The 57,671-nt window shown below is 45.8% G+C and carries 54 protein-coding genes, 1 pseudogene and 1 other annotated feature (2 of these 56 only partly in view); of the genes and pseudogenes, 7 read left to right on the forward strand and 48 right to left on the reverse strand.

Annotation, left to right across the window (positions count from 1 at the left end; all coding sequences use genetic code 11):
- On the reverse strand, positions 1-416 hold the 5' end (the start) of the coding sequence (locus tag AC3Y23_RS23850; protein ID WP_379203771.1) for an MFS transporter. It extends 763 nt beyond the left edge of the window; only the first 416 of its 1,179 coding nucleotides appear in the window; its start codon is at positions 414-416; its stop codon lies off the left edge, out of view.
- Positions 417-572: 156 nt separating this feature from the next.
- Here AC3Y23_RS23850 and AC3Y23_RS23855 point away from each other — a divergent pair, with 156 nt between their 5' ends.
- The 3 genes from AC3Y23_RS23855 (at position 573) to AC3Y23_RS23865 (ending at position 3,210) form a co-directional block, all read left to right on the forward strand.
- Positions 573-1,490 carry an ArsR/SmtB family transcription factor gene (locus tag AC3Y23_RS23855; RefSeq protein WP_379203773.1) on the forward strand — a complete coding sequence of 306 codons (918 nt, stop codon included), beginning with the start codon at positions 573-575 and terminating at the stop codon, positions 1,488-1,490.
- A gap of 59 nt (positions 1,491-1,549) precedes the next feature.
- The gene (locus tag AC3Y23_RS23860; protein WP_379203775.1) at positions 1,550-2,305 is read left to right on the forward strand and encodes an HAD family hydrolase; all 756 of its coding nucleotides are present in this window, start codon (positions 1,550-1,552) and stop codon (positions 2,303-2,305) included.
- A gap of 188 nt (positions 2,306-2,493) precedes the next feature.
- The gene (locus tag AC3Y23_RS23865; protein WP_379203777.1) at positions 2,494-3,210 is read left to right on the forward strand and encodes a DsbA family protein; all 717 of its coding nucleotides are present in this window, start codon (positions 2,494-2,496) and stop codon (positions 3,208-3,210) included.
- A 257-nt stretch (positions 3,211-3,467) separates the two neighbouring features.
- Here the strand turns inward: AC3Y23_RS23865 and AC3Y23_RS23870 are convergent, their stop codons facing one another.
- Together AC3Y23_RS23870 and AC3Y23_RS23875 are read right to left on the reverse strand one after the other, a co-directional pair.
- Positions 3,468-4,103, reverse strand: coding sequence for an RNA ligase family protein (locus AC3Y23_RS23870; RefSeq protein WP_379203779.1), 636 nt, complete (start codon positions 4,101-4,103; stop codon positions 3,468-3,470).
- Positions 4,104-4,117: 14 nt separating this feature from the next.
- On the reverse strand, positions 4,118-5,077 hold the full coding sequence (locus AC3Y23_RS23875; RefSeq protein WP_379203781.1) for an AAA family ATPase: 960 nt from the start codon (positions 5,075-5,077) through the stop codon (positions 4,118-4,120).
- A gap of 208 nt (positions 5,078-5,285) precedes the next feature.
- Here AC3Y23_RS23875 and AC3Y23_RS23880 point away from each other — a divergent pair, with 208 nt between their 5' ends.
- Positions 5,286-5,789: a DUF3231 family protein gene (locus AC3Y23_RS23880; RefSeq protein ID WP_379203783.1), complete on the forward strand. Its 504-nt coding sequence runs from the start codon at positions 5,286-5,288 to the stop codon at positions 5,787-5,789.
- A 462-nt stretch (positions 5,790-6,251) separates the two neighbouring features.
- On the opposite strand, the gene AC3Y23_RS23885 is transcribed toward AC3Y23_RS23880, so the two are convergent.
- The 28 genes and pseudogenes from AC3Y23_RS23885 to AC3Y23_RS24020 form a co-directional block, all read right to left on the reverse strand.
- Positions 6,252-7,340 carry an ankyrin repeat domain-containing protein gene (locus AC3Y23_RS23885; RefSeq protein WP_379203785.1) on the reverse strand — a complete coding sequence of 363 codons (1,089 nt, stop codon included), beginning with the start codon at positions 7,338-7,340 and terminating at the stop codon, positions 6,252-6,254.
- Positions 7,341-7,364: 24 nt separating this feature from the next.
- Positions 7,365-8,102 (reverse strand): hypothetical protein, encoded by a 738-nt coding sequence (locus tag AC3Y23_RS23890; RefSeq protein ID WP_379203787.1) that lies wholly within the window; start codon positions 8,100-8,102, stop codon positions 7,365-7,367.
- A 19-nt stretch (positions 8,103-8,121) separates the two neighbouring features.
- Positions 8,122-8,385: a hypothetical protein gene (locus AC3Y23_RS23895; protein WP_379203789.1), complete on the reverse strand. Its 264-nt coding sequence runs from the start codon at positions 8,383-8,385 to the stop codon at positions 8,122-8,124.
- Between the two features lie 300 nt (positions 8,386-8,685).
- Positions 8,686-9,894 carry a hypothetical protein gene (locus AC3Y23_RS23900; RefSeq protein ID WP_379203791.1) on the reverse strand — a complete coding sequence of 403 codons (1,209 nt, stop codon included), beginning with the start codon at positions 9,892-9,894 and terminating at the stop codon, positions 8,686-8,688.
- 16 nt (positions 9,895-9,910) lie between these two features.
- Positions 9,911-10,936, reverse strand: a complete 1,026-nt coding sequence (locus tag AC3Y23_RS23905; protein ID WP_379203793.1) for a hypothetical protein — start codon at positions 10,934-10,936, stop codon at positions 9,911-9,913.
- 38 nt (positions 10,937-10,974) lie between these two features.
- On the reverse strand, positions 10,975-11,589 hold the full coding sequence (locus tag AC3Y23_RS23910) for a hypothetical protein (RefSeq protein WP_379203795.1): 615 nt from the start codon (positions 11,587-11,589) through the stop codon (positions 10,975-10,977).
- A gap of 64 nt (positions 11,590-11,653) precedes the next feature.
- The gene (locus tag AC3Y23_RS23915; RefSeq protein WP_379203797.1) at positions 11,654-11,989 is read right to left on the reverse strand and encodes an SMI1/KNR4 family protein; all 336 of its coding nucleotides are present in this window, start codon (positions 11,987-11,989) and stop codon (positions 11,654-11,656) included.
- Between the two features lie 131 nt (positions 11,990-12,120).
- Complete coding sequence (locus AC3Y23_RS23920; RefSeq protein WP_379203800.1) at positions 12,121-12,333, reverse strand: hypothetical protein; 213 nt, start codon at positions 12,331-12,333, stop codon at positions 12,121-12,123.
- 52 nt (positions 12,334-12,385) lie between these two features.
- Positions 12,386-12,952: an Imm44 family immunity protein gene (locus AC3Y23_RS23925; RefSeq protein ID WP_379203802.1), complete on the reverse strand. Its 567-nt coding sequence runs from the start codon at positions 12,950-12,952 to the stop codon at positions 12,386-12,388.
- A gap of 81 nt (positions 12,953-13,033) precedes the next feature.
- The gene (locus tag AC3Y23_RS23930) at positions 13,034-13,600 is read right to left on the reverse strand and encodes a hypothetical protein (RefSeq protein WP_379203804.1); all 567 of its coding nucleotides are present in this window, start codon (positions 13,598-13,600) and stop codon (positions 13,034-13,036) included.
- 258 nt (positions 13,601-13,858) lie between these two features.
- Positions 13,859-14,569 (reverse strand): annotated as a pseudogene (locus tag AC3Y23_RS23935) (HAD family hydrolase); the annotation flags it as partial.
- Positions 14,570-15,181: 612 nt separating this feature from the next.
- On the reverse strand, positions 15,182-15,586 hold the full coding sequence (locus AC3Y23_RS23940) for a VOC family protein (protein WP_379203806.1): 405 nt from the start codon (positions 15,584-15,586) through the stop codon (positions 15,182-15,184).
- Positions 15,587-15,696: 110 nt separating this feature from the next.
- Positions 15,697-16,644 carry a helix-turn-helix transcriptional regulator gene (locus AC3Y23_RS23945; protein WP_379203808.1) on the reverse strand — a complete coding sequence of 316 codons (948 nt, stop codon included), beginning with the start codon at positions 16,642-16,644 and terminating at the stop codon, positions 15,697-15,699.
- Positions 16,645-16,806: 162 nt separating this feature from the next.
- Complete coding sequence (locus tag AC3Y23_RS23950) at positions 16,807-17,772, reverse strand: MBL fold metallo-hydrolase (RefSeq protein WP_379203810.1); 966 nt, start codon at positions 17,770-17,772, stop codon at positions 16,807-16,809.
- Positions 17,773-17,898: 126 nt separating this feature from the next.
- A complete protein-coding gene (locus AC3Y23_RS23955; protein ID WP_379203812.1) occupies positions 17,899-18,894 on the reverse strand; it encodes a sensor histidine kinase in 996 nt (331 codons plus the stop codon).
- Positions 18,891-19,562: a response regulator transcription factor gene (locus tag AC3Y23_RS23960; RefSeq protein WP_379203975.1), complete on the reverse strand. Its 672-nt coding sequence runs from the start codon at positions 19,560-19,562 to the stop codon at positions 18,891-18,893. The genes AC3Y23_RS23955 and AC3Y23_RS23960 overlap by 4 nt, the downstream gene beginning before the upstream one ends.
- Before the next feature lie 25 nt (positions 19,563-19,587).
- Positions 19,588-20,574 (reverse strand): alpha/beta fold hydrolase, encoded by a 987-nt coding sequence (locus AC3Y23_RS23965; RefSeq protein ID WP_379203814.1) that lies wholly within the window; start codon positions 20,572-20,574, stop codon positions 19,588-19,590.
- Positions 20,575-21,030: 456 nt separating this feature from the next.
- Positions 21,031-22,056: a polysaccharide pyruvyl transferase family protein gene (locus tag AC3Y23_RS23970; RefSeq protein ID WP_379203816.1), complete on the reverse strand. Its 1,026-nt coding sequence runs from the start codon at positions 22,054-22,056 to the stop codon at positions 21,031-21,033.
- A 383-nt stretch (positions 22,057-22,439) separates the two neighbouring features.
- Complete coding sequence (locus AC3Y23_RS23975) at positions 22,440-23,609, reverse strand: glycosyltransferase family 8 protein (RefSeq protein ID WP_379203818.1); 1,170 nt, start codon at positions 23,607-23,609, stop codon at positions 22,440-22,442.
- A 120-nt stretch (positions 23,610-23,729) separates the two neighbouring features.
- A complete protein-coding gene (locus tag AC3Y23_RS23980) occupies positions 23,730-24,767 on the reverse strand; it encodes a sugar phosphate nucleotidyltransferase (protein WP_379203820.1) in 1,038 nt (345 codons plus the stop codon).
- 368 nt (positions 24,768-25,135) lie between these two features.
- Positions 25,136-25,555 carry a hypothetical protein gene (locus AC3Y23_RS23985; protein WP_379203822.1) on the reverse strand — a complete coding sequence of 140 codons (420 nt, stop codon included), beginning with the start codon at positions 25,553-25,555 and terminating at the stop codon, positions 25,136-25,138.
- A 37-nt stretch (positions 25,556-25,592) separates the two neighbouring features.
- Positions 25,593-25,940 (reverse strand): DUF4260 domain-containing protein, encoded by a 348-nt coding sequence (locus tag AC3Y23_RS23990; protein ID WP_379203824.1) that lies wholly within the window; start codon positions 25,938-25,940, stop codon positions 25,593-25,595.
- 4 nt (positions 25,941-25,944) lie between these two features.
- A complete protein-coding gene (locus AC3Y23_RS23995; protein WP_379203826.1) occupies positions 25,945-26,565 on the reverse strand; it encodes a TetR/AcrR family transcriptional regulator in 621 nt (206 codons plus the stop codon).
- 198 nt (positions 26,566-26,763) lie between these two features.
- Entirely contained in the window at positions 26,764-29,046 is a 2,283-nt protein-coding gene (locus AC3Y23_RS24000) for a type IA DNA topoisomerase (RefSeq protein ID WP_379203828.1), read from the reverse strand.
- Positions 29,047-29,132: 86 nt separating this feature from the next.
- Positions 29,133-29,915 carry a glutamate racemase gene (gene murI, locus AC3Y23_RS24005; RefSeq protein WP_379203830.1) on the reverse strand — a complete coding sequence of 261 codons (783 nt, stop codon included), beginning with the start codon at positions 29,913-29,915 and terminating at the stop codon, positions 29,133-29,135.
- A 225-nt stretch (positions 29,916-30,140) separates the two neighbouring features.
- Positions 30,141-31,223, reverse strand: a complete 1,083-nt coding sequence (locus AC3Y23_RS24010) for a Gfo/Idh/MocA family protein (RefSeq protein WP_379203832.1) — start codon at positions 31,221-31,223, stop codon at positions 30,141-30,143.
- A gap of 2 nt (positions 31,224-31,225) precedes the next feature.
- A complete protein-coding gene (locus tag AC3Y23_RS24015) occupies positions 31,226-32,158 on the reverse strand; it encodes a helix-turn-helix domain-containing protein (protein ID WP_379203834.1) in 933 nt (310 codons plus the stop codon).
- 22 nt (positions 32,159-32,180) lie between these two features.
- Complete coding sequence (locus AC3Y23_RS24020; protein ID WP_379203837.1) at positions 32,181-33,185, reverse strand: Gfo/Idh/MocA family protein; 1,005 nt, start codon at positions 33,183-33,185, stop codon at positions 32,181-32,183.
- Between the two features lie 207 nt (positions 33,186-33,392).
- Between AC3Y23_RS24020 and AC3Y23_RS24025 the strand changes: the two genes are divergently transcribed.
- Complete coding sequence (locus AC3Y23_RS24025) at positions 33,393-35,111, forward strand: alpha-keto acid decarboxylase family protein (RefSeq protein WP_379203839.1); 1,719 nt, start codon at positions 33,393-33,395, stop codon at positions 35,109-35,111.
- A 149-nt stretch (positions 35,112-35,260) separates the two neighbouring features.
- Here AC3Y23_RS24025 and AC3Y23_RS24030 read toward each other — a convergent pair whose 3' ends face one another.
- The 9 genes from AC3Y23_RS24030 to AC3Y23_RS24070 form a co-directional block, all read right to left on the reverse strand.
- Entirely contained in the window at positions 35,261-35,848 is a 588-nt protein-coding gene (locus AC3Y23_RS24030) for a GNAT family N-acetyltransferase (RefSeq protein ID WP_379203841.1), read from the reverse strand.
- A gap of 162 nt (positions 35,849-36,010) precedes the next feature.
- Positions 36,011-38,188, reverse strand: a complete 2,178-nt coding sequence (locus AC3Y23_RS24035; RefSeq protein WP_379203844.1) for a serine hydrolase domain-containing protein — start codon at positions 38,186-38,188, stop codon at positions 36,011-36,013.
- A gap of 21 nt (positions 38,189-38,209) precedes the next feature.
- Positions 38,210-39,286 (reverse strand): DUF5808 domain-containing protein, encoded by a 1,077-nt coding sequence (locus AC3Y23_RS24040; protein WP_379203846.1) that lies wholly within the window; start codon positions 39,284-39,286, stop codon positions 38,210-38,212.
- Entirely contained in the window at positions 39,283-39,684 is a 402-nt protein-coding gene (locus AC3Y23_RS24045) for a GntR family transcriptional regulator (protein WP_379203848.1), read from the reverse strand. Before AC3Y23_RS24045 ends, AC3Y23_RS24040 begins: the two co-directional genes overlap by 4 nt.
- Positions 39,685-40,246: 562 nt before the next feature.
- Positions 40,247-40,768, reverse strand: coding sequence for a hypothetical protein (locus tag AC3Y23_RS24050; RefSeq protein ID WP_379203850.1), 522 nt, complete (start codon positions 40,766-40,768; stop codon positions 40,247-40,249).
- Positions 40,769-40,847: 79 nt separating this feature from the next.
- On the reverse strand, positions 40,848-41,399 hold the full coding sequence (locus AC3Y23_RS24055) for a hypothetical protein (RefSeq protein ID WP_379203852.1): 552 nt from the start codon (positions 41,397-41,399) through the stop codon (positions 40,848-40,850).
- Between the two features lie 131 nt (positions 41,400-41,530).
- Positions 41,531-43,708, reverse strand: coding sequence for a serine hydrolase domain-containing protein (locus AC3Y23_RS24060; protein ID WP_379203854.1), 2,178 nt, complete (start codon positions 43,706-43,708; stop codon positions 41,531-41,533).
- Between the two features lie 512 nt (positions 43,709-44,220).
- Positions 44,221-44,745: a hypothetical protein gene (locus AC3Y23_RS24065; protein ID WP_379203856.1), complete on the reverse strand. Its 525-nt coding sequence runs from the start codon at positions 44,743-44,745 to the stop codon at positions 44,221-44,223.
- 82 nt (positions 44,746-44,827) lie between these two features.
- On the reverse strand, positions 44,828-45,310 hold the full coding sequence (locus AC3Y23_RS24070) for a DUF5412 family protein (protein WP_379203858.1): 483 nt from the start codon (positions 45,308-45,310) through the stop codon (positions 44,828-44,830).
- A 92-nt stretch (positions 45,311-45,402) separates the two neighbouring features.
- On the opposite strand from AC3Y23_RS24070, the gene AC3Y23_RS24075 reads away from it, so the two are divergent.
- Positions 45,403-46,461, forward strand: coding sequence for a hypothetical protein (locus AC3Y23_RS24075; protein ID WP_379203860.1), 1,059 nt, complete (start codon positions 45,403-45,405; stop codon positions 46,459-46,461).
- 414 nt (positions 46,462-46,875) lie between these two features.
- On the opposite strand, the gene AC3Y23_RS24080 is transcribed toward AC3Y23_RS24075, so the two are convergent.
- The 6 genes from AC3Y23_RS24080 to AC3Y23_RS24105 all read right to left on the reverse strand — a co-directional run bounded on the left by AC3Y23_RS24080 (position 46,876) and on the right by AC3Y23_RS24105 (position 54,808).
- On the reverse strand, positions 46,876-47,682 hold the full coding sequence (locus AC3Y23_RS24080) for a class I SAM-dependent methyltransferase (protein WP_379203862.1): 807 nt from the start codon (positions 47,680-47,682) through the stop codon (positions 46,876-46,878).
- Between the two features lie 57 nt (positions 47,683-47,739).
- Positions 47,740-47,966, reverse strand: a binding site (T-box leader).
- 96 nt (positions 47,967-48,062) lie between these two features.
- Positions 48,063-49,778, reverse strand: a complete 1,716-nt coding sequence (locus tag AC3Y23_RS24085; protein WP_379203864.1) for a proline--tRNA ligase — start codon at positions 49,776-49,778, stop codon at positions 48,063-48,065.
- A 531-nt stretch (positions 49,779-50,309) separates the two neighbouring features.
- Complete coding sequence (locus AC3Y23_RS24090) at positions 50,310-51,797, reverse strand: glutamate synthase subunit beta (RefSeq protein ID WP_379203866.1); 1,488 nt, start codon at positions 51,795-51,797, stop codon at positions 50,310-50,312.
- 223 nt (positions 51,798-52,020) lie between these two features.
- Entirely contained in the window at positions 52,021-52,518 is a 498-nt protein-coding gene (locus AC3Y23_RS24095; protein ID WP_379203868.1) for a dihydrofolate reductase, read from the reverse strand.
- Between the two features lie 24 nt (positions 52,519-52,542).
- Entirely contained in the window at positions 52,543-53,337 is a 795-nt protein-coding gene (thyA, locus tag AC3Y23_RS24100; protein ID WP_379203870.1) for a thymidylate synthase, read from the reverse strand.
- A gap of 496 nt (positions 53,338-53,833) precedes the next feature.
- Positions 53,834-54,808, reverse strand: a complete 975-nt coding sequence (locus AC3Y23_RS24105; RefSeq protein ID WP_379203873.1) for a S66 family peptidase — start codon at positions 54,806-54,808, stop codon at positions 53,834-53,836.
- Between the two features lie 221 nt (positions 54,809-55,029).
- On the opposite strand from AC3Y23_RS24105, the gene AC3Y23_RS24110 reads away from it, so the two are divergent.
- Positions 55,030-55,329, forward strand: coding sequence for a pentapeptide repeat-containing protein (locus AC3Y23_RS24110; RefSeq protein ID WP_379203875.1), 300 nt, complete (start codon positions 55,030-55,032; stop codon positions 55,327-55,329).
- Positions 55,330-55,404: 75 nt separating this feature from the next.
- Here the strand turns inward: AC3Y23_RS24110 and lpdA are convergent, their stop codons facing one another.
- Together lpdA and AC3Y23_RS24120 are read right to left on the reverse strand one after the other, a co-directional pair.
- The gene (gene lpdA, locus AC3Y23_RS24115) at positions 55,405-56,817 is read right to left on the reverse strand and encodes a dihydrolipoyl dehydrogenase (RefSeq protein WP_379203877.1); all 1,413 of its coding nucleotides are present in this window, start codon (positions 56,815-56,817) and stop codon (positions 55,405-55,407) included.
- 4 nt (positions 56,818-56,821) lie between these two features.
- Positions 56,822-57,671, reverse strand: the 3' portion of a protein-coding gene (locus AC3Y23_RS24120; RefSeq protein ID WP_379203879.1) for a dihydrolipoamide acetyltransferase family protein. Its footprint extends 461 nt past the window's final position; only the last 850 of its 1,311 coding nucleotides appear in the window; its start codon lies off the right edge, out of view — the gene reads right to left on this strand; the stop codon is at positions 56,822-56,824.

Below are 57,671 nucleotides of genomic sequence, written 5' to 3' on the forward strand. Positions count from 1 at the left end.
CGGCCCCGGTTCTGTGCTGGGGTCATCAGTAGCACCCAGAGCTGGGCAGCATAATTGATGGCCGAGTCCCCGATGCCGACAAGGAGTCGAAGCACGAACCATGCTTTAATGCCCGGAAGTAGCGGGAACAGCAGCAGGCTCACCAGTACGAGCGTGAGGCCAGCGGCAATGAGCTTCTTAAAACCGACGGCCCCCAGCACTCGTTCGGCGATCAGCGTCATACCGAACGAGCCGATGTACAGCGCCGCCGCGTTCAGACCGTTCAGGGACGAAGAAACACCTTTTTGCTCCAAAAGAATGGATAACACCGGAAGCAGCAGCCCTTGGCTGAGTCCGGCGGCAATAATAACTGTGATGAGAATCAGGTAATTCACGTTGCTGTTACGTCGTATAGCGATAGAATGCGGGTCTGACACAGGTGAAATCCTCCTACAAAACAAATAAAAGCAAACAAAAACAAAAGTTATCCGAACTGCACTCAAAAGACAAACACCGAACATTATAGTGGACAAGCCTCTTCAAAACAAGAGATAATATATAGAAGTGACGGATTTCCTGGGGGTGCGAGCTTCATGAACTATGAATTGAAAATTGATGTCTCACCGGTCTATGAGCTGATTGACAGCTTTATGTTATATGTTACGCGAAAATGGATTTCCAATCTGGACATCGGTCCTGACTGGGTCAATGATGTGGAAAACCGCTTTCCGCCGCACCAGGCTGCGGAGATTATGCAAGCTGCTGAATGGCCATTCAACGATTACGATGTCTTGTATGCCTGGGCTTACAGCCTTGGGCCAGCCGATAAGGTGCTTAACTTTCTGGATGATCTGGAATCCACTCCGCTCGAGGATTGCTTCCGGCAGGTGGCTCCGCTTATCACGGGCTTAACCCTGGAAGAATGTCAGCGTATCAAGGACAGCTACATCCCACTGCTGCGGCTGTGGTACAGTCAATATTTCCGCCATGTGGAGCATAAAATCCTGCCGCTGCTCATCGAAGACGCCTCCGAGAAAAAAATGCTCCAGAGCAAAATGGACCCCATCGCCCTGATTGAATATGCTTCTGGCGGCGTCGTTATTGAGGAACTACCGAATTTGCAGACCATTGTTCTGCTCCCTACCGTGCACAATCGACCGATCAACACCTATTGCTTCTATAACACTATGGTCATTATTCAATATCCGGTCGACGTGCCCCTAGACAATGAGGACGAGCCGCCTACTGTGCTGCTTCGCATGACCCGAGCTTTAGCTAATCCCACAAGGCTCAGATTGCTGCGGCATGTAGCACATGAGCCAAAGACACTCTGGGAGATACAGTCCGACTTGAACCAGTCGCGGGAGATGCTTATGCATCATCTGATGATTCTGCGGGTAGCTGGTCTACTACGCATCCATCTGCGCGGCGAGCATAATGAACGCTTCAGCATCCGTCCGGACGGAGCCTCCGAGCTGCAGATGTTCCTGGAATCCTATATACGTTTATAATAGAATGGACGAAAGACCAAAGACTGAAATAGACAGATACAGAACAAGGAGTGAGTGGCGTGAAATATTTGACTCAACAAGTCATCTTCGATTTGGACGATACCCTCGTCCACTGCAACAAATACTTCGATCTCATTCTGGGACAATATTTTGAGCTGATGGCAGAATGGTTCCAGGATTATGGACTTCCTACCAGCGATGTGCGAAGCAAGCAAGCTGAAATTGATGTGGAAACGGTGAGTTCAAGCGGACTGGCCAGTGATAACTTCCCTAAATCTTTGATTGGGACCTATCGTTTCTTCTGTACCAAATTCGGACGCAAAGCCGATGCTTTTGAAGAACAGCAGCTGATGAAGCTGGGCATGAGTGTTTATGATCAAGAGATTGAAGCCTACCCCGGCATGGTCGAGACGCTGGATACCTTGAAACAGGAAGGTCATGATCTATACCTCTACACAGGTGGAGACGATACCATACAGCAACGCAAGATTGAACAGATGAAGCTGGACGTTTATTTTGATGACCGTATCTTTATCCGCAAGCATAAAAATGTCGAGGCATTAGAGAACATCCTGTCCAGTGGTGCCTTTGACCGCAAAGTGACCTGGATGATCGGGAACTCTCTGCGTACAGATGTACTGCCGGCCGTAACGGCCGGGATCAACAGTATTTATCTTAAACAACAGAACGAATGGCTCTACAACATGATTGAGCTTCAGCGCGAAATGCAACAGGCCGTCAAGACCATTTCTTCGATTTACGAGGTCCCTCCGGTCATCCGTTCCGCCGCGCAGAAGGTTCAAATCCACGTATAAAATATTTTCCATAAAAATGGGCTGTTCCAAAGCTATGTATAGGCTGCTTGGAATAGCCTTTTTTTAGTTTGCGCTCCCTCTATCCTGGAGATGAACACGACATAGTGTTAGAAATGCCATAGGCTGCCATTAGCGGATTTGATTATACTGTACCAGTGAATGATCAAGTGTGCAGGAGGAAGTCAGAAATGAATAAACAAGTAAATTTAAAACATACCAACAACAAATTGCTACCCATGCTCTTGACGGTGATCGGTGTTGTTCTGGTTGCAGCAATTACCTTCTTCTTCACCAGTAAGAGCGGCACTTCCGAGCTCGATAGCTTGCCTAATTACACTGAGGTTAAAGGCAAGATTGTGGTTGACGGTTTAAAATATGAGAAGCAGCCCCATCTGGGCAGCAGCACGGCCAAAGTCAAAGTGATAGAATTTGCGGATTTCAAATGCCCTGCTTGCAAAAAATGGACCGAGCAGTATCTTGACACTTTCATCAAGGACTATGTAGATACCGGTAAGGCGGAGTTTTTCTTCATGAACTTTGCTTTTATTGACCGAGACTCCTATCTGGCCGCGAGCGCAGGTGAGGCTATCTATAGTCAGAGCAACGAGAAGTTCTGGGAATACGTTCACAAGCTGTACGCCAATCAAGGCGATGAGAGCAAGATTTGGGCCACCGAGAAGTTCATCCTGAAGTTCGTCAAGGATAACATCGACGGCATTGATTACGCTCGGTTCGAGCAGGATGTCAAGAATCATACCTACATGTTCGATGTAAAAGAGGACTTCAAAATTGCCGGCGCCTACGGAGTTAACGGCACGCCCAAGTTCATGGTGAATGGGGTGCTACTGCCCGATTCTTCTTATGAGGGTCTTACTAAGGCGATTGATAATGCTTTGAAGGAATAGGAAGGTAATGGAGCTGTCCCACAAGAGTCATTCTGACGGTGGACGCTCCTTTTTCATATTCAATTGGAATTTTATAGAAATGAAGATTAAATGAGGTGGAGTATATGTATATACAGCTATTAATTAGAGTTAAAATCGGAGAACTTTCGGTATGAACCAGGAACTGCATCTACTGTTTAATAAGATCTTACGTTACTGATTACATGATCAACACCCCTTTTCTAAAATGTAAATGATATCTTCTTCGTTACGTCTGATTAACGAGGTAGCAATAGATTGGGCTCAACTGGCTTGCTGAGCCAGTGGTCATCGGTCTGGACATGATTTTTACGAACGAATTTGGCGACACTATATTTAAAATCCTCATACGCAAAAGCGTCAGCCAGCCGCACGACATACCCTTCCTGCTCTCCCCCGCAATTCGATTGCTTGGTATAACAAGCCTTTGCTGCTTCCTCGTTCCAAATCCCTCTATACAGTACCGGGACAGTTACCAGCCCTAGACGCTCCGCCCATACTTCAGTTTCCTCCCAAGCCAAACATTGGTTACTGTGATCCCACACAGAAAAGAGCATAAAATAGGAAGGCAGCGCCGAATAGTACAACGAATGCTTGGCATAGATATTTTCCCCGCATAATCGATAGTCCTCGGGAATCAGATACTTGATACCACCATGCAGCGTCTTAACAACATGCCGTGACGGATGATCCTTGCTATCTAGCGAACGGGCGTGAATGAAGTCACTATACATCGTGGTGTTCTCCCCATCCATTTTCTCCGTAATGACCACTTCTCGGCCCTTGAAATGCTCGGTGTTCCGCAGAATCTTGTCATCATCGGTGTACCCTCTCGACCAGGGCAGGTGCATCGTCTTCGGATATTTTACTTTCATGATTGTTCACCTCTTTACTTGCCAAAGCTATCAGCTTCAGCGAAAAAATACAACTCGGCCAGCAGCTCGCCGCCCAGCAGATGATAAATATTCGAAGCTCCTGCGTCGCCGCCGTGCAGAATCTCCATATGGAAGCTGACCAAATAGACGACATGTAGGACAAAATCGTCATCGTAACCCAGCGCTTTCAGCAGATGACAAGCAATGATCGCGGAGACATGTTCATGACCGAAGTAAGAGTAATACTCCCGGGTCTGCTTCCACACCTTACAGAGCGGTTTGCCTGTATCATGAAACAGCGCTGCCAGCTGCATTGCCAGCAAATGTTCTCCCTCATAGCATTCGTTGATATATTCCAGCACACTATAGGTATGCTCAGACAACGTCTTGGAATGGTAAGGGTTTCCCTGATCAAATCCCACCATCAATGCAAAATAAGGGGATGCAGACAGATAGCGAAACAGCTCGTCATGTCCCGGGCCGGCTGCTAGCAGTTGTTCCAGTTCCTCACGCACGATCCCGGAATCAGCTTCAGCATGTACAATATGCAAGGCAGAGAAGCCTTCGCCTGGCACCGGAAACGCAAAGTTCTTGGCGTATTTAATAAGGATTCCCTCATTCAGACGACGCTTCCGCAGCTTGTTCCGCGCAAGGGCCAGTTCGTAAGGAGCATCGCAGACGTGGCATTCTACAGGGAACTCGCTGAATCGCTTCAGGAACTTCAGTCTACGTCCCCGGTCAATATTCGTAGCATCAAAAACAACATTTCGGCCGCTAGCCAGCATCTGCTCTATCTCTGCAAAAGCCGTATCAAACACCAGATAGTTGTTCTTCTGCTTGGATTCGCTACCGAACAGCCGCTCTCGGATCTCATCCGTAGCTACTAGCACAGCCCGTTCGCTGCGGCAGAGCTGCTTCGCATACGTGCTCTTACCACTGCCGGGAATTCCGGTCAGCATATGAATGGTACTCATCGTTATCACCTCCTTTCAAGTGAAAAGCTGCGGCGACAGGATCGGCGCATCCTTGAAATTATACCACACTTATCCGTTACCGATGAAACGGCTGGAACTCAGATAAAGACATATGCTACTAGAGACTAAATCAATAATCAGGAATATTTTCCTTGTATATATCCCATACTAGTTCCAGAACATGCCGAACATAGAGAAGGGGATTGTAATGAACGGAATTTTGGGTGGCGCTTCCAAGGATGAGCCGATGCATTACGGGGAGATTTTCAGCATATGGATAAATTCAACGGCAGCGAAAGGGCTTATCTCGCTCTACCGGTTGTTTCAGAATCATGCTGGAGATGATGATCTTAAAAGCGTACTGGGTGATCTAATCAATCAGGCTGAATTAGAAAGCAGCGAATGCGATGAATTGCTGAAGGAGGTCGGCATCACACCCGCCCCTTCGCTTCCAGACAGACCGGAGGTTAAACTGGAAGACATTCCTGCAGGGGCCCGGTATAGCGATATGGAGATTGCAGCCAAGATTGGCGCGGATAACGCTGCCGGACTAGTGGGATGCAGTACGATTATGGGCCAGTCTATCCGTGAAGATATCGGTGCGTTGTTCGCTAAATATCATGCCACCAAAGCAGCGATCGGCATCAAGATCCTACATATGAATAAGAAAAAAGGCTGGCTGCTTGCACCTCCCCTTCATATACACAAATAATATTAAGTTGAATAGAAATACTCAGAAAAAAATAGCGACCTGCCCCGGTCATGCCGGGAGCAAGTCGCTTTTTCAATGATTTTTCTGCTTAACGTCTCTTCTCGACAAGCTGCAGATTATAACTAAGGCTCTCCAGCGTAACCGCAATTAGGCCGTTCATATAGTCGTCATGCGGATGGTTTAAGACAATCAGCTGCGGCATATGCTCGTCAGGAATGACCCCTCTGCAATGCTGGTAAATACCCTCGATATGCTCATCCCGATAGAATATATTATGTAAAAAATAATTCTGATTCTATCAGATGGGTTATTACGCAGTATGAGTATGTGCTGGATAAATGGGCAGCTTTGAAGTTCTTCTAACGCTCAAGCAAAGATACTATTTTAGATAGAATTTGGGGCCAAATGCCCGAGTAAAAGAATACTGTCTGTTCTCTGGGTTAAATGTTCATTTGATTTTCATTAGTCATCGGACAACTCTCCCTCAAGAAACTTTATGAGGTGCAATTCAGGGTGCGCGAGGAACTCTGTAAAGGTGCATAAATCAGCATAGACCTGGTGTTCCATGTCATAACAGCCTACTAAACCTCCTTTCTTTGGATTCCAGAGCAGCTGCAGACCAGAGTAATTGTCAATGTCGGCGGAAAGACGCAGCAGCTTTTGCCTTCCTACTTTCATCTGAATCGTATCGGTCAATGTAAAAAAGTCGATATACCCGATGTCGTATTCATTTTGCTCAAGCTCAAGACGCAGGTTATCTTCTGTAAGAAAGCTGAGCAGTTCATCTGTTAATTTATACTTTTTAAGCTCATGCTTCTTGTTCGCCACATTATGAAAGTTGACCGGTTCCAGCGATTTCAGATAATCCGCCAAAACGGCATGCTTATTGGTGACCGCAATCGTATACGGCCGCTCACCATCTTTTTCAGCCAAAGTAACATCCGCGCCGTGTTCGATCAGAAATTTGACCATGTCCATAGCCCCCATTCGCGCCGCCACGGTTAACGGAGTTGCTTCATAAGGATAGACCATATCCGGTTTATTATAATTGACGTCTACTCCCTGATCTAGTAAATATGTGAGTGTCTTATAGTCATGGTCTGTCACCGCTTGACGCAATACAGCACCACCATGCAGCTTGATATCTAATCCCAGCTCATGAATAAGGGGAATGTTCTTTTTATTGCCATAATAGGCCTGTGAATATGCACCTGCCCCTGTTCGGTTGAGCTTGTCCATCTTGGCTCCCTGCGTAACAAGGTAACGAACGGCATCCTCCTTGCAATAGCGAACGGCTCGCAAAAAAGATGGATTATGATGGACATTCAGGTTGGCGCCATGCTCTACCAGCAGCTTCACAACCTCCTTTTGCTGCGATATCAGTGCCAGATCTAATGGACTAACGGTGATATGTTTGCTAAGTACGATGCTCTCTTCAATATTCCAACCTGATGCGAGTGCAGCCTGTAAAGCCGGAATATTTCCTTCGTATATATGCATCGCCCTTTCTGGCAATTCCTCGAATCTCCCGATATCTTTCAGGACGATCATTCACACCACTCCTGCTTCATAATCTTATGTAATCGTTTCGCACCCTATCGACAAGAGCCATTGCTTCATAACAGCAAACGTCTGTTGAGCATCCTGTTCATAGAAGATGGCCACTTCTTGTTGATAAGCATAATTCAATCGTACATAGCCACCCAGTTGCCGATAGAACAGGAAGCAGGCATAAGGAGTCTCAATGGACATATCCGGCGGAAAATCCGCTTGACACACCCTAGCTAGTTCGGGCAGTGAAGGCTGGTTCTGTCCTGGTGGCAATCGCAAAAAAAGATGACTCCGAGTGGCCGTCCACGGTTCATAATAGACTTCTTCCTCTAGGCTCCGTCCATAAACCTGACGGTATATGTCGTCCAGTACCAAGGCATACGTCTTCTCGTCCTCCTGCTCCCGTGCCTGCAGCAAAATGGCCTTTATGTGCTCCGCATGCCGAGGCAGCCAGAGCAGCCCAGCCGTCTCGGGATGTACCGCCAGAAAGTCACCGTCCACCGTCGTACCTATAGCGATGCACTCGCCGATCTGTTGTTCACGAATGGGGCTGTCGTCGTCAAACTCCCACAACCCATACTCGGCAAAAGCTTGTAGCACCTCCGAATCAGGCAGTTGGACATTCATCCATCCTCTGTAAGTCCCTTCGCCGAATCGCCGTAAAAACAGGAGGTAGCCTTGGGGATAAATAGCGGCATCTTCCTTCGCGAGCACTTGGTTTTGGGCCTCAGACAGCGGATTTTGCTGAGATACTATGTACATGAATTCTCCTCCAGTTTCCTTATTTCGCCTCTAATTGAGCCAAAATCACCCGGGCACGACCAAGCTCAAAATTCAGTACTTCCGTATCCAAGTTCATAGAAGCAGCTTCTTCAAGGGCCAGCTTTAGCCATTCGGCGGCAGGTTCGAGCCTCCCCGTCTCTGACAATAAGTCACCGTAGCAGATCACCGCCCGTATGAAAACGGCGTTGTCACCAGCGATCTTCGCTGTTTCTATTGCTTTTTTCAAACAATGCTCGCCCTGCTCCATTTTCGCTGCATCCAAGTATCTCAGGGCCTTGTTAAACTCATGGTAAGCCTCCAGTGTATGCACCCTCTTTGTTACGACATACCCCAAGCAGATCGAATCTTACTTATCACTCACTTCCCACTTCAGCAGATGTATTTAACAATAATTGGTGAAGCATAGATTCAATAAGCTCAAGGCTAACGATGCCTCAGTATGTTCGATCGATTCCGCTACAGCTCCTTTCCGCCGTTCCTCATAAACGGTGACCACAGGTCAACACTCCTTTGCCAATTAGTGATTCACTGTTTCAAATACCCATTCATGAATACTTTCAAATCAGTAATCGCGGGCTGCGTCAAACCAGCCTTGCGCCATCTCTTCCGTTATAGGCTGACCAATCAGATGATTGGACTGGCTGAGTTGCCATACTGCTTCGCCAAGGTCTTCTCTTTCGGTAGTTTCGATACCTTTGAGGGTATTGAAGCGCATGGTGAAAGCCGTAATAGCCGCCTCAGCATCGGCAAAGCTGCGGGCCTGGGCCAAGGTTGCCTGTGCAATGTTGTATGCTTCATTAGCCAGCTTGGCCTGACGTTTAGGCCAGGACGAGAACGGCCGACCGAACTCGGTCATCCACCATTCAGGCTTTCGCAATTGGCTCACTGAAGCATGACCGGTCCACGGGCGGGTTTTAGCGCGTGCTTTCATTTGCTGCCTTAGGCGCTTGCCTACAGTCTCTTCCACATTGTAGGCGATAAATCTGTCAAGCAACGGCCACGTGTCCAAGGAGGGTAAGTCCGCCAGATCAGGCATGAAGCGCAGCTCCAGATTCGTTAACCCGGTATGACGAGCCAACGAGTCCATGTCGCAGAAGTTCCCCCACAAACTCAGTGAGTCAAGATTTGGGAACCGCTCTAGACAGCCCAGCGAGATGGGCTGTCCCAGCGGCGCGTTGTGCAGCATAAGGCTCGTCACCTGGTGCAATTCACCGAGTTCCGGCAGTATAAAAGGAGGATCATTCTTGCGTCGGCCGGTATGCGGCGCGAGTGTCAGTGAAGTCGGCAGATTGCCAGTAGCCAAGAAGCGTGATAGATCGCCAGACACGTTGAGGCGGAAGGGTCTCTGCGGAAGCCTCAGGGTCAGGCGCTCGCCGGACTGGCCCAGCTCGATATGTAAGCCATGCAAAATGGACTGGCTGGCGTCTACCACCGTATCAGCAGACAGGACCGGAGACCAGGTCATCTCTTCAATGGGACGTTGCTGTGCCCAATCCAAGAAGCCCGCATCACTGCCTGTATAGTGCAGAAACCGCGGCCAGGGCGAGCCTGCAGGTGTAGCAAAGGCATCGAATACGGTCCAATCGATGAGCGCGTCTGGTGCGACGTGAAGATCTGCTTTTTTCCCCAATTGCGGTGGTCCAATAGACAGGCTGCCCACACCGGGCTGAATGACAAGAGTGTGACTGCGAGGACCTGTCAGGTCGATTGGATAACGACCAACTTCTCTAACGGAGCCAGCAGAGGGACGCACCTGGTTATCATTTGACATTTATGTAATCCCCCTATCAAGTTATGCTCCATTTTTGAAAACCCAGCTTTAATAAGGATTCTTCTATTTCTTGATCAACTTTGCTTTTGGAGGTCGCGAATTCAAATTCGGTTAAAGCACTTGGAAGCTCTTGATGGATAAAGGAATCATAATCGAGGGCTGTTTTAAAAATGCGGAGCTTGTGCAGCGTAGGCAGGTGCTTCATTTTCAACAAAGAAGTCAAGCCTTTACAATTTGATATAGTTAGCTCCTCCAGCGCTTCCATCTCCCGGTCAAATCTGATTTCTTGCAGTTGAATTTGATCCTCAATTACGAGCCTTGTTAATGCTTTGAATTTAGTAATATTGCTCAGGTCATGGAATCCACGGACTCTAACGATCTCCATGTCGTCGATCTCATTCTCTTCGATTTCCTGAATATGCTCCCGGCCTCCAAGAAGAATGCGCAAATGCTTCAACTTCTTTAATTGGTTAATAAAATGCAAGGGTGATTTGCTAATCGAATGCAGCGCGAGGGAATTCAAGTGTTCCAGATGGCCTACCGCATCCAGGTTTTTCACCTTACCCCCAACATGCAATTGTTCTAGATGAGAGAACTCTTTTAAATATAGCAGATTAAGGTTCTTTTTCTCCGAAATAATCGTTAATTCTCTTAACGACCGTAGAGAGTCTATTCCCAGAATATCCGAGTTCTCCAGCTCATATATGCCCATGTGCAAACTGTACAAGTGTTCCAGCGTAGCCAACGTATCGGTATTATGTGCCTGAGTGAGACTATTAAGATGCAGCATCTTGACATGGGGAATCCGCAAAAGCGTGTCACCATCAAATGAAAGAGAATAATGCCCGTAGAAACGCACTCCGAAATTCTCATCCAAAGTCGCGCAAAGCTCATCGACTTCCTCCAAGATAGAGCCATAAAAATCCGGGTGGGAGAACTGGACAATCACTTGGTTACCACCTAGCAAATCCTGCTTGATCTGCACCGGGTCTAGTACAACAGGATCATTGATCAGAATCCTTCTTTTCCATTTCTTGCGCATTCGTAACCTCCTTTTTGGCATGAAGCAGAAGTCTATGATTACCTGTGATTCATAACAAGTTTATATTTTTTGAAAATCCAAGAGTTCATTATGTCATTTACCGCATTTTTGCTTATGCGAACCGGCGGTTTTTGCTCTTTCAAACCATCCGCCGTATGCGCCAAAAAACGAAGCGGCGTTGTGATTATTTTAATATTGTCTGCTACTTCGTTAAAAAACGTATACGTTAATGGCTGATGTTCCCGAATATCCTCGTATATATAATACTTCCCTTTTTCGTCCTCCAACTCCATTTGAAAACCTTTCGGTAAGGACAACATGATGTATGGCAGTTCATCTTCTGCCCACTGCTCGCGATATGGAAATCTGAGACTCTCATTTCTGGCAAAAAAACCAGAACTTTCATTACCAGCAGTAAAAGAAATAGAATATACAAAGAACGGGTAGTAATCGGGCTTTGCTTGCGTTATGAAATACTGGTAGAACTTTTTATAAGCCTCATACACTTGTGCGTGGTCATGTTTTGTCCGGGCATAATTAGTATGACTAAATTGTACTTGCTGCTGCTCGAAAAGTTTTAAAACATCTTTAAATTCCTCTGGTGTTATAAAAAATTTAAGTTTATAGAATCCGCTGTGTTTTAATCCACTCAATTACTTCACCACCCTTTTAGGGAGTCAAAAATGCTTGTTGCACGTAAATGAAGACCTGACGCGATCACCATTCATAAAAATTTTCCTCAATCAGCTCCGCGAATGAATTCGCTAACAACTTGATCTCCCCGTTATCGTGATGACCAATAAAAACCTCACCTGCCGGATTGATGAAAATTGGATCACCCGATCCATCCATGGAAATGACAAAACTGGTTCGTAAAACTTCTTCAAAAGGAGGTTCCTTGAATTGCTCCCGGAATCCCAGCGTCAAATCGACAACCGTTTCATTTCCGAGACTAGAGCCATTAGAGAAGGCATATATCGCAAGACCCGCATATGCTCCCCCAAACATGCTGATAAATTGTAAGTACTCCTCATGAAAGGTTACTTTCAGCACCTGCTGGGCCTTGCTAATTTTCTCTTGACTGCCGGAATGCCTACTAGTGTTCTATTATCTTCCTTATGTAGAAAAATCCTTAATCTCTCCATTAACGAATCTTTCATAGCTTGATCTCCTTTAATGCCCCCTTATTCTGCTGCTTCCGCCAACCATGCTTGCATAGCCGAAGAATCCGCCCGGTTCAAACGCAGGGTGATTTCAGTGTTAATCTCATCCGGCGGCATGACTTTCACCAGGACGCAAACAGACTCTCGCGGCGCAATCGTTGATCCCGGCGTGCCGCCGGCGATCTCTGCTGCCAGCTTCTCTATTTCTTGCATCGGGGTTTGATCATCGCCCACTTTTCATTTTAAATATCGGATTCGTCACTATGGATCTCTATCCATATGCCTTCTACAATTGATACGGCGGGGCTTTCTCAGCTGCGATGTTGTCCGGATGAGCTTCAGTTGGCTCATAGTCATGCATACGGAGAAGGATATACTCCACTTCTTCTAATAGCATTTGCAATTGCCGGCTGACCTCATAAAGTCCCACATCCTGCGCTAGTAGCGTCCTTGCTCTATTGATCTTTCCATCCAACCAATTGTTTTCTAACATCCAATTTTTTACCCGGATCGATAATTGATCTTGTGTTTCCTTATCTGCGTGCTTTTTATATTTCGCAATAGACTCCAGCAGATACTCATAGAGAAAGATACCTAAAGCTTCGCGTTGTTCACTTTTAGACATCCGTTGATACTGCTCATAGACGATGCTGATGTCTAAATATAAAGCGTGATCCCTGCTATCAAAACGTCTAAATATTTTTCGGCCGTAACTTTCAGGTAAAATACGCAATACAAAATGAATATCATACGGAAACTCCCAAGTCTCTGCTAATTCCTCCAAAGGCAACAGTTCATCTCTCAATTGACCGACGCATGTTCCATGTGTATCTAATAAGAAATCCAGCTTCATCAATGCCTCCTTGGGACAAACTTCAAGCCACTGTATCATCTCCGTCTAATGCAAGGAGCCATGCCGATACACTATGTATTTTTAAAATTCATATTTTTCAAATTGCTCTCTGAGCGTTTCTTCGTACGGTATCCACTCCGAATCGCTCCACAAAGTCAATCCTGCGAGCTCCGACAGCTTATTAACGGCTTGTTCAGGGCTAGTAATACTGATGAGATCGGTCAGAGTCTCATTGTCGATACCCAGCACTTCTCTAAGGTAGTCATCATTAAGACGTTCTTCTTTGAGCTGCTCGTATTCTTCTCTTGTCCACTGTTCACAAAAGGTTCTCTCGGCTTGAATCTCTCCATCGGCAAAAATCGACAACTCGAATATTTCCTCATTTATGTACCCGCCGGTCATGATTGGCTCCCTGATAAGCTGGGACAGCGTTTTGCCAACCTCCTTCACCGTACCCCATACAAAATAATCATGGAGAACGCTGACCCAGTTCTCGTTGCTTTTGCTAACATACATGACAATTTTGGGCTCCTGAGCTTCTTTTCCACCTAATACTCCGGTATGCCCGTGGCTTAGCTCTCTTAGTGCATCGATCGTCTTCTCAAGGTTATTCGACTTAATATGTAAATTAGCAAATGATCTTCCCACAAAATGACCTCCTTCAGTTCTTTTAACTAAGGTGAATTCACATTGATATATGCTATACTTTTCACCTGAATTTTTCGTCATCGTTTTGGATACGGTTCACCATAATATACTTAAACATAAAGGACAGTTATTAACACAAAATTTCACATAAACAAATAAAAAGAAACCACTCCTGACGTATGGAATGGTTTTCTGTAGTACATTTGCTGTTATTGACTATAATCGGAGTCTAAATCCCGTTTCAATCTAAAACTCCACTCAGCGTTTAGTGACACCATCACGACTAGGGTCTAAACCATTCAAATTATGCAAAATCGTCTTTAATTCAATTAAGTCATCGATTACGAAGTCAGCCTGGGCAAGTTCATTTTCTTGTGCAAAATCAAAATTACATCCGATTGCAACTAAACCATTATCTTTAGCCGCATTTATATCTGATAGGCGGTCACCTACTACTGCCCCATTGGTAATACCATATTTTTCAATAACAATCCGAACTAAGTCTGATTTATTCAGCGATTCGATTTGTTGGATACTAAATGCTTCAGTCACCCAATGATCCAAATTAAAATAACTGATGATGGCTTTTAAGTATTCCGTCAAACCATTACTCGCTATATAAATTGAACAATTATTCTCTTTTAAATAACTGAACACTTCTTTTACATTAGGATATAAAGCGCCTTTCCCACTTTTAATATTTTCAATTAATCTTTCCAAAAAAAAAGCATCCGTTTGCTCTCTTTCTTCAATGGAATGATCAGGTAGCAAGGCTTCCCATACTTTTGGTAAAGGTACACCCATTATTTCACGGTATTTATCAATAGGCGTTGCTGTAGCCCATTTATTTAGCGACCGTAAACGGTTAAAAGCATCATTAAGAGATATTTCTAAAATCTTATCTGTTTGAAATAGTGTTCCATCCATATCAAAGATAAATGATTGCGACATTGGTTCCTCTCCCTTTTCCAAAAAGACTGTTCCCTCAAATGTTCAATATACAAATTACTTTTTCATTTCCCAAGGAAACCTCACTCTTACTATAGCATATGTCGGAATTTAATAGTGTCGTAACGCTCCAAAATGAACTCATAGTCGGTCGATGGAAATGCCTTATCTGAGAACGGCTCTTTTACTTGATGACCCAGTGCAATCGTATCTCCTGAATCAAACTATCATCTGACCAGTCGTAGATTCCTTCCGGATATAGCTCGAATCCGTATCCAGCGACTTTACGTTTACCTATCGGATAAATTAAGGCCACATGAATCAAGAGAGGTGATGATAAAATGACTTCCTGAACTTTGTACTGCTTATTAACGTACTTCCTTTTTTCTAAAGAAAAGAAAATAGTCACGAGGGATTATTCCCTACGTGACTATAAGAGGTTATTTTTTGACTAAACGTTTTTTTAATGCTGTCGTAAGAAAGACAGAATTGATCCGATAGTTGATTTACATCCACACAGGCTGAAAAATTATTACGGATTTCGTCGTTTGTTTGGTTCAGATATGCTTTGCCCCCTTAAATATTAAAAAGTTTTGAGGGGGGCAAAGTCTATACTACAAAAATCTCTGGTTCTTAACGCCTACCGCTGAACCGTTTGATCGCTTCCTCGGTCACCGGCTCGAAGAGGTTAACGAGGTTGCAGTCAGGATCGCGGAAAAGCATAGAACGGTTTCCCCACGGCATCGTGGTCGGTTCCTGTACCCATTCTTCAACAATTGGCTTTAAGCGCACGTATTCGGCTTCAACATTGTCAACGCGGAACTCGATAATGACAGTGCGATTGTTAGCCGCCACTACCGAACCAGCGCCGAATAGCCCCGCCGTCTGGGAGTGGCCGATTGCCAGGGTGCATGATGGCACAACGAGTTCGGCAAAAACGGGCGCGGGGCGCTCCGCCGAAACACCCAAGACTTTCTCATAAAACTCGACGAGACGATCCACGTCGTCGGTAATGATGCGTACAGAAGCAAAATTCACAAGATATCATCCTTCCTAGTAATAAATGAAACAATACCGTAACAGATCGCGGACCAGAACCAGCGACTTTACGTACCCAATTATAAAACAGCGCTACTGACAACGTTATGTCAGTAGCGCTGTAACATTTTTGTAGCTTCCTCAGTAATCCTATTTCGGAATGATTCAGGTTCCAACACGATCACACCCGCTCCCCAGCCAAGCACCCATTGCAGCAGTTCATCCAGTTGACGAACACGTAAGACCACATGCAATCCATCTTGATGCTCTTCCATATCTTCTATGTAATGATAGTTCGATTCCTTCACCTTATCTGCGATGTCATGGTTAAATCGAAGGCGAACTCGCAAGTGGCGATCATCCGGAGGGGTATACTCCTTTAAGTTAAAATGCGCCGGTAGATCGAAGCATTCTTCCAGATCGATAAGCTCGGTCATGCGGGACAAACGGAAATGGCGGATGTCTTCGCGCAGATCGCAACGGGCCACGAGCATCCAAGCTCCTTCAACGAATACCAGACCATAAGGAGCGACGGTACGCTCACTATGGTGATTCCCCTTGGAATCCCCAATCCCTTTCGAATAATGAAAGCTGATCTTTCGTTCCTCTAATATCGCCAGGCGGATCTTTCCGAAATATTCCCTTTCTTTTGACAGCGTGACCCGTTTACCAGGAGTGAGCAAGCGCAGCGCTTTGCGCACACGAGAGGTCTCATTGCGAACGCTCTCCGATAAAGTGGCCTCGATTTTCCTCCGAGCGGCTTGAGCCCTGACACGATACTCATCATCAAATCGTTGCTCGATAAAATCCGTTCCGATAAGCAAGGTCACGGCTTCTTCTACCGTGAAACTGATCGGCGGCAGGAAATAACCTGTCATCAAAGAATATCCTGTGCCTGGGGCACCTATAATCGGCACGCCCGCTTCACTAAGCGCCTGAATGTCACGATAGATAGTCCGCACGCTGGTTTCGAATAGGTCCGCCAAATCTTCTCCCCGTACCACTTCTCTGCTTTGCAGCTCCAGAACGATGGCTAGTAAACGGTCTGTTTTGTTCATCGGCTGCCCTCCTTGAAACTTAATGCTGTCACAAAAACTTGCCGCTACTAGTAGGAAGGTTCTCCGGGCTGTCTGAAGCGGCAAGTTTTAAAGAAACGATCATTCATAAGATCTGCTCTTTATTTCTTAACTCAAAAACAGTTCTGCCCTAAATACTCTTCGTTAATCCTCTAATTTAGTGATCATCGCATGCACTTTACTCAAATTCGTTTTAAAATATGTAGTAAAATACCAGTCATGATACTCTTTCGGTACTTCAATCTCATCAATGCTTTTATTACTTTGAACGGCTTTTGTCACTATTTCCATCATATCGGTTATGTACCCCTTCACCTCGTGAAGTTCGTGTAAAGAGCATACTTCGCCATGTCCTGGTACGATAATTTCAACATCAAGCAGTTCAACCTGCTCCAAAATATTCAGCCATTCCTGAGGATTGGCATGCGTTAAAACCGGGTGATGTTTTGAAAGCACCAGATCCCCGATCACGACTATTTTATCTTCAGGGATGTACACGATTGCATCACATTGCGTGTGACCTCCGCCAAATGTGATGAGTTGAATGCTACGATTACTGCCATGTATGGTCATCTGTTGATCAAAAGTTATCGTCGGCAGCGAATGTACCAGATCGGGGAGCATCTTCATAAACTCACGGTCACTAGCATTTTCCCATGCCATTTCCTTTTTTAACTTTTCATCCGTCTCTTGTTGTATTTGCACTTCATGTTCGTCGATAGCCTGATACATTTCATCCATATTTTCCTTATATTTCGTTAACCTATCTCTGGAAAAAGAATCCATAATCTCACGAGTCGTTGATGTCGAAATAATTTGAGCCGTAGGGATGAACACTTGATTTCCAGAGGTATGGTCACTATGCCAATGCGTATTTATTACATAGGATACAGGGTTTCCCGTAAGATACTCTGCGGCTGCTTTCAAATCCTCAGCAGCTTGTATGGTCGAGAAGGTGTCCACGACAACAGTTATATCACCCAGATCAATGATTGCTGCATTTCCCAAAGAACCGGTACCTGGAATCGCAATCGCTGCAATTGCACTATCTGCGATGTGATTCAACCGAAAATGCTCGGAGCCTCTAAATGTTTCTATCCTATTTTTCATGTTCGCCTCTCCCTCCAATATCGGAATATATCATATGTCAGATCAATACGATAGACAATGGTTTTTTTCAAAAAATTAGGATATAGAAGCTAGATATAAGAATGATGAATAGCAAACGATATGTTTTTAAAAAGCTTCCGCCGTGAACCGGTACAGTGTTCCGCTCCCGTCGGATTGCAACGTGTAAGCTATGTGCAGGACCTGGGACAGGTCCTCAATGATCTTCAGACCAAGACCGGAATGGCTGCCATGTACATCAAATCCTGTTCCGTTATCGCGGATCGTCACCATATTGTCTTTAATCGTTACCTTGACTATACTCGCGTTTGAATGTCTGAGCGCATTCTGAAAAATATTATCGAAAAGCCGCTGCAGCCACAGGACGTTGCTTGTCCAGTTCAGCTCCCGGTTCAAGCATGCATACTGCAGATTCATACTCTGAACGCTGTAGAGATAAGCCCACTTTTTCACCATTGTCTCAAGTAATTCATGCAAATTCACCCGGTCCTTCAAGATATACGAGCTTTCCGGCGCGCTGGCGGAGTGAAATCTGAATTCAGTCGTCAATTCCGAGATGTACTGAATCTGCCGGGACATTGACCACGTTAAGTTGGCATGCTCTGGATTCTCGATTTCCAGATCAAACAGCTGCAGACGCATCGCGGTTAGTGGAGTGTTAATATCATGTCGCAGCTTGTTCATCATCTCCTTGTTAAGTTCTTCCTGCTCGCGGAGCTGAAGCTCCCGATAAGTCGTACGTTCAATTAACAGATTCACCGACCGGATCAAGTCTCCAATTTCATCCCTGTTGTAAACGCTCAGCGTATCCGGAATCTTCTCGTCGCTCGCGAGCTCCCGCACCGTCTGATTGAGCAAATTAATTCGTTTCAGCAGGGAGTGAATGGACCTTGAGAACAAGAGAGCAATTAGCAGCAGTGAGCACAAGAAGAGGCCGAGCATCACTGGGTAAGCAAAAGAAGCGTAAAAAGGTATCCCCCCATTAGCTGTCTTAAACACCGCATCGTACACTAGCGAAACAAGCACGCCTACCACCAGCATTATAACCGGCACCGTGACGAGCGCGGATACCAGCAGCAGCCGGAATTTAGTCTTTAACGTCATGATTTAAAATAGGTATTCAGTCGATACCCTTCTCCGTATATAGTCTCAATAATCTCGCCCAGTTCATCCTGAATTTTCGCCCTTACTTTCTTTATATGCACCGGGATCAGATTCGGATTGCGGTCTTCCAATTGCCATGCGTATTCGAGAAAATGCTCTTTGGACAGGATGCGACCCCGGTTCTCGTACAGATAGAAGAACAGCTTACGCTCCGTCGCAGTAAAGAGCACCTCTTGGTGGAGGCTGCCGTTGAACACCCTTTTCCGCTCCACGTCGATATGCAGATGCAATATCTGAACAAAGGTACCGTAAGTGCAGTCCAGCATTTTCCGTATCCGGAGCAATAGTTCCCTAGGATCGAACGGTTTGACCATATACTCGTCTCCGATCTCCAGTCCTTGAAGCTTGCTGTCCATATCACCCCGGGCAGATAGGAAAATAACGGGGATAGGAAGTCCCTGATTCTTGAGCATGCGGGTCAACAGATACCCGTCCCCATCTGGCAGCATCACATCCATAATGACCAGATCTATGTGTTTAATAATCTCTAGCATGTCTTTGCCGTCTGTTTTCCAGTGCACCTTATACCCTTCGCGCTGTAATATTTTCTCTAGCAATGAGCCGATTATGTGGTCGTCTTCTATAATGAGCAGGTTGTATTCCTTCATCATGCAGCCTTTCTGCTTGTCTGATTTACAGTCTGTCCATGAAATTCTCCGCAAGCTGGAAGATTTCATCTGGTGCGTACAAATAGAGAGAGTGCTTACCTTTTACCCGAACTACCTCCGCAACATCCAACTGTCCGGCGATTACTTGATAGTGCTCTTCCTTTTGGAGAGTATATTTCGAATCCTGATTCTCTTCCGTATAGGCGGATAGAAACAGGATCGGTGTTCCCTTAGGAAAAAGTAACTTCAGTGATCGTCCAGCATTGGTCGCTGCGTTTAGGAGTTCCCGCATCATATCTTCATTGAAAGCCTGCTTATAAGAAATCGCTTTGAATTTCCGCTTCTCCCCTTCGGTCAGAAAGGTCTGCCGGATGATCTCGGGATCATAGGTCATATAAGGCGACAAACGCTGAAAACCCAGGCGCGTCAACACATTCATGCCTCGCATGAACAGCTTGTCCAGCCTTCCCCACGGGTGCTCCACGTATTCTTCGGGAAGACCAATATCCAGGGCAATGATTGCTTTAATCTCATGCGGATATTTCTGCGCCCAATAGATCGCTTCCAGTCCTGACAAAGAGTGCGGCACCAGAATATAGGGCGGTTTGTTGCCGCTTCCATGCAGCGCTTCCCTTGATTGTTCGAGGATCGTATCCAGATCTCTATCGTCACCAGCGATCTCGCTATACCCGTACCCTGCTCTTTCAATGACCGCGATTTTGTGGTCTGCCGAGAATTTGCTGTAAAGCCCTTTAAGCTCATACATTGGCGAGGCAGTACCAGAACCGGCCATGAACACATAGGTGTCCTCGCCACTGCCCTCATTATATACATTAAGCTCATGGTTGTTTACCCTTACTCTTTGCCCTTCGCCTGCAAACAGTCCCGACTCCTCGCGCAGCTGATACTGGTGGTTCAAATAAATGGCCAAGGTCCCTACAATAAGCAGGCCGATAGCAGCTAATGTCAGTTGCTTCAGCATTTTCTTTACGGTCTTCCATCTTGTTCTCATTATCGTACTCCCCCTCATAGAGTACAGCATAGAGAATCATTCTAAAGATCTGATAAACATTTTTGTAACATAAGCAAATTAGTAGGAAGTCCGACTTAAATACAGAAGCCGCTTTTCCAAAGCAAAGCCCCCAGAAGCCTGTTTGCGCATCGTTTCTATCGGAGCGTGCCCCATCCTACTCCTAAAGTCGATATAATGCCAATACAGACTCTTGCAAGATCTCCCAAGAAAACTTGCCACTACTTATGATAAGGTTCATCGCGCTGTCTGTAACGGCAAGTTTTTAGGCCATCCCTTGTAGGGATGGCCCTTCTAGTACATCTAATGAACATCAAACACCTGAACTCAATAACTCACCGAATTCCTTACCAGGGGATACCCTTCCTTCATGTTTGACAACACTCATCCGCATTTGTAAAATGCCCTCGCCTAGCGCACACATGCTTTGGTTTATTTTTAAAATTCCAAAGCATCTTTAAGAAATTGAAGTGAATTATGACGAAAAGCACTTGTTTTTGATTCGTCTATATGATGAAAAGTAACATCATCAATATTTGGAATATTTGATGTATCATAAACATAGCAAGAAGATAAGCCAAACGTATCCAGCAGAGCTATCAGTCTTGAATCCATTGATATGGGGTCTTGTGGATTATCAGATACAGGGAAAACCAAAAATGGAACCTTATATAAAATGGCAAAGACAGCCCCATGAAAAGCACTAGTAATAAAATACTTAGCGTGTTTTATGTATCCTACAAATTCCTTCGGACCAAACGTAGCTGCTCCAGCAGTTGCAAGAGATATAATCTCGTATCCGTACTTTTTTGAAAGTGCTTCAGCATATTCCTGAACCCCTGTATCTCGTAAATCATAAGTCAGAATATAGGCTTTTTCTGGCGGAGTAGCAGATATATCATCCCATTCGGATTCATCAAGAAGCATTACAGGATCCAATACATGAGTAACCTCTCCATTCTTCATCGTTTTCACAAAAGGGATTGCACTTTTTTCACGAACAGAAACAAAGTCTAAAGAATTAACGTGTGGAGCAAGGATATTTTTTCGATCGGGCCCTATTTCTGCTCCTCCCATGCTTGGTGCGTATGCAATTTTCGTTTTTGATGCTGGAACAAAAGAAAGTGCCATACAGGGTAAAATGTCATCGGAAATAACCCATGGTAAACCCCATATTTGGTCGCTACCACAAACAAAAATATCGTAATCATCAACACATTCTGCAATATCAGATACTGTATATAAACGTTCGCTGTGGGGAATGCTTTCGGAAAAAATCCTAAAATGTTCAGCACTTTTAGCACTTTCACACGCTTGTAAGTAGTATTCATTTTGCCACTTGAATGTAACTTGCTCACAATGAAATCCTAACTTAGCTATAGCTTTTTGCAGTGCATAAGCTCCAAGCTGGCCACCGTAATTATAGTTTTTGTAGTAAACAGTAACAATTCCAACTCTTTTCATAATAATCTCCATTCAGACAAAGTCGATGTGAATCGGTCCTTGGCAATGTTCGGCACCCCGATAAAGTTTCGTCACGCTTGGTTTTAGACTCTTTAAGCTACCGTTCCAGTTCCCGAAACAAGGAAATCTTTGGGCGAGTAATGGTACCTCCATTTTACCAATTTTCGTCTTGGTACGTTTTTGTTTTCTTATGAATATCCGCAAAAAAAACTTGCCCTTATTTATGATACGGTTCCCCGCGCCGGCTGAAGCAGCAAGTTTTGCAGAGGAACGAATTAGCGGGCCATTGACTCAGCTTCTTAGCAATAGTGTATTAAAGACTTGTATAACACCTAACCTTAACGATCCACCCGGATCATCGGGCGGATCGCTCTCACAGACCCTTATGAGGTACGCTTCAAAGGGTATGTGCTTTTTTTCCGAGGTAGCTTTTTCATCACATGTTTGCTCTTTTTTCTGACCAGCGGCAGTTTCTTCTTTCTCAATTGCAATGCTTTTTTCTTCTTTACATGTAGACGCTTGATCAGTTTTATCCGCTTTATAGAACGATATTTGGCGCGGATCTTTTTTTTCTTTCTCAGTCTACTTATTATCCGTAACCGTAACGATCTGCGGCGTTTCCGTCTGTGCCGCTTTACGGGAATATTCTCCGGGGCCGGAGCTGCAACTTCAGGGACCGGGTTTTCCGGAAGCTGTATTTCTACAGGTTGAATTTCTGGAGCGGGCGGCTCAGGCGGGATGTTGGCCTGCTCTGGCTCAGAAACTGGCGCTGGTGTAAATTCTCTGCCCCAGGGAGTCATGGCAAGGAATTTATTGTATAGCGGTGCTGCGGGTGAGTCTGTCTCCCACCATTTGCTGTCTCCGGCGAAATGAACAATTTTATTATCTACATCGAGTTCGCTATGAGCGAACGTATTAAAGCGCTGATCCATTTGCAAATAGTTAGAGCTATAAACGGCATTCAGAACATCCTGATCCGGCATGGTCATCATTGGAAAATTACGCAAGAAATCGAGCATTTCTCCATACCAATTCTGTTTATTGCGGATATTGTTCAGTTGAAACAGAATAACCCCTGAGTTAAAATACAGCTCCGCACTTAGCCCAAGTGAGGTAAAGTACTCAAGCAAGTTTTCGCCCTGGTCCAGCACTGCGCCCAAATAGTGTTCTCCCAGGTCGATGCTCCACAATTCGTTAATATCCATATTGACCAAAATGTCGCAGTCCAGATAAATAACCCTGTCAGCCTGAATAAAATTCGGAAGCAACAAACGGTACATACTGGCCATAGTCCAATATTCAATTTTATGAACGCCGGCTGCAACTTCAAGCATATCCCCAGGAACTGTAACATGATAAAAAAAGATGTTGTGATGAAATACATCCACCAACTGGGTGAGCTTTAACTTGTTCTCTTCACTTAAGGAATCGTCATGCACAATGTGCACATTGATCGTTTGCTGGGTATTGAAAAAAATCGATGCAAGAACAACACCCGCATGCGCCGTATAGCTCCCGTCTTTATCGTTGATCGTCAAAACCAGCTCAATCATTCTCGAGGACCACCTACCCTTAAAAGTATACTTCTGCATAGTCGTCTAATGCATTTGACTACTTTAAGTGTATGTTTACCCCAGTAACTGGATTGGACCAATCCCCAGTAAGCAGCCGATTTATTTTGAAACGTTCGGCAAGTCAGGATTGTATCTTGTAACCGTTGCGCGATCTCCCAGGATATGACGGGCCGGCTGCTCCTGAATTTCTTGTTCAGCTAGATGAACATGTGATCCAAAAACACTTCCCTCCGCATGAACATGGGACAATTGCACCTGATCCGTCAAAATGCTATTGGTCAGAATACAATCTTCGACGACGCTATCCGGACCAATATACACATGAGGTCCAATTACACTGTTCGTTACGCGGGCGGTCGGATCAACCCTAACCGGAGGGATCCACTGAACGAAGTTAATGCCGGAAGGCACCACAAAGTTCTTGGGATCTTGATCCATCTTGTAGCGGTTCGCTTCAAGCCAGCGCTCATGGGTCCCGATATCAAAAAATGGTGCGGTCGTTACGCTGTACGCAACATGCCCGCCTTCCGAAACCAACATTTGAATCGCATCCGTTAGCTCGTATTCCCCCCGTGGAGAAGGTGTAAGTCTCTCAATTGCCGGCCAGATGGCTGCAGTCAAAGCATACACACCGACAATAGCCAAATTGGATTTGGGATAGCGAGGTTTCTCTTCCAGACTGACAATTTGCCCATCTTTGATCACGGCCACACCAAATTGACGGGGGTCCTCGACCCGCTGAAGCAGTATTGAAGCCGCAGATTTATCTGCGTCCAGTGATCGAATCAATGGCTCTAAATCACCCTCATACAAATTATCGCCAAGCATCAATAAAAAAGGGGAATCCGCCACAAAAGACTGCGCGCTTTTGACTGCATCAGCCAGTCCCTTAGCTTCTTTTTGCAGTAGAAAGGTTAAAGTGGCGTTCCACTGCTCCCCATCCCCGATCATTTCCCGGATCACTCCTTGCGAATGGTTCACTACGATTCCAATATCGGTAATTCCGGCCGCAACAAGTTCGTTAATGATTGAGACGAGAATATACTCCCCGTTAACAGGTAGCATGCACTTTGGTTTGGTATAAGTCGAAGGCTGCAGTCTCGTCCCCCGGCCGGCGCACAAGATTAGTCCTTTCATAAACGTCCCCCCTACTCATTAACTTTGCAAACTGCGAGACTGATGCAAATGAGCTCTATATATTTTATGCATAAGCTATGAGAGAGCTTGGGTATATATTAAGCAGCAATAACCTATTAAATTATGATCCGGAAGGCATATGTTCGTCATCCGCTTTTTCTGATCATTCGACTAAAATACAAATGACCCTTAGGAGGGTCACTTTTTTTCTAACATCATGTATTCCTCTTAATCTCCCCATAAATAAATGCATATCTACTACTTAAGTTTGCGTACAAGAAAATCGGTTCGTCTACTTTATGAGCTAACAGTCATTATTTAAAAAACTAACAATTGAGTGGTTTCTTTTCGTAAAACTTCTTTTATATTTATCCCACAACACTTTTTATCCATTGGGCATAAAAGTTGGATTGTTCTTCAACTGTAACAAACTCTAAATCAGTATCGCAATCAAATATGTCTACTACATCTTCGATTTTCGCCTGTTGTCCAATGAATAATTTGTATGCTTTTCTTCCATATCCCATTGTTAGTTGCATCCTTGAAGGATAAACACTTTTAGCAGAACCATTGCACGCAATTTGAAGGTTCTCTTGCTCTAATTCTTTTCTTATCGATACAAATGCTGAAAAACAGTCTACTTCTTCACTAATAAAACTTCTTTCACCAATTACAACTTTTAGAAGTACCATATCTGCATCTTTAGGTGATTCCTCGTAAACATACAAGTCCCCAGATATTGGATTGTCCCCATCAAGCAATGTAACTGCCCTTTTTTCTATATCCACTATGCCTCACGTCTTTCAAGGAGATAAATTCAATGCGTTATAATCTTTGAATATGTGTGTCTTTAAAATCCGTTTCGTATTTCAATCCAAAGCCCATCATTCGATCCATGCCGATATGAACCATCCAGATGAAGCCGATCATCATTAGAAAATCGACCGAGAAAACCAGTCCAAGCAGCAACAACAACAAGGGTGTAACGAACGTATGGGCAAAATTATACGTATACACTCCTGTCTTATTGCTGACCACATATCCGATCATGGACAGGTCGGGTAGCATTAATAGCAACAGGAAGGCGGCCCAGTTATATCCGTTGGAAAAGTACAAATAGATGCCTAAGACCAGAACGACCAGTCCTTCGATTCTAATCAATGTCTTAGTCATGGTTTTATTCTCCTTTCTCCTTGGCTGCGGATCGAATTCCGTCAAGCATCCATCCGATTCCCCGCGACACCTGCTCGTGGGAGAGCGGCTCAGGAGACAGCGGTACAGGAGCTTGAAGCATCAATCCGTCGAAAACGGCCTGGATCAGTGACGCAAAAGTCTCCTTTTCGCTCTGGTTCAGCTGCAGCTCCATGCGATCGATGATCTCTATAATGCCCGCCTTCATTTCCTTGTATAGTTCCAGCAGCTCTTTGGCGAGCTTTTCGTTGTTCACGCTCTCCGTCCAAAGGCTGATCAGTAATGTGAACCACTCCGGGTTTTCTTTTCGAAATTCAACCACATGGTGCAACCCCTGCTGAAGAATCTCCGCTGGAGATACCTGCAGATCCAACTTTGCAAAGGCCGCCTTCATTCCTTGATTGATCATCCACTCCCTGACCACTTCAACCAGCAGTGTTTCTTTGGTGCTGAAATGGTAACTGATCAGTCCTTGTGCCACACCAGCCTTGGCCGCTATATCCTTCATAGTCGCTTTCGTGTAGCCCACCTGCCCGAATAACGTGAATGCCGCTTGCATGATGGCACTTCTTCGTTCGTCCTGGTTGGACGGTTGTGTTTTAGTCATTACACGCTCACTCCAATACTGTTTGATCGAACAGTCAGTTCTTATGCATCTATCTTAAAACTGTTTGCTCGAACAGTCAATATATTTTGTGTATCCCATGAAAAAATCCCCCTCAAATCATTCTGAGGAGGATTATCTCAAGCTTTATAGGTCGCCACAGGTGTGAAATTCCGCATGCCAGATATGTTTTACATAGTGCTATTCCACAACCAACTGCCCCGTGGCACTGTTGGCCAACACCAGCTTGCCCTCCAATGGAGAGCCATCTTCGGCGGTAAGCTTCAGCTTACCCGTCTTACCTTTTTCGATCAAGGCTTTGACTTGGGTATCACTCAGGCTGCGTCCATAGCATTCTTTCCAGATCACGAACTTGCAGCCTTCTTTGTAATGAGAGCAGCCATATCCTTTGCGTCCCATAAAAATCATACCGCCGCAGCCCGGGCTTGGGCATTGGCCGATGATTTTCGGCCCGGTGTCACCGGACGTCTGGGCAGGAGTCGCTTTTGTCCGGCTACCGCTTGCTCCACCCTCGCCTTCCGTCTTGCGCTTGCGCGGCGCCGCAGCCGCTTTGCTCTCAGTCTTCCGAGCGGTTCCGCTCCGGCTTTTGCCACTTGCAGCGGGTGTCTCTCCTTCAAAAGAAGTCTTGTCGGCTCGAGATTGCACCTTAACCTTCGTCACGATCATCGTGGCGAATTTCTTGACATTCTCCATAAACTGATCATCCGACGCTGTACCGCGCGAGATTTCATTCAGCCGCCGTTCCCATTGTCCGGTCATCTCTGGCGAGGTCAGCAGCTCAATACCGGCACCACGGATCAGTTCGATCGCAGTCCGGCCTTTTTGCGTAATGACAATTTTCTTTCCTTGCATCTCCACGTATCCGACATTCTTCAGACGCTCAATCGTAGCCGCTCGTGTCGCCGGTGTCCCCAGACCCGAATCCTTCATGACATCACGCAGTTCTTCATCCTCAATCTGCTTCCCGGCACTCTCCATCGCTTTAAGCAAGGTTCCCTCCGTGTAGTGCTTGGGCGGCTGCGTATCCTTCTCTTTCACGATGGCATCACTGCAGGTCAATGGACTGGAGGGAACGACCGAGAACGGCTCATTCACTTCAATCTCTTCCTCTTCTTCCTCATCCTTGCCCTTACCTTTGGCTGTCTTCGGCTTGTCCTTCTTCTGGTCAGCATAAATCACCTTCCAGCCCAGGCTCAGCAGTTCTTTTACCGTGGTCTTGAACTTCTCGTTCTCTACCTCTGTAATGACTGTATGTACCTTATATTCCGCCGCCGGGTAGAACTGTGACAGGAAACGGCGCACAATAAGATCGTACAGCTTCTGCTCATCCGCGCTAAGTCCCGATGCTTTGCGATTGGTAGGCAGGATGGCATGGTGGTCCTCGACCTTCGTCGGATTACAGATGAACTTGTTGCCTTTGTGCACCAGATTCCGGTTGGCTCCCTTCACCCATTCGTCATAGGCTGTGCCTTGCAGTGCAGACAAGGTCTTGTGCATCTCGGGAATGTTCTGTTCGGTCACATAGTTGGAGTTCGTCCGCGGATACGAGATCACTTTATGCTTTTCATAGAGCGCCTGTGCGACATCCAGCGTTTTTTTGGCCGAAAAAGCATACTTTCCGTTCGCTTCCCGCTGCAGCAGCGTCAAATCATACAGCTTGTTCGGGTACTCCTTGGTCTCTTTGACCTCATAGGAAGCAATACGTCCTGGCTTGCCCTTCACCTTAGCGGCTAGTGCCTCAGCCTTCGCCCCGTCGGTCATGCGCTCGCCCTGCCACATGCCTTTATACGTCATCTCACCCTGTGTAAAATGCCCTTCCACTTCAAAAAACTTCAGCGACGAGAACGCCTCAATCGTCTTCTGTCGGTCATAAATAAGCGCCAGCACCGGGGTCTGCACTCTCCCCACCGACAACAAAACATTGTGCTTCGTCGTAAATGCGCGGGAGCCGTTCATTCCGATCAGCCAGTCGGCTTCACTGCGAGCTTTGGCTGCTTTGGTGAGATTCTCGTATTCCGCTCCATCCTTCAGCTCCTGAAAGCCCTTGCGGATCGTCTCCGGCGTCAAATCAGATATCCATAGCCGCTTGACCGGCTGCTTAAGCTTGAGGTGCCTTTGAATCAGCGAAAAGATATGCTGCCCTTCCCGCCCGGCATCGCAAGAGTTAACCAGCAGATTGCTCCGCTTCGCCAGTTCCGAAATCACTTTGAGCTGATCCAGCGTTCTTGCGTTTGGCACCAGCTTGAATTCATCAGGAATAATCGGCAGATCATTAATATTCCATTTCTTGTATTTATCATCGTAGGCATCGGGTTCAGCCAGTCCGATCAAATGACCGATCGCCCAGGTAATAATGTACTGCTCCCCTTCTAAATAGGAACGGTGATTTTTGGCCTTCGGTTCTATTGCGGCGGCGATATTCCGCCCCATATCCGGTTTTTCCGCAATAATAAGTGTCTTCAAAAATATTCGCTCCTTACGTCTCTCGTTTCCTCCACAATACGTCCAGTAGTCTATTATAACACTATGTCCCTCTACTTTTCAGCGATTCAGCTCTGAATCTGGTCCAATCTTTTTAAAAAATTGCTGTATTTCTCCAGCTCAGACGTTGCCTCCACCCTGACTCCTGATTGATACAACTCCAGATTACCGCTGCCCTGATGCAGATCACCACCTTCTGCCAGCTTTCTTTTAAGATGATTAACTGTTCCTCTGTTTCCATCAATAATATGAATTTCTTCCGGAAGTAGCTTCCTAAACATATCCTTGTAGAAAGAGAAATGGGTGCAGCCCAAAACCACCGTCTCATAGTGACTCCAATCATAACCTTGCAGTTGTTCTCTAAGATAAGGCAGAACTGCTTCTTCACTAAATTCCGACTCCTCCGCAAATTGAACGAGACCCGGGAGGGCCAGCAAATCAACGATATGTTCGTTATCCAGCTTGGTTATCAAATTTTGCAGCTTCTCTTCCTTTAGCGTAAGAGCCGTGGCGGTTACCAGCACACGTGTATTTCCCCGTCTGTTGTGTTCAACCGCTGGCTTGACCGCTGGCTCCATGCCGATGATCGGAATATCATATTGCGCTCTTAGCTCATCGATCGAGACGCTTGTAGCTGTATTGCAGGCAAGCACAACTGCATTGACCTGCTGTTCAACAATGAACTTTACAGCATTCGAAACATAGGTTCTCACATCTTCTTTCGGTTTCGGACCGTAGGGAACATGCAATGTATCGGCGTAATATATGTAATCCTCCATGGGAAGCTGCTTTAAGGCCTCATGCAATACCGTAATGCCGCCCACCCCGGAATCAAAAATTCCAATTCGCATTTCTAACCCTCCAATAATTAACGATATTAAATAAATTCCTTTCCATTCTCCAAGATGAATTGCTTATATAGTATGAAACATGCCGATTCACAGTGCAAGTCAGCTTTCGAGGTCAGGACTTTCGTCCTGCATGTTTATCAAGCCTCTTTTTTTGCCCCAAAAGCAAAAGAACAGCACATCTCCAACCTACGGGAGACGTACTGTTCTGTGTTTATCCGATGTTTTCTAGTCCAAGTATACCGCTTGGCCTGTGCGTGCAGATTCGTAGAGGGCTTCCAGAATCCGTGACACTACATAAGCCTGTTCCGGCGTAACTACCGGATCTTTGTCCTCTTCGATCGCTTCAATCCATTTTCTCATCTCAAGGTCTGGCGCACTTTCTGCACGACCTTCATAGAAGGCTACTCCGCCAGTGCCCAAATCGATGTCATTCGTGTATAAGCGGCCGTATTTCTCGCCGTTGATGCGCAGACCGTTCTTCATGTCCGCCCCGGCTTCGGTTCCGCTCAGACTACATTTGGCCTCATCTACTTCGAGGGAGTTCAGCGCCCAGCTGGATTCCAGCATAATAGTCGCTCCATTCTCCATCACGATCATGCCAAAAGCCGAATCCTCCACTTTGAATTTGCTTGGGTCCCAAGGACCCCAGGCATTGGCTGCATTTTCTCGCTTGGATAGCTCATGATACTTGGTGCCAAGCACTACCTTCGGTTTATAATTGTCCATCATCCAAAGGGTCAGATCCAGTGCGTGAGTTCCGATATCAATCAGCGGTCCGCCGCCTTGCTTCTCCTCATCCAGGAAAACACCCCAGGTCGGAACAGCTCTCCGGCGGATCGCATGAGCCTTAGCCATGTAGATATGGCCCAACTCGCCTTCTTCGCAAAGTTTTTTCAAATACAAGCTGTCTTCTCTGAAACGGTTATTATAACCGATGGTCAGTTTCTTGCCAGTCCGCTTGGCCGCTTCCACCATCGCTTTGGCTTCCTCGGAGGTCTTGGCCATTGGCTTCTCGCACATCACATGCTTGCCAGCTTCAAGACCAGCAATGGAGATTTCAGCATGAGAGATATTTGGTGTAAGCACATGCACAATGTCAATCGAAGCGTCCTGCAATAGCTCCTGATAATCCGTGTAGACCTTGGCATCGATAGCTCCGTATTTTGCTGCCGCTTCTTCAGCCCGTTCCCCTACGATATCACAAAAAGCTACCAGCTCAACGTTCTCAAGCTTGCTTAAACTTGGCAAATGCTTTCCGTTAGCAATCCCGCCGCAGCCAATAATTCCAACCTTGTATATTTTGCTCATATTCATTCTCCCTCACTGGTAATTTGCTGTTTCATGTTCCGGTACACTGCAGGTGTCAACCCCATCCGTTTGCGAAAAACGGCATGCAGGTAGTTCGCATTCGTAAAGCCCGCGGCCTGCGCAATCTGCTCTATTGGGTACGTACTCTCTTCCAGCCTACGACATACCACCTGCAGCCGGATGTCCTCCAGAACTTTGCTGAACGGCCGCTTCGGATTCGCCTGATTGAAAATCCGCTGCAACTGCCTGCTGCTGATATTCAGCTTCTCGGCTACGTTGTCCAATGTGACAGCCGCAGAATGGTTCGCTTCCATGTATTGGACAGCATACTCATAACGGTATGTCGACATGTCCCTCACAGGCGCTTCACTGCGAATCTCGCCCGTATCATACGCTCTCGCTGCTTTGATCAGAATGCTGATGACCAGATGCCTAATCGAAGTATAGTAGCCGATGAGCTTCCCGTCGCAGGCAGTATAGGCTTCCAAAAAACACCTCATCGCCTGATGATAATCATATGCCGGTATCAAAGGCAGCGCTCGGAGCTTCGCGACGAACTCCTCTGCTTCCGCAGCCTCCCATGGGTCAACATCCTCCCTCGGCTTCTCTACAATGTCCACATGCAGGCATAGCTCTTCCATGGACTCTTCAGAATCAGCCTCCTGGTAATGCACGACCCCCGGTCCAGTCATATATAACATCCCTTCGGACAACGGGTACATTTGATCGCCGAGAATGACCTTGCCTTTTCCCCTCGGGATAAAATGAAATTCGAATTCGGCATGAACATGGAAATCAATGACCTTGCCTGGTGGAAAAGAGGTCAGGTGAAACCGCAGCACCCGAAGCTCATAATTTCCCCACGGAATACTGAGATCCAGCCGTTCCAGCAGTTCATGCTTCTCGAACATGATCTCGAAAGGAAATCTGTTCATTGTAAGCTTCCTCCCAAAGGCCTTAGGAATCGAGTTCTTCCAGCTTAATCTTACGTCCCTCCTGGACTGAACGGTTCGCCGCTTCCATCAGGCTTGTAAGCTCGGTTGCGATTGCCAGGTTCTCTTCAGCCAGCGTATCCCCCTGAATATGGGCAACCCACTGATGGAAAGCACTCTCCCCGTTATCCGGCAATTCCTGCTCTCTCCATACAGGCGATTCCGGTGAACCGACATTTGTCTTAAGCAGAAGTTTAGCTTCCGGGGTTCCGAACAACAGGGTACCTTCAATGCCATGCACTTCAATGGTAAACGGCGAGTGACTATTCACGAATCCGGCTTCCACCACACCAATTGCACCTGATTCAGTATGCAGGGTAGCCACCGCGTTATCTTCCACTTCTTTACCGGTCACATAGCCAAAGTTAGCGCTTACACCGGTTATTTTCTCTCCCAGGAACAACCGGGTCAGATACATTGGGTGACAGCCCAAATCGATCAATGCACCGCCCTGACATTGCTCTAAATTATAGAAATGAGACGGCAGCCAGTTCGCCGTGGCCCCATTATGAGACAAACGAACTCTGACATATGTGATTTTACCCAGCAGCTTCTGATCGAGAACCTCTTGTATTTTCAATGTATATGCGTCGTTTAGACGCGGCAGCGAGACTGTCAGCTTAACCTTATTGTCGTTAACAGCGGCAAGGATCTGATTGGCTTCCTTTTGCGTGGAGGCGATCACTTTTTCCGTGAAAATATGTTTGCCCGCCTTGGCCGCAGCGATCATAACCTCTTCATGACGATTTGTCGGAGCATCTACAATTACGGCATCAATGTCTTCTTGTGCCAACATTTCATCCAGGGATTCAAAAAAAGGAACATTCAGCTTCGCAGCAGCCTCTGCCCCGCGCTCAGCATCTTCATCCCACACCGCAGCGATAACGGTATCTTCATGCTCTTGGGCTTGTTTGACATAGTCCCAGGCATGAACATGCCAAAAACTGATTTTGCCAATTCTAATGGTCATTTCGCTTGGCCTCCAAGTATATATTATTCTGACATCCACCTATAAGGTATCACATCCTTTGGGCATTTTTAATAGGAATATGCGACACCTACTATATAAAATTACGACACAATTACGAAAATATGATTCTACTCATAAATAGTGAATAACCAGCACTGTTAAGGGAAACTTATACAAAAAATTGAATGGACAGGAAGTGAGCAAGAGATGGGAATCAAAGTAGCGGCTGGTAATTCTAATTCAATAACTGGGACCACTCCAAAGACACTGGGCCAGTATTTGTTCGATTGCTTGAAGCTGGAGGGTATTACCGAAATTTTCGGCGTTGCCGGAGACTATAATTTCACACTATTGGACGCGCTGGAGCAATATAACGGCATCAGGTTTATTAGTGGACGGAATGAATTGAATTCAGGTTATGCAGCGGATGGATACGCAAGAATCAAAGGTCTATCTGCTCTTATCACGACTTTTGGAGTCGGCGAACTCAGTGCCTGCAACGCGATAGCGGGCGCTAACAGCGAGCATATACCGCTGATTCACATCGTAGGTGCACCTCCCGAAAAGGATCAACAAGCACACAAGCTGATGCATCACAGCCTCATGAATGGGGATTTCGACGTCTTCCACAAAGTGTATGATCACATTACAGCTTATACCACAGTGCTGACGCCGGAAAATGCCGAGCTAGAAATTCCTACCGCCATTCGCATTGCCAAAGAAAAGAAAAAGCCGGTATACCTCGTTGTGGCTAATGATTTAGTGACCAAACCGATTATTGCCCGCCAAGAGCCGGTACCGCCGCGTCCAGCATCCAATCTGAAAACTCTTCAGGCAGCAACTGAACATGTCCGCCAGCTACTGGAGCGGGCCCACCGACCGGTCATTCTCGTTGATGTCAAAACAATGCGGTTTGGTCTAGAGATAGCGGTTCGTCGCTTGGCCGACGCCATGCACGTACCTGTTGCGACAATGATGTTCGGCAAAGGGGCATTCGACGAAACCCATCCTAATTATATTGGGATGTACCAAGGTTCTTTCGGAAGTTCTGAAGTTCAAACCACGGTAGAAAATGCAGACTGTATCATTGCGATAGGCATGGTATTGGCAGACAATAACACTGCAAATTTCACCGCGAAGCTGAACCCACTGGTGACCGTCGATATTCAACCGGCGATGGTCAAGGTCGGAGAAGCAGAATATCCGAATGTGTACGCTGCTGACATGCTGCTTGCGTTACAAAAGGCTGGATACAAAGGCCAAGGTTTAGCTGGAAAACCGACATTCCCGTACGACCAAATCACGGGCAGTGCCGATGATCCACTAACAGCGGCCAATTATTATCCGCGCTTTCAGCAGATGCTGCAAGAGGGGGATATTGTGATTGCGGAGACCGGTACATTTTACAACGGAATGGCACAAGTTAGACTGCCGCGCAATGTGACGTATATTGCTCAGGGAGGCTGGGAGTCCATTGGTTATGCCACCCCCTCGGCATACGGTGCCTGTATCGCTGCCCCGGACCGACGGGTGTTGTTATTTACAGGTGATGGCTCCTTGCAGTTGACCGCCCAGGAGATCAGCTCCATGCTTTTTTATGAATGCAAACCTATTATCTTTATTTTGAATAACGATGGTTATACGATCGAAAAATATTTAAATGTCAAAACAGAGGATCAGCAATATAACAAAATTCCGCGCTGGTCATACACCAAGCTGGCCGAAGCTTTTGGAGGCGATGCCCTTACCGTGACTGTTCGGACCTATGGAGAGCTTGACCAGGCGATAATCCAAGCTGAGAAGGAACAGGCCGGAAGACTTTGTATCATTGAAATGATCTCCGCCGATCACATGGACGCTCCCGAGAATATGCGCCAGATGCGCAACTATATGGAGATGCAGGAGAAGCAGCAAAGCCAGAATTAGGATTAGCGGGATCCACGGTAGCCTTTTCTTACTTCGTAAACATGATTAGTTAATTTCAAAATAAGACCGGATAAGCTGCTGAAGCCAGCTTATCCGGTCTCTTCTATACAGCTATTGTGGTTATATCAGGATATAAACATAGAGCCACTTCAAGTAAGGTGGTTAATCTCTTTATGCTTCTCGATATATTCATCTTTAGTTAATCCAAACAAAATAAAATCTAAATATTGACCATTTATATAAACCACTTGCCGACGTACACCTTCTTGAACGCAACCAAGCTTCTGCATCATTTTCGCAGATGCTTCATTCCCTTCAAGAACGTAGTCATTAAATTTATTAAGTCTTCTTTCCAGAAAAGCATATTTCAGAAGGATTTTCATAGCTCTTGTACCATAACCCTTACCACGATACTCTTTATCTATTACTATACCTATACTGAATGTTCCGTTTCTTTCGTCAATGCTATTTAGATTGATCCCACCTACATTTTCACCGTTCAAATTTTCAATTGTAAACATGATTCGCCCATTAGTGGAGGAAAATCCAGCGTTGTCTTCTACAAACTTCTTTGCTTCTGAAATTGTAGGCGGTAATTCAATAGTACATTCTAGAAAACGTCTAGCAGGGGTATCGAATCCACTTAGATACGAACTCTCCCAATCATCAGCCTGTATTGAACGCAATCTAACTTCATCATCTTGCCAATAATAATTTATGTAATCTATATTTCGCATAAACACACCTCCAGGTAATATAAGATCTCTATAAGTTTAACTTAAGAAATTTAAATATTTGGGGTGCTTTTTTATTATAAGTAAACTCTCCCTGATGCCTGTTAGCTGAATAAAGGCAGCCGACCATTTAGATCGACTGCCTTCTTAATACCTATTGCGATGCTACTGCGCCGAAATCTCGAACTTCGCGCCGGCATCTCCGGCGAAAACAATCGTTCCTCCCGCCGGCAGTTCCACCTTATCCTTGCTTCCGATGACACTGAAGTAGGTGCATGCTCCCTTCGCATTATAAACGGCAAAGGAGGCGTTCGCGGACATGTTCACCTTAATGCTTTTTCCCCCGTCTTTGTCACTTATCGTATACCACCTGGCGTATCCGCTGGGCGGAATCGTAACGATTGATTTCTTAGCGACGTAGATAGGCTTCACGGCGTTTTCGTTCACCAAGATGCTTCCACCAATATTAAGGTGCTCAACGCCATTCTCTGTAAAAAACGTATAACCTGAGAGGTCACGCCCGCTCATTCCCGGAATTTGCAATTCGGAGACGGCCGTATTCGGGCCTGTAATTCGCTTATCGAGCACATACCCCGGCAATTGCTTCGACACATTCAATTGGATGATTCCTGTACCCAGATAACCAATCGACGTGTACTTCTCATTCAGCAGATAATATTTCTTGCCGTCACGCTGACTCCATGCTGCTTTTGTCTCTGCTGGTAGATTTGAGGGGAGGAGCTTCTCGGCATTGTACACTGATATAGACATCTGCCCAAGGCCTGGCAACGAAACGTATTGACGAATCCATAAGTAGACGCGGCCGTTCTCCTCGTTCACGAAGCTGATCTTCGCATTCCCGTCTGCACTCCGAAACGTGCCGTCCGCTGAGAACTCGAAGATTTGGGCCGGATTACCGGGTGACTGCTCCGAAGTGATAGACATGACGCCGCCTTTGGTGATATCTACCTTTATCGTTACATTGGTCGCGCCATAAATTCCCGAATACTGCAGCACGGATTCCGGCATATTCCCCTTGACCGGCGCACCGAATGATTTCTCAGGCTTGAATTCGGCTATTGTCCCTTTTTCCTTCAACGCCTGAAGCAGGATTTCGTTCGCCATAAGCCGGTCGAACGTAGCGTTCCCTCCAGAAGTGATAACCGCTGCCGCCAAGTTCTGTTCGGGAAGCACGACGAGCGAAGAGTGATAGAGAATTGTGTCCCCGCCTTTGGTCAGCCCCTTCATCCCGTATTCGCTGAATGGATACAGATTGACGCTGTCCCAACCGAGACCGTAAGCGTAATCGAATGAGGCGGCCGTATCGTCAGGCCACAAAGGCGTCTCGTATTCGTTTTGCGCCATGGCCGCAGCCGATTTTCCTGACAAAACTTCTTCCGCTTTACCTGTAAAAATTTGAGAGAATCTAGCCAAGTCTTCCGCTGTGGAGTAGATGCCTCCCGCTCCGATCACATTGGCTGTCTCGTTCGGAAGTTGTCCTGGGTAGGTGGGATAAAAGAGTCCCGCCATCCTCGCTGTGCTTGGAGAATCAAGTGGCGTCTTCGTATTAGCCATACCTAGAGGTTGTGTAATAAATTTATGAATATATGAGGTAAAGTCCATGCCGCTGACTCGTTCGACCAGAATCTCGGCTAACGTAAATCCGTCATTGCAATAAACCGAATAAGCGCCCGGGGCAGCCTTTAAAGTCTGACCTGCTAATTGCTCCAGCAGTGTGTCGTGGGCGTAAGTATCGTTATCTTCGAATAAAAAAGCATTCGTTAGCGACGATCCATTCAGACCGGAAGAATGATTCAGCAGCATGCGCGGCGTAATCTGCTTGTAGCGTTCATCCTTCATTCTAAACTCGGGGATATACTGAACGACCGGCGTATCCAAATCGATTTTCCCTTGGTCGACCAACTGCATGAGGGAAACCGCAGTAAACATTTTACTCGTTGAGCCGATCCCGTACATCGTGTCTTTCGTGAGCGGCTTTTGTCCCTTCTCGTCATTCTTGCCGGATTGGCCGGATACGACGATGTTGCCATGATCGATAATCGCGTACTGCACGCTATTCGTGCCGTAAGCATTCGTGAGGAGATCTGCCTTCTCCTTTGCAGTTTTCCTGGTTGCTTCGTAGGTGAGCACAGCCTTGTTCGAAGGCGAATCTTTTACTGCCGTTTTCGCAGTTAAAGATACAGCGCCTGACTCGATCACCTCAGATGTATTCGGTGCCACTGCAATGTTGTGCATGTCTGCCAGTGCAGTGTTTTCGCCCCAGGAGGTTAGTAGCAAACACGCGGATAGCACAGCTGCCATGATCCATCGGTTTTTTCTCATTTGAACGCTCCTTCCCAATGTTTATTTGTTTAAAATAGGAAACATAAGGATATATTCAATTACCGGCACAGCCAGGATCGCAGCGACTATGATCTTACTGAGCGGATTGGCCATATTGATCGTCCAGCCGAAACCGTGAATGTTCGGAACGATCAACGCCGGATCTTCTGGGTTCACATAAATGCTGCCGAGCCACTTCCAGTGCCTCTCCTCCATCGACGGAACGTCCCTTACCTGATCAATACCTTTGATTCGCAGGTAAAGCATAACGCCGATCAGTGCCAAGAAGAGTACTGTACAAAGCAGCATACCGGAGAGGAAAAGCAAGTTCTCCTTCCAGCCATACAACGTTATGGCTTGCTCCACCCCTACGAATATAACCATCAGGAGCGAAGCAGTCCAAGTCAGAATGGAATGGATTTTCTTGTGCTTCAACTGTTTTTCCAAAGAACCCTTCCGGTCCTGGGGATCCAGCGATGTCCTGGCTCGCTTGATCACCAGATTATAACAAACGAAAAAGGTGATATTCAGCGCTTGCACGATGTTCAACGCGAACACGGTCCATACGGATTTGTAAAAGTCATGCCTTCCGAGATGCAACCACCCCGGAATCGTATCCCACCTCGCAATAGCAAAGAAAATGCATAACGCCATCACGGCGACATTTGCTGAATACCACCAAGAATTCAGCACCGCTCCATGCGTCCGGCCAATCCCGAGGCTCGCTGCGCGCTTCGTCTGCACGACAACCTCCCAGCCTCTTGCTGCCTTCAAGCGCTCTGCGGACCTTCGGCTGATCCACGTAGCGAAGAAAGACGCAAATATTAAAAGCAAGAGGGCTGTCGTCCAAATTAGGAGACTCCGCACCGGTTGATGACGCACCCATAAAAAGCAAGCGCCTCCGATGACAACCGCAAAACCGCTGGTAAGCAAAGCGTAATTCCGACGAATGACTCGGACGGCCGCGTCCTGCAAGGCCTCAACCGGCAAGACAATGCCGAACAGCAGGGTCCGCAAGCCGATAAAGGCCTGTAAGCTGAGCATCAGCGTAAGCATAAAATAACTGCCGGACATTATGATCATGGCTTCTTGTTTCAACGTTGTTCCCCTCCACGATTTGTAATCATATCCCGGTACACCGATTTGCTCTCCTCTGCGAATGCCTCTTCCGACATGCCCCGCACCGCGGCGGCGGCTGCAAGAGACCGCAGCTGCCGCCTGAGCTTCTCTTCGAAATCCTCCGTCACGCCAGGCATCCCGTCGGGCTGAATGATAACGCCCTTCTTTCGGTGTACTTGGAGTAAGCCCTCTTGCTTGAGCAAATTGTAGGCTTTATTGACGGTGTGGAGATTGATTCCTAAGTCCTCCGCCAAGCTCCGGATCGACGGAAGCGGATCCCCCGGCTGCAAAGCACCAGAAGCGATCCCCTCGATGATTTGGTCAACCAGCTGTGTGTAGATGGGGGTTTCCGATTGCAGATCGAGCTCTATAAACAAAAATATCCCTCCTTATGACAGTTGCTGTGTGTCTTCAAGATGCAAGTGGGGTCGATAATGCTATACAAATGCAAGTCGACCGCAAGTACGTTTGCCTTATGTAATAGAATGAGGGAGTCGAAGTAGTTCTATATCGCATCACCTCCGCATCTGTTATATTACATATATAACACACATGGAAATGATATACAAGATTCCGTTGTAAATTCTTCCATCTTATTTCGTATAATTTTTAATATTCTTAAAGCTTTGAACATAGTGTCACTTGGGTTTGCGTAGGCAATAATACTAAACAATCCTGCGCTTAGTCTAATAAAAAAGGCAGCTGATTTTTATGATCAGCTACCTTGGCAAACTTCTCCTTGTTTGATTCAACTGTCGTTCTCCTTTTGCTCAATGCTTTACTTCGTTTTCGGATGAATCAAATTGTTCTTAAGCGAGGACTGCATGGATTTTATTTGTTATTTCGTTAATGTTGCGGGAAGAAAGTAAAATAACTATAGCCCAATAATTATCGTTGGTAGCATTATGCTTATTGAGCTTTCTTGTTCCGTTAGTTCAATCATTTAACTTCAATAACAAAACCTGCTGATGTACTGCCTTTTGAAAATTTACCATCTTCTGTTGTCCAGACCGCTGAAATCCCATAGTAATAAGTCCCTTGTTCTTTTGGGGCATTAAAAGAGTCATTATTCAAAGGGATTTGTATTGTTGTATTATCGATAAATTGCTCAATATACAACCCATTAGGTGCTGGTTTATAAGCAAAAGAAACTTTAATATCTCTATCAGGTGTTATAGCAGTAGGAGCAACCCCTCTTAACATTGTAATTCCGCCTTCATAATCCGCGCATACACTGCCCCAACAATAACTACTCTGAATAACTGGAATTTGAGTTTGATCTGAAATAACACTTGGTAGAGGTGGGGATTTTTTTATAATTCTAATACCAACGCTCCTAGCGTATCCTTCAAGTCTTGTATTTGCTACAAGGTTTCCTACAAAAGGCGTTAAATAAATGAACACAACCAGTAAAGCTAAAGATCCCGTAACAAGTATAATAAATGCTTTTTTTCGACGCATCCCAAGCCCCTTTAACATAAATATAGGCGTGATTTTACCGTATTGGTTACATCACCTGATTATATTTTGATTCAGATTTTTAATTGATTATTATATTGTTTTCATCATAATAAATTAATTCGGCAGGAAATGTTTTTTTAAAATCACTTGATAGCTTCTCATACTTTACAAACATTTCCTCTTTAGAAACATCCGTTGTAAAACTAACTTCTTCATATACTAATTTAGTAACTATATGATTAATTTTTAAACCAGGATTTTTCCCGATTAAAATTCCATACTCACCTTCATTTGTCCTTATATTTACGTACGATACTTCATTAGTCCCGTATCCTGCTAGTTCAATCTTGTATTTTCCATTCAACCCTTTAATTAAGTGCGAGTATCCTATATCATCATTTTCCAAACGAAATAATGCGATATATGAATTTGAATGATTTACTCGTACAACCTTTATAAGGTTAGCACTAATATGTTCCGTTTTCCCTCTGTTTAACCACTCATTCAAATTAGATTGAATAGATACATTTGCATCTTTAATATAATATTGATTAAAATAATACAATGAATACCCAATACAAAGGACTATTAGCAATAAAGAAAAACAAATCACCTTTTTGACTCTATACATTTAATCACTCCAAAATGTTGAGTTTCAAATTCCTGATATTTCCACCTCCAATTCGTCCAACTTTTCTTGAAGAATCTTCTTTCTTATACGCAGGACTATATCTCCCAAGTTATGAAACTCCTATTGCGACGTTACTGCGCGGAAATCTCGAACTTCGTACCGGCATCCCCGGCAAAAACAATCGATCCTCCCACAGGCAGTTCGACCTGTTCCTTGCCTCCGATGACACTGAAGTAAATGCATGTTCCCTTCGCATCATAAACAGCGAAGGAGGCGTTCGAGGACATGTTCACCTGGGCGGTCTTGCCCCCGTCTTCCTCTTTTATCGTATACCACTTGGCATATCCATCGGGTGGAATCGTAACGGTTGACTTCTTAGCAAAGTTAAAAGGCTTCACGGCATCCTCGTTCACTAAGATGAATCCACCAAGATTCAAGTACTCAACGCCATCTTGTGTAAAGAACGCAAGACTTGAGAGATCACGCCCGTTCAATCCCGGGATTTGCAGTTCGGAGACAGCTGAATTCTGGCCGGTTATTCGCTTATCGAGCACATATCCCGGCAATTGTTTTGACATGTTCAATGGGATGGGCGGCGACACCAAATAATAGATCGATGTATACTTCACATTCAGCAAATAATACTTCTTGCCGTCACGCTGCATCCATGTTTTTTTTGTCTTTTCCGGAAGATTTTGAGGCTGAAGCTTCTCAGCATTGTACATGGATATTGCCCCCTGCCCTAGACCCGGTAACGAAATGTATCGACGAAGCCATTGGTAGGTGCGGCCGTTCTCCTCTGTCACGAAGCTAATCATCCCTTTCCCATCTGCACTGAGGAACGTACCGTCTGACGAATACTCGTAGATTTCAGCTGGATGATCAGGCGATTGCTCCGAAGTGATGGACATGACGCCACTTTTGTTAATATCGATGTTTAACGTCCCAGTATACATACCATAGATTCCCGAATACTCCAGCATGGCCTCTGGCATATCAGCCTTTACCGGAGCGCCGTACGATTTCTCAGGCTTGAATTCGGCAAATATCCCTTTCTCCTTAAGCGCTTGTAACAGGATTCCGTTCGCCAGAAGCTGGTTGCTCGTACTGCTTCCGCCGGAAGAGACGACAGCTGCTGCTATGTCCTGCTCGGGAAGCACGACGAGCGAGGAATGAATGAGAGGCGTGTCCCCGCCTTTGGTCAGTGCCTTTATTCCGTATTCGCTGAAGGGATACAGATTGACACTGTCCCAGCCAAGACCGTATGCGATTGAGTTATCCGCATTGTCAGGCCACAAAGGTGTCTTATACTCTTCTTGCGTCATGGCCGCAGCCGATTTGCCCGACAAGACTTCCTCTGCTCGCCCTGTGAAAATTTGCGAGAATCGAACTAAATCTTCTGCCGTGGAATTGATGCCTCCCGTTCCAATCACGTTAACCGACTGGTTGGGAAGTTGCCCTATGTAAGTAGGATAATAGAGCCCCGCCATCTGCGCTTTGTCCTGAGAATCGAGCGGCGTATTCGTATTGATCATACCTAGAGGTTCCGTAATATATCGATGGATATAAGAGGTGAAGTTCATACCGCTGACACGCTCGACCAGAATCTCGGCCAGTGTAAACCCGTCATTGCAGTAAACCGAGTAAGCACCCGGGTCTGCTTTCAAGGTCTGCCCGGCCAGTTGCTTCAGCAGTGTGTCGTGGGCATAAGTATCGTTATCTTCGAATAAAACGGCGTCTATAAACGATGATCCGTTCAGACCGGAAGAATGATTAAGCAGCATGCGCGGCGTAATCTGTTTGTAGCGTTCATCTGTCATCGTAAACTCGGGGATGTACTGGACGACAGGCGTATCCAAATCGATTTTCCCTTGGTCGACCAACTGCATGACGGCAACCGTGGTAAACATTTTACTCGTCGAGCCGATCCCGTATATTGTGTCTTTCGTGAGCGGCTTCTGTCCCTGCTCATCATTCTTGCCAGTTTGGCCGGATACGACGATGTTGCCATGATCGATAATAGCGTACTGCACGCTGTTCGTATCGTAATTTTTCGTCAGGAGATCCGCCTTCTCCTTTGCAACCTTCCGGGTAATTTCGTATGTAAGCCAAGCTTCATTCGAAGGTGAGTCCATTGCCGCCGTCGGCACGGTTGTTGGGACAGCGATCGGCTCGGTTACCTCAGACGTATTCAGTGCCTCTGCTACGTTCTGCATCTCAGCCACTGGTGTGTTGTCGTCGCAGGCGGTTAACAGCATAAGCAGACACAAGAATAGCATAGCTACGATTTTCCATCGGCTTTTCATCATTTGAATTCTCCTTCCCTAATTTCGATCACCGGAACGGTTATGATAATGACGCAGCCATATGAACAGCAACACCGACGGTTTCTTGGCCTTCGATAGCACTTCAAGGAAAGAGGCGCATTAGCAGCACATCAGCATTAGTGCAAGCGATCATTAAGTATGTGCGATGTTGACATGTAGAAGCAATTTCATTTCGCATCACCCCCATATTTGTTATATTACATGTATAACACTAATGGGAATGATATACAAGATAATATTGTAAATTCCTCCATATTGTTTCGTCTGATTTTAATATTCTTAAAGCTTTGAACTACAGTGTAAAATGAGTTTGCGCAGATAATAGCACTAAACGAACCTGTTCTTAGCCTAATAAAAACGGCAGCTGATTTATGGTCAGCTGCCGTGGCATCCTTATTCAATTTTCCTGCGTATAAGCACAACAAAGGAAAACGATTATTTAAATCGATCGCTTCTCCTAATGCTCTTTTAGTTCTCATATCCCGTAAGTTCAATCATTTAACTTCAATAACAAAAACTGCTGAAGTATCACCTTTCGAAGATTTACCATCATCTGTTTTCCAGAGCGCTCGAATCCAATAGTAATAAGTACCTTGTTCTTTGGGAGCATTAAAAGAGCCCTTATTTAAAGGGATTTGTATTGTTTTATCATCGATAAATTGCTGAACATCCAACTCATTAGGTGCTGGTTTATAAGCAAAAGAAACTTTAATATCCCCTTCAGATGTTATAGCAGTAGGAGTAACCCCCTTTAACATTGTACTTCCCCCTACATAATCCACACATCCTAAATTGCCCCAACAATAACTTCTCTGAATAACTGGAATTTGAGTTTGCCCCGAAGTAACACTGGGTAGCGGTGGGGATTTTTTTATAATTTTAACCCCAACGCTCCTAGCATATCCTTCAAGCCTTGTTTTTGCTACAAGGTTTCCTGCAAAAGGAGTTACATAGACGAACACTACCAGTAAAACTAAAAGTCCCATAGCAAGTATTATAAATGCCTTTTTCCGATACATCCCAAGCCCCCTATAGGCGTGATTTTACCGTATTAGTACTTCATCTAACTTAAGTATGAATTAAACTCCTCTACTCGTCAGTTCAAAAACCAAGCAATTTAAAAATAAGACCCACCTTAATGCCCTCCGCTTGGTAGCAGTTTTCGAAGTTCCCTTTAAGCAATAGACTTCGGCAAGCAGCTCCTGATTCTTCATAGATATCTGTATTTACATTCAAATCAATATTTCTATAGTCATTATATTTAGGACTTTCATTCTTTATAGAAAGGATGTCAGAGGATTTCCAAGATAGCGAAAAATCATCTTTATGGTTACTTGAATATACCTTTTTCTTCTTACCAGTCTGAGTTTGTTCAACCTCGATAATATACATTACCCCACCTGCTGCACCGCCATACTCTAAATAATACGCGTTAGCTTTATATTGACCGTCTGGTGATTCTATGGGATCTAGAAATTGTGTTGCGTTATCAAGGCTTTTGAAATTATAAAAGTACCTATTATAGCCAATTAACAGTAATATACCAAAAATCAATAGTAAAATAATAACATATCTTTTTTTCACACCAAACCTCCAGTGTTGACCGGTCTAATATCACTCAAATATAATATCTGTAATATTCCATATTAATCCAAATGCACACAGGGGGAGAATGAATGACAATTGGTTCTGCACGTTCATTGTTTGATGAGTACTGTCATTTCAAGGAAATCAACCCGCTCGATATGGACGAGACACTATTGATGACTGCCCGGGAACAAGTATTGTCTGACATCGCTTTGAACGGATACACAAAGGAAGCAGTCCGACTAATGCACCGAATCTTGAGCTTCTTAGGTGATGGAGGGTTAAAGGAACGTGAAGATCACTTAAGAGTTTACATGCGTGAACCTCTGGAGCGAGACGAACGGTTTTGGGCTCACTGGGAACTAGTTGATACATTGGCACTATTAAAAAAATGTCAGGAGACAGTAGACGAACAACTCATGTTTCTACATTGGACAAAGGCGAACTGTGAACAAAAAGAATGGCCAGCTGTTATGTTCGATGGTACACAAGCACATTGCTGGGCGTGCGTGAACAGAATGACCGAATGGTTTGACATTTATTACAATATCATCAATTCAATAGAGCCAACTGAAGAGAACCGTAAAAATCGAGCGTCCTATATTAGGACAGCCGGCGAACATTTAGCATTCCACAATAAAATGGATGAAGCAATGAAAGAGTCAGAACGTCTGATGAAAGTCGTGGATGAGTCTGCACAATGGCCAGAGCGGGTTATTTTTTGGCTGGGCGCCACCACAATAAAGCTGGAGGTTTTCCGAAAAAAACAAGATTGGGAAAGCTACGATCAACAGGTACAGCATATTATGGCTCTACTTGAAACGGACTCGCTTGATATCGACAAGAAGAAGTTTATCGCTAATGATCTCGGAGCCTGTCTTTTATGGGCTGGTCGATATCAGCAAGCACAGCCTTTATTCGAATTTATCATAAAACACGGCTCCGGCGGGATCACGCATTATTTTTTGGCAATATGTATCTGGTCATCGAAAAAAGATCGTATGCAAACTCTGCATCATTTGGCCATGGCTGAAAATGAAATCGTCGACAACCTGAACATGAGAGGCCGCTATATTGAAATGTTTAAGGAACAACCAGAATTTTCAGATGTCTGGGATGATCAGGAGTTTATGTCCGTTTTGAAATGATAAAACTCGCATATAGACCTCTTGTGCGACTAAACTAAATATGTCTTTGAAGCTCAACACTACATTCAGATGTTGTTGCAGTGACGTACTCCATATAATTCACAGAGCCGTTAAAGTTCAAATAAGCTTCATAACGCATGCGGATTGCAGGTAAAGTAATCAAATCCAGAACACTTTCCTTGGGAACCCACCTGCACTCGCTCGTTTCATCAGAAGTAGCTAACTCTCCGCCCACAGCTTTGCACACAAAATCAAACATAACCTTCGTCGGAACATCAGTCACACCGTCATACCATTTATGAATCGCCGTGTTGGAAACAACACTAATTAAATGGCTGACAGTGGTGTCTATTCCACTTTCCTCTTTGATTTCACGACCTCCTGATATGTTGAGTTTGTATAATTATTTACATATTACTTTCTTCTCCCTATATATAGCAAATGAGATGAAATTCCCAATACGGATGGATCTTTAGCAATGGAAATGAGAAAATTAACCATTCTATCATATTCACCTTGGTCTACCCAATACTGCTTTTGTTCATTTGAGAGCATTGCAGCGATGCTTGAAGAACCAATTAAATCTATCGTATCGAATCCATTCTTCTCCATAAAAGGTTTTACTTCATCAATGTTAAAATAAAACGCTCCTGTAAATCGACCTTTATCGTTATGATTGAACACCCCGGTCTCGTAGAACTCATTTATTGTATCCAAGTTATCATTGGGCTTCCAAAATTGTGGATATTGTAAAGATGTAATTGTCATTCTCATCCGACTTTGGATAGCGACAAAAACGATGCCGTTCCGCTTTGTTACACGATGTAACTCCCTAATTGCTGATATTCGTTCCTCTTCCTTTTGTAAATGGTATAGAGGACCAAGCATCAAAGAAGCATCATAGGTCTCGTCTGGTATCCCCTCTAAATGTGTTGCATTTAATACATGAAAACCGTTAAACTGTTCTGTCAATCCTAATTCGGATACCTTCTGTTTCGCTATTTCAACTAACTTAGGTGTTAGGTCAGATAGAGTTACGTTATATCCAAGCTTCGCTAGCTCTATTGAGTATTTACCTGGTCCTGCGCCATTATCTAATACAGTTCCGGATGAAGCTAAATACTGTTTTATAAAATGCAGATTAATAATAAACTCAAGCGGCTCTCGATCCAACCTCCCCCACTCATCAAATTGGGAGTAATAATCAATAATATTATCCATTGACCAAACACCTCTCATTAACTGTTTTTTGCAGAAAAACAAAAAACCTATCGCCTACAAAGAGGCGACAGGCTTAACCTTCGCGGTACCACTCTTCTTGATCGTTGTTATAAGTAAAAAGACAACGAATCTTAAAACCCGATTACGGAGATTAACCGTTAAGATCTACAAATGTTCGACCTTACCGCTCATGGGTGAGTTGGGGGAACCATTGACTGTCTTGCACCCACCGACAGCTCTCTGGGCAATAGTTAATCCTTAATACTCCCAATCATTGCGTTTAATCATATTCTAATTGAACTTAGTATACAGTTTACAAATATTTACTGTAAATAGGAAATTAATTTTAACTATTCTTCCCTTTCAATCTCGCCAAAAGCTTAATTCACCGCTGTACCACTATTTGTGATACGGTGAATAACATCATCAAGACCCATGCTTTCCTTCGTCAGCACCTTGCGCTCAATAAGCTCGACCTGACCTTCGGCAGCTCCCTTACCGATCACAACGGTGAATGGAAGGCCAATCAGCTCGGCATCCTTGAATTTCACGCCTGGACGCTCATCCCGATCATCGAGCAGCACTTCAATACCATGTTCACTCAGCGCCGTATAGAGATTCTCCGCAGCTGTGCGCTGGGCTTCATCCTTCACCGACATCAGCAAAATGTGTACCTGGAATGGCGCCAACGCCGCAGGCCAGCTTATCCCATGATCATCATGGTTCTGCTCCACTACGGCGGCGAGCAGCCGGGAAATACCGATGCCGTAACAGCCCATGATCATATCCGTATTTTTACCAGAAGGATCTAGATAGCGTGCACCCAGCTTCTCACTGTATTTGGTTCCTAGCTTGAAGACATGTCCGATTTCAATCCCATGATGGAATTTTAGCTCTCCTGAGCCGCAGCGTGGGCAGCTGTCTCCTTCCGCCACATTTCGGAAATCACCTACCTGACCCAGACTAAAATCCCGACCAGGCACTACATAACGAAGATGGTAATCTACTTCGCCAGCGCCGGCTACTCCATGTGCCATAGCTGCTACCTCTGCATCGACGAGCAGCGGAATCAGCAGCTCGACAGGACCAATAAAGCCACTCTCCGTCCCTGCCGCCGCTTCGACACTCTCGTAGCTCACGAGCGCAATCTCCTCAGCTCCCACCGCTTTTTTCACCTTGATCTCGTTGACTTCATGATCGCCCCTGACCAGAACGGCAAATACTTTGCCTCCGCCGGAGTAGATCAGGGTCTTGATGATCTCCTGAGGCTGCAGCCCCGCTGCTGCAAGCTGTTCGATGGTGCGTAGGCCTGGCGTATGGAATTTCTCTACGGCTGGCAGGTCTGCCTCCACTTTCGCCAATTGCTCGCTTGTCTTTGCAGATTCGGCCTGCTCCAGATTGGCTGCATAATTACATGCCGTACAGGCAGCAACGGTATCTTCGCCGATATCTGCAAGTGCCATGAATTCATGGCTGCCGCCTTCACCGCCAATCGCCCCCGAATCCGCCTCCACCGCACGGAAGATCAGTCCGCAACGTTCAAAGATCCGATGGTACGCGTTAAACATCGTCTGATAAGATTGGTCCAAGCTCTCCCATCCGTTATCGAAGGAGTAAGCATCCTTCATCAAGAACTCTCTGCCCCGCAGCAGTCCCGAGCGGGGACGTCGTTCATCACGGAACTTGGTCTGGATCTGATACAGCGTAACCGGCAGCTTCCGGTAAGAGCTGATCTCATTACGTACCAATGTAGTGATAACTTCCTCATGTGTTGGACCGAGCACGAATTCCCGGTCATGGCGATCCTGCAGAGTGATCAACTCCTTGCCATATACCCCGAACCGGCCTGATTCCTGCCACAGTTCAGCAGGCTGCATCGCTGGCAGCAGCACTTCCTGGGCTCCGGCCTTGTCCATCTCTTCTCTCACAATGTTCTCCAACTTGTGCAGAACACGCCGGCCAAGCGGCAGATAGCTATAAATCCCGGCAGCCAGCTGCCGGATATAACCGGCCCGCTGCAGCAGGCCATGACTAGCTGTTTCCGCTTCCGCCGGAGCCTCTCGTAAAGTATTAAGTAACAGATTGCTTTGGCGCATTTTCATCGTCCTCCTGATTTCCTTATAAAAAAAGCTGTTCATTGTCTGACACCTGCCATAACCTTCGCCAGAAAAAACAAAAAGACGCATTCGTCAGGGACGAATGCGTCGTGATACCACCCTGTTTCAACTGCCGCAAACAAACGTGGCAGTCCTCCATCGGATAACGGCCGAGTCCGGCAGCGTTTGTACTTTCTCACGCGCTGCTGCTTCCAAGGCAGGATGCACTCCGCTCGTTATGAGGAACCTTTCACCCGGTGGGTTCCCTCTCTGTTCCAACGATGATGGGACTGCAGATCCTTGGTCCATGCATTTTTCGATATGGTTACAAGCTGAATAAAGTTCAACTTACATAGATTGTAATTAATTTATACGATGACATGGAATTCGTCAAGAAGAGGATTTTATTTTTAAACGAAAGCATCCAGTATCTAAAGCCGCTGTGTAACACAAAAGAGACCGTTCCCCAGTTCTGAGAACTGAGAAGACGGTCTCTTCGTATAAGTAAATTACTTTTTTATAATAGTATTCTTAGACAAGTACAGTGGAGCCCATCAGGAATTTATCAACTTCACGGGCAGCTGCGCGCCCTTCGTTGATCGCCCATACCACCAGGCTTTGTCCACGACGCATGTCACCTGCAGCAAATACTTTCTCCACGTTAGTGTTGAACTTGCCATAACGTGCCTTCACGTTCGTGCGACGGTCCGTTTCCAGGTTCAACGCTTGAACCAGATCCTGTTCAGGTCCGTCGAATCCGATAGCAATCAGTGCCAATTGTGCAGGCAGTACAGTTTCTGTACCCGGGATCGGCTGATAGATTTTGCGTCCAGTCTCATCAACCGTCCGATGAATTTTCACCGTGTGTACTTCCTTCAGGTTGCCTTCCTCATCTCCGACGAATTTGGTCGTCATGATTGAGAACTCACGCGGATCATCACCGAATACTGCTTTAGCTTCCTGTTGTGCATAATCAAGGGTATACACATTCGGGAACTGCGGCCAAGGGTTAGCAATCGGATCACGCTCCAGTGGAGCCTTCTCATGCGTACCAAACTGGGTGATGCTGTTACAGCCATGACGAAGTGATGTAGCAACACAGTCGGAACCGGTATCCCCGCCGCCCAGAACGATGACGTCCTTGCCAGCTGCGGATACGAAGTTGCCATCTTCCAGGTTGGAATTCAGGTAGCTCTTGATCGTTCCATTCAGATAATCCATTGCGTACATAACGCCTTTCAGGTCACTGCCTTCTACGTTGAACTGACGTGCCTTGGTCGCTCCGCCGCAAAGTACAACTGCATCGAACTCGTCCACCAGCTGTTGTGCCGGGATATCCTTGCCGATCTCAGTGTTCACCACAAAGTTCACACCTTCTGCAGCAAGCAGATCCACACGACGCTGCACTACGCGTTTATCCAGTTTCATGGTTGGAATACCGTAGGTCAGAAGTCCGCCGATACGATCATTGCGTTCGTATACCGTAACGGTATGCCCCGCTTTGTTCAACTGTGCAGCAGCAGCCAGACCTGCCGGACCAGAACCAACAATTGCAACTTTCTTGCCAGTACGTTTCTCCGGAGGTGTCGGTACCACCCAGCCCTCTTCAAAACCCTTGTCGATAATTGCTAGCTCGATGGTCTTAATCGTTACCGGTTGGCCGATCAGGCCGACCGTACATGAGCCCTCACATGGAGCAGGACAGATGCTACCAGTGAATTCAGGAAAATTATTCGTCTTGTGCAGGCGCTCCAGCGCTTCTTGCCACAACCCGCGATAAACCAGATTATTCCATTCCGGAATCAGGTTGTGTACAGGGCAACCTGAGGTTCCGCCAGCCATATCAATACCGGTATGACAATAAGGGGTTCCGCAATCCATGCAGCGTGCACCCTGTGTCCGAAGCTCGTCCTCGGATAAATGGTGGTGGAACTCTTCCCAATCTTTTACCCGCTGCTCAGGATCACGATCACCTGGGAGCTGGCGTTTATACTCCATAAAACCTGTAGGTGTAGACATGTTTACGTTTCCCCCATCCGTTCTCTTCGTGTTGATATCTATAGTATATTGTAGCATACCTGTGGCTTAATGATGTCGTGAACAGTGCAACTTTAGTCCTGTGCATTCTATCGTTTAGCAATTTCTAATTTTAATTATATTAGCATTCCAGACTTTTGCACTGTAATGGATTAATCTGCTGATTATTTGTACTATTTCACATGTTGTGTTAGAGAAAACGCTTTTACGCCAGCTCCGTACGTTCATAGACTACAAAACGGTAATCATACGGATTCTTCTCATCTTTGATCCCAGGTGTACTGGAGACTTCCTTCCATTCATCCCAATTCACATCTGGAAAGAAGGTATCCCCGGCAAAATCATGCTCTATGCGGGTCACGATCAGCTTGTCTGCATAAGGCAGCACGATCCGGTAAATCTCAGCTCCGCCGATGACCATCAACTCATCCGTACGCTTCGCAGCTTCAAGCGCCTCCTCCAGCGAATGCACCACCTCTGCCCCTTCAGCAGTGAAGCTGTGATCTCTGGTCAGCACAATACTCGTTCTGCCTTTCAGCGGCTTACCGCCCAGCGAATCCCACGTTTTGCGGCCCATCAGCATCGTTTTCCCCATCGTCTCGCTCTTGAAGAAGGCAAAATCCCGTGGCAAATGCCAAGGCATGCTGTTATCCTTGCCGATCACACCCTTAACGTCCATAGCCCAGATCATGCTGATGCTCATTTCCATCTCTCCTTTGCTTCGATGTTAGATCGCTACCGGTGCCTTGATTCCCGGATGATGCTGATACCCTTCGAACTCGAAGTCCTCAAAGACATAATCGAAAATACTGTCCGGTTTTCTGTTAATTTTCAGCGTTGGCAACGGATACGGATCTCTTTGCAGCTGAGTTGCAACCTGCTCCAAGTGATTTGTATAAATATGCACATCCGCACCCGACCAAATGAACTCACCAACCTCCAGACCAGTCTGCTGGGCGACCATGTGGGTCAGTAACGCATAGCTGGCAATATTAAATGGTAGACCCAGGAACGTGTCCACCGAACGCATGGTGAGCATGCAGGACAGTTTGCCGTTCGCAACATAAAATTGAAACACAAAGTGGCAAGGCGGCAGCTTCATATTCTCGATCTCGCCTACGTTCCAGGCGCTGACGATATGCCGGCGCGAATCCGGGTTGTTCTTAATAGCCTCGATAACGCTCGTAATCTGGTCAATATGGCGTCCATCCGCGCTCTCCCAGGCTCTCCACTGCGAACCATAGACAGGCCCCAGATCGCCGTTCTCGTCCGCCCATTCGTCCCAGATCGATACTCCGTTCTCTTTGAGGTAGGAGATGTTAGTCTCGCCTTTCAAGAACCACAGCAGCTCATGTACGACCGATTTCAAGTGAATGCGTTTCGTCGTTACGAGCGGGAAACCTTTACTAAGATCAAACCGCAGCTGCCGTCCAAAAACAGACCGAGTACCAGTCCCTGTCCGGTCACTTTTTTCCACCCCGTTGTCCAAAACATCCTGAAGTAATTCCAAATAATTGCGCAAAGCTTAACGCCCCTTTTCCTTGATAACTTACATATAAGGTTCTCTCATTAACCATTATCTAACCTTGAATATGTCTATCGAGAAACGTAAAGCCACTCCCAAAGGAGCAGCTCATCATTTCGTCCGTTCTATTAGTTTACCACGACCTGATCCTGCTTGTAACTTGCCAAACTGTAGAAAACGAGAAAAACAGAACTGTCTCGCTCCCTTTATTGCAGGATTTTGAGAAAAGCACTAAAGATAACAGAACTATCCACTTACCCTTGTAACAATAGGTGTAAATCGCCCTTGTAGCTCCATATACTCATCATTAAGTCCTCGCATATCGTTCGTGTTGATTATTCACCCGTTCAGAGCTGTCTGTAAGCCTCTTTTTGCCCAACCTAAGTTAGGGGCCCCCTGTCTCATTAACGTCCGTGAAAAGTGTGCTGGGAAGGGCTCATGAACGACCCCGGAGTGATTAAATTAATTCTATGTAGATGAACTTGAACCAATTTCATTCAGCAATACATAGTTCAAGCTTCTGTACGCCAGCCTGCAGGCTTGCCCGACCACCTACCGGAAAAGTAATCATAGGAGAAGTATGTCCGAAATCTACATCGGCTACAACGGGAAGATGTCTCAGCTCCTGTTTACTTTTGATTATTCTGGTTAGTAGCGCTCTTGTCATACCTGAACCCTTTTGAAATCTGCCAATGGCTATGCCTCTTACCTGCTCAAAACCGGGTTGATGGATAAGGGATTGCAAATCCCGATCAAAGGTCACTGGCTGTGACTCATAATCATCCTCCAGGAAGAGGATAGCGTTCTTGAGACTCGGCATATATTCGGTTCCTTGCAGGAGATTCAAGGTACAGAGATTGCCACCGATAATTGTACCCTCTGCTTGGCCTTCATTGATGACATACGGCCCTTCATTTTTGATAAATTCGCGCTTCTCTTGATCCAAATACCATTCATCGTCGCTCCAAACCTCCGCATGCTCCACAGCTACTTTCTGATCCAGCAACATCATCCTTTGGAAATACTCAACGGTGTATTGGTTGCCTTGCTGCATAGCAAACGTGGAAAAGTGTGGCCCTGAATAGGTAATCAGCCCAGTTTTGGCATAGATCGCATTACTTAATGCCGTAATATCAGAGTAACCGCACAGGCGCTTAGGATGAGCCCCAATCAAGGAATAGTCCAGGTACCGAAGCAGTTGATTAGCGTTAAACCCACCGATGGTTGTCAAAATGCCTTTGACATTCGGGTCCAGGAAGGCCTCATGAAGGTCGGCAACCCGTGATTCAATGGATGAAGATACAAACTCATCCGCTTCTAGTGCGTGTTTGGAGAATGAAACAGTGAAGCCCAGCCGTTCAAGCTGCTGTTTGGCCTCTTCCCTTTGTTCTGGTGCGATTAGAGATAAGCTTCTCGAAGGTGAAATAATGCGAATTTCATCGCCTGGCTGCAGTTTTTCTGGTCTCATAGATATCTCCTCTTCTCTTGCGACATATAGTTGCCTCCTACTGACATTCAATCATAATTAATTCCTCTATTATAACACCGCCTATTTACTAGTAAATGGAAAGACTCTTTTCTCAAAGCAACAAAGATAAAAGAGTTGGATAATAAAGGAATATGCACAATATGTGTCGAAGTTACGAACGCCATTTAATTTATTAGCAAAGGAGATATGAGAATGGGGAAATGACTTTTAATGATGTGAATATGTCAGGTTTAAGGCTTCAGGATGCTAATTTTAGCCACGCTGTTATTGACCACGTTCATCTTTTTGGAACAGAGTTTCATAATGTTGTTCTTCCTATGGAGGGGGACGGAAATTATAATCCCGATGGGCAGTATAAATCAGTAAGTTTTCATAACTGCAACCTTTCTAATGGGCAATTACGAAATTGTGATTTAACAAATGTTGAGATCACCGATTGTGATATTACAGGATTAAAAATAAACGGTATTTTAATTTCAGACTTAATCACGAACAAATAAATGACAAAAAAAAGCGAGGACGCATATTGCGTCCTCGCTCTCTTCAACAGCCTGACATGCAGGCCGATTATAATACTATTTCAAGATGTGAATCGGATGACCTTCAACCAGTTCAGCCGCTTCCATGACGATTTCGCCAAGGGTTGGGTGAGCATGGATAGTCAATGCGATATCTTCAAGCGTAGCACCCATTTCAATTGCCAGACCCAGCTCAGCAATCAAGTTGGAAGCTTCGATACCGACGATTTGCGCGCCGAGTACAAGGTTGTTCTCGCTGTTAGCTACAATCTTGATGAAGCCGTCTGCACCGTTCAGGGAAACTGCACGGCCATTGCCCGCGAACGGGAACTTACCGCTCTTCACTTTGTAGCCTTTATCCTTAGCTTCTTTCTCAGTCAAGCCAACGCTGGAGCACTCAGGATCTGTGAAGACCACAGCCGGAATGACTTTGTAGTCAACCACGGATGTGTGTCCTGCGATCGCTTCAGCAGCCACTTTACCTTCGTAGGAAGCTTTGTGAGCCAGAGCCAGACCAGGAACAATGTCGCCGATCGCGAAGATGTGCGGAATGTTGGTACGGCCTTGGTGGTCAACTTTGATCAGACCGCGCTCGTCAAGCTCAACGCCGATCAGGTCAAGACCCAGCTCGCCATCTGTGTTTGGACGACGGCCAACAGTTACCAGCAGGTACTCTGCAGTAACTTCTTTGGACTCACCGTTCACGGAGTACTTCACGGTTACATCCTTGTCCGTTTGCTCTGCACTTTCAGCCTTAGCGTTAGTCACGATCTCGATACCAGTCTTCGCCATGTTCTTGGCAACCAGACGAGTCATGTCTTTGTCGAAGCCAGGCAGTACAGTGTCCATACCTTCGATGATGGTTACTTTAGTACCGAACTTGGAGTACATTTGACCCAGCTCAGCACCGATGTAGCCACCGCCGATAACGATCAGGCTCTTCGGAATTTCCGGAAGCTCAAGCGCTTCAGTGGAAGACAGAATACGACCGCCGAACGGGAATGGTTTCAGTTCGATTGGACGGGAACCTGTAGCAATGATGCAGTTCTTGAAACGGTAACGCGGAGATTCGTGATCGTTGAATACCCGTGCTTCAGTTTCGCTGATGAACATGCATTCACCGTTGAAGATTTCGATTTTGTTGCCTTTCAAGAGGCCAGTTACGCCAGTAGTCATTTGCTTAACTACTTTGTTCTTGAACTCTTGTGTTTTAGCAAAATCTACTTTTACGTTCTCAGCTGTTACACCGTAAACGTCAGCGTGTTGTGCAGATTCATAAGAGTGAGCTGCTGCGATCAGTGCTTTGGACGGAATACAACCACGGTTCAAACACACGCCGCCGAGTTCCGATTTGTCTACGATAAGCACTTTTTGACCAAGCTGAGCTGCACGAATGGCTGCTACATATCCGCCGGGACCTGCACCAATGACTAATGTATCAATATCGAGTGAAGCGTCTCCCACTACCATATTATTACACCTCCATAACTAGCATATCAGGATTTGCAAGCAAGGTCTTAATGTAGTTCATGAAATTCTGTGCTGTTGCGCCATCGATGATACGGTGGTCAAAGCTCAGGGACAATGCCATTACAGGAGCAGCTACGATTTCACCGTTCTTAACAACTGGTTTCTCAGTGATACGGCCTGTACCCAGGATCGCAACTTCAGGGAAGTTGATGATTGGAGTAAAGAACATACCGCCAGCGGAACCAATGTTGGAGATCGAGATGGAGCTGCCTTTCATTTCGTTCGGAGTCAGCTTGCCTTCACGACCACGCAGTGCAAGGTCACTAATGGCGCTAGCAATCATCCAGATGCTCTTACGATCAGCATCTTTGATAACTGGAACGATCAGACCGTTATCAGTATCTGTTGCGATACCAACGTTGTAGTATTTCTTGTAGACAATTTCGTTGTTCTCTTCGTCAATCGAAGCGTTAAGCGCAGGGAATTGACGGGAAGCTGCAACGAGTGCCTTCACGATGAACGGAAGGTAAGTTACCTTCACGCCTTTTTTCTCTGCTACTGGTTTCATGCGGGCACGGAATGCTACCAGTTCAGTTACGTCCACTTCGTCCATGATCGTAACGTGAGGTGCAGTGTAAGCCGATTTAACCATAGCGTTCGAGATCGCTTTACGGATACCTTTGAATGGTACGCGCTCTTCTTCCAGGCTCACGTTGCCTGCAGAAGCTGCTGCTGCTGGAGCAGCTTTCTCTTCAGCCTTAGGCGCTTCAGCAGATGCTGCTGCCGGTGCTGCTACAGAACCACCGTTTTGGAAGGCTTCAACATCCTCACGAGTGATTTTGCCGCTCTTACCA

This window comes from Paenibacillus sp. MAHUQ-45, from assembly GCF_058133325.1.

Bases quoted from the DNA above. Each gene is read 5' to 3' on its own strand.
- AC3Y23_RS23855 (WP_379203773.1), top strand. From the start codon at position 573: ATGAACTATGAATTGAAAATTGATGTCTCACCGGTCTATGAGCTGATT.
- AC3Y23_RS23865 (WP_379203777.1), top strand. From the start codon at position 2,494: ATGAATAAACAAGTAAATTTAAAACATACCAACAACAAATTGCTACCC.
- AC3Y23_RS23870 (WP_379203779.1), bottom strand. From the start codon at position 4,103: ATGAAAGTAAAATATCCGAAGACGATGCACCTGCCCTGGTCGAGAGGG.
- AC3Y23_RS23875 (WP_379203781.1), bottom strand. From the start codon at position 5,077: ATGAGTACCATTCATATGCTGACCGGAATTCCCGGCAGTGGTAAGAGC.
- AC3Y23_RS23880 (WP_379203783.1), top strand. From the start codon at position 5,286: ATGAACGGAATTTTGGGTGGCGCTTCCAAGGATGAGCCGATGCATTAC.
- AC3Y23_RS23885 (WP_379203785.1), bottom strand. From the start codon at position 7,340: ATGATCGTCCTGAAAGATATCGGGAGATTCGAGGAATTGCCAGAAAGG.
- AC3Y23_RS23890 (WP_379203787.1), bottom strand. From the start codon at position 8,102: ATGTACATAGTATCTCAGCAAAATCCGCTGTCTGAGGCCCAAAACCAA.
- AC3Y23_RS23900 (WP_379203791.1), bottom strand. From the start codon at position 9,894: ATGTCAAATGATAACCAGGTGCGTCCCTCTGCTGGCTCCGTTAGAGAA.
- AC3Y23_RS23905 (WP_379203793.1), bottom strand. From the start codon at position 10,936: ATGCGCAAGAAATGGAAAAGAAGGATTCTGATCAATGATCCTGTTGTA.
- AC3Y23_RS23925 (WP_379203802.1), bottom strand. From the start codon at position 12,952: ATGAAGCTGGATTTCTTATTAGATACACATGGAACATGCGTCGGTCAA.
- AC3Y23_RS23945 (WP_379203808.1), bottom strand. From the start codon at position 16,644: ATGAACAAAACAGACCGTTTACTAGCCATCGTTCTGGAGCTGCAAAGC.
- AC3Y23_RS23950 (WP_379203810.1), bottom strand. From the start codon at position 17,772: ATGAAAAATAGGATAGAAACATTTAGAGGCTCCGAGCATTTTCGGTTG.
- AC3Y23_RS23955 (WP_379203812.1), bottom strand. From the start codon at position 18,894: ATGACGTTAAAGACTAAATTCCGGCTGCTGCTGGTATCCGCGCTCGTC.
- AC3Y23_RS23960 (WP_379203975.1), bottom strand. From the start codon at position 19,562: ATGAAGGAATACAACCTGCTCATTATAGAAGACGACCACATAATCGGC.
- AC3Y23_RS23965 (WP_379203814.1), bottom strand. From the start codon at position 20,574: ATGAGAACAAGATGGAAGACCGTAAAGAAAATGCTGAAGCAACTGACA.
- AC3Y23_RS23970 (WP_379203816.1), bottom strand. From the start codon at position 22,056: ATGAAAAGAGTTGGAATTGTTACTGTTTACTACAAAAACTATAATTAC.
- AC3Y23_RS23975 (WP_379203818.1), bottom strand. From the start codon at position 23,609: ATGATTGAGCTGGTTTTGACGATCAACGATAAAGACGGGAGCTATACG.
- AC3Y23_RS23980 (WP_379203820.1), bottom strand. From the start codon at position 24,767: ATGAAAGGACTAATCTTGTGCGCCGGCCGGGGGACGAGACTGCAGCCT.
- AC3Y23_RS23990 (WP_379203824.1), bottom strand. From the start codon at position 25,940: ATGACTAAGACATTGATTAGAATCGAAGGACTGGTCGTTCTGGTCTTA.
- AC3Y23_RS23995 (WP_379203826.1), bottom strand. From the start codon at position 26,565: ATGACTAAAACACAACCGTCCAACCAGGACGAACGAAGAAGTGCCATC.
- murI (WP_379203830.1), bottom strand. From the start codon at position 29,915: ATGCGAATTGGAATTTTTGATTCCGGGGTGGGCGGCATTACGGTATTG.
- AC3Y23_RS24010 (WP_379203832.1), bottom strand. From the start codon at position 31,223: ATGAGCAAAATATACAAGGTTGGAATTATTGGCTGCGGCGGGATTGCT.
- AC3Y23_RS24015 (WP_379203834.1), bottom strand. From the start codon at position 32,158: ATGAACAGATTTCCTTTCGAGATCATGTTCGAGAAGCATGAACTGCTG.
- AC3Y23_RS24020 (WP_379203837.1), bottom strand. From the start codon at position 33,185: ATGACCATTAGAATTGGCAAAATCAGTTTTTGGCATGTTCATGCCTGG.
- AC3Y23_RS24025 (WP_379203839.1), top strand. From the start codon at position 33,393: ATGGGAATCAAAGTAGCGGCTGGTAATTCTAATTCAATAACTGGGACC.
- AC3Y23_RS24030 (WP_379203841.1), bottom strand. From the start codon at position 35,848: ATGCGAAATATAGATTACATAAATTATTATTGGCAAGATGATGAAGTT.
- AC3Y23_RS24035 (WP_379203844.1), bottom strand. From the start codon at position 38,188: ATGAGAAAAAACCGATGGATCATGGCAGCTGTGCTATCCGCGTGTTTG.
- AC3Y23_RS24050 (WP_379203850.1), bottom strand. From the start codon at position 40,768: ATGCGTCGAAAAAAAGCATTTATTATACTTGTTACGGGATCTTTAGCT.
- AC3Y23_RS24055 (WP_379203852.1), bottom strand. From the start codon at position 41,399: ATGTATAGAGTCAAAAAGGTGATTTGTTTTTCTTTATTGCTAATAGTC.
- AC3Y23_RS24060 (WP_379203854.1), bottom strand. From the start codon at position 43,708: ATGATGAAAAGCCGATGGAAAATCGTAGCTATGCTATTCTTGTGTCTG.
- AC3Y23_RS24065 (WP_379203856.1), bottom strand. From the start codon at position 44,745: ATGTATCGGAAAAAGGCATTTATAATACTTGCTATGGGACTTTTAGTT.
- AC3Y23_RS24075 (WP_379203860.1), top strand. From the start codon at position 45,403: ATGACAATTGGTTCTGCACGTTCATTGTTTGATGAGTACTGTCATTTC.
- AC3Y23_RS24080 (WP_379203862.1), bottom strand. From the start codon at position 47,682: ATGGATAATATTATTGATTATTACTCCCAATTTGATGAGTGGGGGAGG.
- AC3Y23_RS24085 (WP_379203864.1), bottom strand. From the start codon at position 49,778: ATGCGCCAAAGCAATCTGTTACTTAATACTTTACGAGAGGCTCCGGCG.
- AC3Y23_RS24090 (WP_379203866.1), bottom strand. From the start codon at position 51,797: ATGTCTACACCTACAGGTTTTATGGAGTATAAACGCCAGCTCCCAGGT.
- AC3Y23_RS24095 (WP_379203868.1), bottom strand. From the start codon at position 52,518: ATGAGCATCAGCATGATCTGGGCTATGGACGTTAAGGGTGTGATCGGC.
- AC3Y23_RS24105 (WP_379203873.1), bottom strand. From the start codon at position 54,808: ATGAGACCAGAAAAACTGCAGCCAGGCGATGAAATTCGCATTATTTCA.
- AC3Y23_RS24110 (WP_379203875.1), top strand. From the start codon at position 55,030: ATGACTTTTAATGATGTGAATATGTCAGGTTTAAGGCTTCAGGATGCT.
- lpdA (WP_379203877.1), bottom strand. From the start codon at position 56,817: ATGGTAGTGGGAGACGCTTCACTCGATATTGATACATTAGTCATTGGT.